A 57,671-nucleotide genomic window follows, 5' to 3' on the forward strand; every position below is an offset into this window, starting at 1 on the left:
CTACTTCCGCTCCTTCACCGCCACCAACCTGGGCGGTACGTGGACCCCGCAGGCCGCCACCGAGAACAACCCCTTCGCCGGCAAGACCAACAGCAGCGCCACCTGGACCAACGACATCAGCCACGGCAAACTCATCCGCACCAACCCCGACCAGACCATGACCGTCAACACCTGCAACCTGCAACTGCTCTACCAGGGACGCTCCCCCAACTCCGGCGGCGACTACGGCCTCCTGCCCTACCGACCGGGACTGCTCACCCTGCAACGCTGAGACCCGGATCCTGACCCACACAGCCCCGAGCAGGCTGAACAGGGTCGCCCCGCACGATCAGGATCCGCCGAACTGAGCCCGGCGGACTCGGCCTACGCCGAGTCCGCCGGGCTCACGCGGAGAACCTGGACCATCCTGCTGCCTTGCCCCCGTCCTCGGACATTTCCCAACGGGATCCGGTCCTTCTCGACGTCGGCGATGAAGCGCTGGTGGAAGTCCGGGTCCTCACGGATCATCGTCCAGTGCTCGCCGTCGAAGGTCATCGCGAACTCGCGGCACACGCCGCGGTCGTCCTGGTAGAGCGCGACGAACCGATCGTTCGCGTCGCTGCGCCCGAGGACGAAGCTCATCTCGGAATGCGCGTGCCGGCCGTCGCCGAACTCCGACTGCGCGACCAGTAGCGACTCCCCGAGCCACTCAACGGTGGTGGTGCCCGGCACCTCAACCGCGGGCAACTCCACCCACACCTGACGGGTACGCGTCGATCATGCTGTGACGGGTCGGCCGTCCCGACGGATGACGTGTCGAAGCACCGAGTGCACGTCCGCCGCGACCGTGTCGAGCAGCTCGGAGCCGAAAACGCACAGGGAGGACTCCCACGGATGCCCGAAGCAGCCGAAGCGGAGATCCTCGGCCAGGTAGATGTGATAGTCCCCGTCGGGATACGGCGACAACGGCCACCCCGGCCGCCCCGGTGGATCGAGGTTCTCCGGCCCGATGAGACTCGGCCACACTCGGTAGCACAGATGCTGCCAGTCCAGGCACAGCAGCGACCCCTCCCCCACCAACGACGCGAAGCCGCCCTGCACGACCTCGGTCAGACGGTCCAACCCCGCCTCGGTGGGATCGTCGTCGAGGTGGGTGAGGCTCCAGGTGACCGACGGCGTCGGCTCGACGATGGCGGGGAAGCGATGCATGCTCGGCCGGAAGTCGAACATCGCGTAGAAGGCGTCCCACACGCGAGTCGCCTCACCACGGAGTTCCTGGTACGCCCTCGTCGTCACCGCCGCACCCTACGTGAAGCTGCTCCGCCCGCTCCCGCACCATCCGCCGTCGCGAGCCCTGCGCCACTGTACGCATCGCGGACCACGCCAGGTCCGCGCACGACCCGGTCAGCGACACCGGCGGGTGTTGAGCCGCGCGGCCTGGCGCGTCAGATGGTCACGCTCGGCGAGGTTGGGTGCCTTCCGGGCCGCCTCGGCGTACAGCCGGGCCGCCGTGGCCAGGTCGCCGTCGCGTTCGTGCAGGTACGCCGCCACCGCCGCGTGGCGCGGCAGCGAGTCGTCGAGCGCCGCGAGCGCCGCCAGCCCGGCGCGTGGCCCGTCGGCCTCGCCGACAGCCACCGCACGGTTGAGTCGGACGACCGGGCTGTCGGTCAGGCGCACGAGTTCGTCGTACCACTCGACGATCTGCACCCAGTCCGTCTCCTCGGCGGCGGGCGCGTCGGCGTGCAGTGCCGCGATCGCGGCCTGGGCCTGGAACTCGCCCAGCCGGTCGCGGGCGAGGGCGGCCTGCAGGATCCGGATGCCCTCGGCGATCGACGTGGTGTCCCATCGGCTGCGGTCCTGCTCGGCCAGCGGCACCAGGCTGCCGTCGGTCGCGGTCCGGCTGGCACGCCGGGCATGGTGCAGCAGCATGAGGGCGAGCAGCCCCGCCACCTCGGGGTGGTCGATGGCGGCCGCGAGCTGTCGGGTGAGCCGGATGGCCTCGGCGGCCAGGTCGACGTCGCCGGAGTAGCCCTCGTTGAAGACCAGGTAGAGCACGCGCAGCACGGTGGCGACGTCGCCGGGCTGGTCGAGGCGCACGCCGGAGACGGTCCGCTTGGCTCGGCTGATGCGCTGTGCCATGGTCGCCTCGGGCACCAGGTAGGCGTGGGCGATCTGGCGGGTGGTCAGCCCGCCGACGGCGCGCAGCGTGAGAGCGACCGCGGACGACGGCGTCAGCGCCGGGTGGGCGCACAGGAAGTAGAGCTGGAGCGTGTCGTCGACCGTGGGCGTGGGCCCGGGCTCCGGCTCCTCGTCGACGAGCTCTTCACGGCGGCGGCGGGCGGCGTCGGACCGGGTCGTGTCGAGGAATTTGCGCCAGGCCACGGTGACCAGCCAGCCCTTCGCGTCTCGCGGCGGATCGGCGGGCCAGACGCGCAGCGCCTCGACCAGCGCGTCCTGTACGGCGTCCTCGGCCGCCGCGAAGTCGGCTCCGCGGCGGACGAGGACGCCGAGCACGGTCGGCGTGAGGCTCCGGAGCAGGGCCTCGTCCATCAGGTCACTCCGTGATGGTCGGCGGTGCGGTCAGGAAGGGCCGCACCTCGAGCCACTCGTGCAGCGGCTTCCCGCCCGCACCCGGTGCGGCCGACAGCTCCCCGGCCAGCTCGAGTGCGCGCTCGTAGCTGTCGACGTCGATCACCATCCAGCCGGCGATGAGGTCCTTGGTCTCGGCGAACGGCCCGTCGGTGACCGGCGGGCGCCCCTCGCCGTCGTACCGGACGAACGTCCCCTCGGGGGCGAGCGCCTGACCGTCGACGAACTCACCGGTCTTCTCGAGCCGGGTCGCGAAGTCCTGCATGTACTGCATGTGCGCCGAGATCTCGTCCGGCGTCCACTGGTCCATCGGCACGTCGTTGACCGGGCTCGGACCGCCTCGGTAGTGCTTGAGCAGCAGATACTTGGCCACCGTGATTCTCCTCGTTGCGGGTGCGACCCATTCTGGTCACGTTCACCCCGGGGACGGAGCCGGTCGCCGGTTCTCGACATCACGGGGCAACTTTTTCGACCACGACGTCTCGCCCGCGCCGTGGTCGTCGCGCGTGCCGGCCACCTCGCAGTGGCCTCATCGATCTCCGGACGCGAGGGCGTGGGTGGCCTCGGCGAAGGCGCGGACGCGGGCGGTGGCCCCGTCAGCGCGCCAGAGCAGGCCCCAGTGCAGGGGTGGCGCGTCGTGAAGACGCACGTACGCGACATCGGGGCGGGCGTAGTAACGCCGGGCGTTGGCGCCGACGGGGAAGACGCCGAGTCCGGCGCCGATGAGTGTCAGGATCTCGTGGAACGTGGCGGCGGAACGGCCGGTGGGGATGGGCAGCCCGGCCGGGGTGGTGTCCGGGGTCCGGTCGGCGCGCAGGGACTGCGGCAGCGTGTCGGGCAGTTGCAGCACGGTGACCCTGGCGAGGTCTTCGACCGAGACCGCGTGGCGGCGGGCGAAGGGGTGCCCGACCGGCACGGCCAGGAACCGGGCCTCGGACACCAGCACCGGGCCGGTCACGATGCCGGGCTCGTCCACGGGGAAGGTGGCCAGGGCGAGGTCGACGTCGCCGCCGCGCAGCCAGGGCATCAGCTCGCCCAGCTGCGCTTCGCGGATGTGTACCTCGCAGTCGGGATGACGCCGGCGGAACACCTCGGTGGCCTGGAGCAGCAACTGGCCGCCGGCCGCGCCGGTGAAGCAGACCCGCAGGGTTCCGGCGAATCCGCGGCCGGCGTCGATCGCGCGGTTGACCGCGGCGACGATCTGGTCCCAGGCCGGCCGGAGGTCTCCGTAGAGCGCACGCCCGGCCGGAGACAGCTCGACCCGGCGACTGGTCCGGTTGAACAGGGCGACGCCGACGCGCCGTTCCAGTTTGCGGATCGTCTGGCTGACCCGCGCGGTCGAGACCCGCAGTCGCTCGGCGGCGTGACCGAAGTGCAGTTCCTCGGCGACGGCGAGGAACGCCTCCAGTTCGTGCCGCTCCAGCATGACCGTCTCCCTGCATCGTTAACTGTGGCTTCACGATCTTGACACACCTCGGCGTTGTTCACCGTTCGGGTTCGCCGCAGGGTTGAGGCACCGACCATGACCCATGCCGGACAGGAGCAACGGATGTCCGCCGTCGTCGTCGAGGCGGGCATCGGCGTCACCGCGCTCGCCTCCACGCCCACCCACCACGGCGCACGTCGCGACCTGAGCCCACGAGACAAGGACAACCATGAACACCTTGCACCACCTGCGTTCCGCCGTCCGCGGCCAGGTCTGGCTGCCTGACGAGCCTGGCTTCGACGTCGCCCGCCGCCCCTGGAACCTCGCCGTCGAGCAGCCGGTGGACGCTGTGGTCGAGGCCGCCGACGCGGCCGACGTCGCCGCGCTCGTCCGTCACGCCCGCGCCGCCGGGCTGAGCATCGCCACCCAGCCCAACGGGCACGGCGCCACGGGCCGTACCAGCGGCACGATCCTGCTGCGCACCCGGCGCCTCGACACCCTCCAGGTGGACCCGGCGACCCGCCTTGCCCGCGTCGGCGCCGGCGTGTCGTCCGGCCGGGTCCAGGTCGCCGTCGCACCGCATGGCCTGACCGGGATGCCCGGAAGCTCGCCGGTGGTCAGCGTCGCCGGCGTCGCGCTCGGCGGCGGACTCAGCTGGTTCAGCCGTACGCACGGCTGGGTCGCCGACAACGTCACGGCGTTCGACATCGTCGACGCCGACGGCCACGAGCGCCGCATCACCGCCGCCACCGCGCCCGACCTGTTCTGGGCGCTGTGCGGTGGCGGCGGCAGCTTCGCCATCGTCACCGCCCTGGAACTCGCACTGCACCCCGTGTCCGACCTGTACGGCGGCCGGGTGCTGTGGCCGGCCGACCAGGCCCCGGCCGTCCTCGACGCCTACCGCGGCATCGTCGCTGCCGCGCCGGACACGCTGACCGTCTGGCTGGACCTGTTGCACTTCCCGGGTGCCGCACCGATGGTCGCCATCGACGTCACCCATCTCGGAGACCCCACGGAAGCACGCGACCTGCTCAGCCCGCTGGATCGCCTGGCATCGCCGCTGTCCGACAGCCGGCGACCCATGTCGGTGGCCGACCTCGGGTCCATCACCGCCGAGCCCACCGACCCGAGCGCCGGCCTGTCCCGCGCCGAGCTGGTGACCACGCTGGACGATCTCACGGCGGAGACGCTACTGAGCGAGCCCATCGAACCGCTGCTCAGCGTGCAGCTGCGACACCTCGGGGGTGCGCTGGCTCGCCCGTCGGACACTCCGCACGGTCCGCTGACCGAGCCCTTCGCCCTGTACATGTTCGGGATTCCCACCGACCCGGCCCGAGCCGAAGCCGTCACCGCGAGACAACGTGGCCTTGCCGACGCGCTGCCCACCAGCGGCCGCAAACCCTTCACGTTCCTCAACCCGAGCGAGACGGTCACCGACGCGTTCACCCCCGAGGTGGTGCAGCGCCTGCGCGACATCAAGCGCCGCCACGACCCACACCACGTCTTCCGCGCCAACTTCGCGGTGGAAGGCTGACGCGGATACTCCCCTCACGACAGCACGGCCCGGCCTCGGGTGCCTTGTGCTGCGCGCCACGTGCACCGGCGACCTCACACAGCGGCCGACCCCGCCCCGGTTCTGGTCGGCCCCCGTGCGTCCCGTGTTCGCCGAGTGCGATGTCGAGCCGCGGCAGTTCGTCGGCCAGGACCGGCGTGACGGGCGGCCGGCGGTACCCCGCTCCTGCGGGTGGGGCTCCCCCGACGCTGTGGGGCGACGATGAGGGCGTGCACGTCTGGGCGGACGATGAGCCCGGTCCGGCGTCGGGGCGGGACCACCGCGGTCCAGGGGTGGCGAGCAGGACCTACCGTCGAGTCATGCCTGCGTACGGATGGTTCCTCGTCACCACCGCCGCCGTTGCCGCGTCGGCTGTAATGGTGTGGCTGCGGCGCGCCCGGCGACGCAGGCCGCGCACGAAGGAAGAGCTTCGCCGGGAGGCGATGCGGGCGGCACGGTCGATACGCAGTAGCTCGCCGCGGCCGAACCGGGACATCTTCGAGAAGGGCCACGGGGTGCCGGACCGGCACTCCGCCGCCATCGCCGAGAACAGCATCCTGGGTGATGCGGCCGGCGGCGGTGGGGGCGGTGGCGGGGACTGAGCAGTCGCGACCGAGGCGCGGCGCCGCCTGCCGCGGCCGCGCGCCTCGGCCCGTCACCCGATCGGCGTGAGCCCGCGACGGTAGGTTGCCTCCCGGGGACATGATGGGCGCGGCGGTCGGAGCCGAGAAGACCGAGGGCGAGGTGGCGGATGTCAGGGTGGATCCGCGCCGGCAACGGCCTGTACGTCCCGGCGCATCCGACCGACTCCGCCCCACCCGTCGCCGGCGAGAAGAACGAGGCGGCACGCTCCACCACGGCCGCCAGTTGGATCCAGGCGGTCGCGGCGCTCGCGGCCACTGTCGTCTCCTCGATGGCACTGGTCATCGCCGTCAGCGCGCTCCGCGACCAGCAGCAGGTCAACAGCCGGGCCATGGATCGCTTCGACCGGCGCTACGCCGAACGGGTGTCGTGGTGGGCCACTCGACGCGACCGGGGCACTGTCACCATCCAGAACCGCTCTCCCGTTCCCGTCCTGGACGTGACCCTCATGATGGTCGAGGTCACCCACGTCGACGAACGGAAGTTCAGCGGATCACACCAGCGCCGGATCGGCGTACAGATCTCGGACCTGCCGCCGTGCACGATGACGGTGGTGGACCCGAGCGAGCCGGTCATGTCCGACAGGGTCGACCGGGCGCTGCGCGACGCCGACGTGATTCCCCGCCCCCACACCGATGGAGGCCGCCTGCCCGAGGACGGGGCGGTGCTGACCTACGCGGTGCGCTTCCACGACGGCAACGCGCTGTGGGAGAGGGAACGATCCGATCTGCGGCAGCTGCACGGCTCGCTCGCCGAAGAGGACCTCACCATCATCGCCACCACCCAGTCCACGCAGCCCGTCACCGACTGCGGCACCGATGGTTAGCCAGTCGCCGTCCGACGACGGGTAGATCGGGAAGGCCGACAGCGGCGGTTGTCACGACGTACCGGCCGTCGACACCATGGTGCGGAACGTCTGCCGGTACACCGTCGGCGAGACCCCGATCGCGCCCGTCAGGTGCTGACGCATCGACGCGGCGGTGCCGAAGCCGGCCTCGGCGGCGACCCGGTCGACCGGCAGGTCGGTGGTCTCCAGCAGACGTCGGGCGTGCTCGACCCGCTGCCGCGCGAGCCACTGCACCGGTGTCATGCCGACCTCGGCTCGGAAGCGGCGCGAGAACGTCCGTACGCTCATGTGCCCCTGCCGGGCCAGCTCGGCGAGGGTGATCGGCCGGTGCAGCTGTCCGAGTGCCCACTGCCGGGCCCCGGACGTGGTCGCGGTCGCCGGCTCGGGCATCGGGCGGTCGATGAACTGCGCCTGGCCGCCCTCGCGCCACGGGGGCACGACGCACAGGCGGGCCACCCGGTTGGCGACGGCGCTGCCGTGGTCCCGGCGCACGAGGTGCAGACACAGGTCCACGCCGGAGGCCACCCCGGCTGCGGTGAGCACCTGTCCGTCGTCGATGAAGAGCACGTCGGCATCGACCTTGACATTCGGATACGTGTGCTGGAAGTGCTCCGCATTGTTCCAGTGCGTGGTGGCAGGGCGGCCATCGAGCAGCCCGGCGGCGGCCAGCACGTACGAGGCGGTGCAGATGGACACGATCCTCGCCTCCGGCCGCAGCCTGCGCAGCGCCGCCGCTACCGGTTCGGGCAGCCAGTCCCGGTCGCCGACCGGATCGCACACGAAGGGCGGCAGCACCAGTGTGTCGGCTGTGTCGATCACCTCAGGGCCGTGCTGGACGGCCACGGTGAAATCCGCGCTGGTGGCGACGGGCGCGCCGTCGGCGCTGCAGGTGATGACCTCGTACAGCGGCTCGCTGTCGGGGCCGACAGCCGTACCGAAGATGCGGACCGGAATGCTCAGCTCGAACGGGTACACGCCGTCGAGCGCCAGGACGACCACGCGATGCATGGCCAGATCCTTGCACGTATTGGCAATCTGGCCGCTCGAACCGACGAACGCCGCTCCGGCAAGGTGGATCGCGCACACCGAGGATGAACAGGAAGGCATGCGATGCGTGCGATCGAACAGGACCGGTTCGGCGGGCCCGAGGTACTCAAGCTGGTGGAGGTCGACCGCCCCGAGCCGGGGCCGGCGGAGGTGCTCGTCCGGGTCCACGCGGTCGGGGTCAACCCGACCGACTTCTGGCATCGCGCGACCGGCGGCCTACTCGGCCGGCCGGTGCGGCTGGGCTGGGACGTGTCCGGCGTGGTCGAGGCCGTCGGTGTCGGCGCCGCGCTGTTCTCGCCCGGTGACGAGGTCTTCGGAATGCCGCGGCTTCCGCGGGCGGCCGGCACGTACGCGGAGTACGTCACGGCGCCGTCGCGCCACCTCGCCCGCAAGCCCACCGGGCTGCCCCACGTCGAGGCGGCCGGCCTGGGGCTCGCCGGGCTGACCGCGTGGCAGGCCCTCGTCGATGTCGCCGATGTCCGGCCGGGCCAACGCGTACTGATTCACGCGGCCGCGGGCGGCGTCGGTCACCTCGCCGTGCAGATCGCCAAGGCGCGCGGCGCGCAGGTGATCGGCACCGCGAGCGCCGTGAAGCACGCGTTCGTCCGTGGGTTGGGCGCCGACGAGGTCATCGACTACACCACGGCGGACTTCGCCGAGAGTCTCCACGACCTCGACGTCGTCGTGGACTCGATCGGCGGTGGGTACGGGCCGCGCTCGCTGCGGACCTTGCGCCCGGGCGGCATCCTGGTCGCCCTCGCCTCGCCCGCTGAGGCGTACCTGGAGCAGGAGGCAGCCCGGCAGGGCAAGCGCGCCCGATTCATGATCGTGGAGCCGGACTCTGCCGGGCTCACGTCCCTCGCCGACCTGGTCAGCGCGGGGCAACTCCGCGTCGAGGTGGACACGGTGCTGCCCCTCGAACAGGTCGCCAAGGCCCACGAGATCGGCCAGACCGGCCGTACCAAGGGGAAGATCATCCTGACGCTCTGACCTGCTGCGTCGATCCGGCGGCAGCCCGGCTCCCCTCGCTCGGGGCTGTGCCGGCAGGGTCACCCACCCTGCCGGCACGCCGGCGGCGACCGCGGGGCAGGAGGCGAGAAGGCACGGTCGGGGCGCCGGCCCGACCAGGACGAGTTTGCGTACGCCACACTGGCGTGGTGCCCGGTCGACGCCGACATCAGCAGCCCGTGGTGATCGTCGGCGCGGGCCCCACCGGGCTCACCGCCGCGACACTGCTCGCCCAGTACGGCGTCGAGTGCCTGGTCCTCGAGCGCTGGGAGTCGGTCTACCCGCAGCCCCGCGCCGTCGCCCTCGACGACGAGGTCCACCGCATCCTGGCCCGCCTCGGGCTGCGCGACGCCTTCGCCGCGATCTCCCGCCCGCACCGGGGTCTGCGCCTCCTCGACCGGAGCATGCGGGTGCTGGCCGAGTTCCGACGCGACACGGGGCCGGGCCGGCACGGCTATCCCCAAGGGAGCATGTTCGACCAACCGGAGTTGGAGGCGATCCTGCGCCAGAATCTTCGGCGGTTCGGCAGCGTCACCCTCCGCGGCAACGTCGAGGTCACCGCGCTGACCCAGGACGCCGGCGGGGTGCGGGTCGACGTCACCGACACCGTCACCGGCGAGCACGAGTCCGTCCGGGCGGCGTACGTCCTGGGGTGCGACGGCGCCAACAGCCTCACCAGGGCCTCGATCGGCGCCACCATGCACGACCTGGGCTTCACGCAACGCTGGCTCGTCATCGACGTGGCCACCGAGGCCGACCTCGACCAGTGGGAGGGCGTGCACCAGCTCTCCGACCCGGCCCGCGCCGGCACCTACATGCGAGTCGGCAGGACCCGCTACCGCTGGGAGTTCCGACTGGCGCCCGGCGAGAGCGCCGACGACTTCCGCGACACGGCCCGGTTGCATCCGCTGATCTCGCGGTGGACCGGGGACATCCCCGTCGCCGAGCTGGAGATCGTCCGCATCGCCGAGTACACCTTCCGCGCGCAGGTCGCGGACCGGTGGCGCGACCGTCGGGTGTTCCTGCTCGGCGACGCCGCCCACCTCACCCCACCCTTCATCGGTCAGGGCATGTGTGCCGGGCTGCGCGACGCGATGAACCTGGCCTGGAAGCTCGCCGGCGTGCTCGGCGGGACGCTGGCCCGGACCGCGCTGGACACCTACGAGATCGAACGCAAGCAGCACGCCCGCACAATGATCAAGCTGGCGAAGCTCATCGGTACGGCCATGACGGCCGGCGGCGAGCTGGGCAACGTCATCCGCCGCGCCGTGGCGCCGCGGCTGCACCTCGTGCCGGGCCTCACGGATCTGGCCACGGACAGCCGGACACCCCCGCTGCGCCGCTGCGAGCTCGTGGTGCGGCCACGGCTGCGCCACGGCCTCGCCGGCGGGCTGTGCCCGAACGCGATCCTCGCCGGCGACCGCCGTTTCGACGACGTGGCCGCCGGCCGGTTCGCGATCGTCACGTCCGTCGAGCCGTCCGCCGCACAACGCGCCGACATCGAACGGCGCGGCGCAGTCGTCGTCGTCGCCCACCCCGGCGGTGAACTGCACCGATGGTTGCGGGCAGGCGCCGCGCGCGTAGCCGTCGTGCGCCCCGACGGCGCCGTACTCCGTGCCGGCCGCCGGCTCTCCGCCCAGGCGATCGGTGCCGTCCACCCGGTTGGCGGCGACCAGTAGCTCGAACACGCTGCTGCCGTCGGCGTGGCAGCGGACCGATGGCAGCCACCCGTCGAGGCGCGGGCGGGATAGGGCGCACCGCACCAGAGGTGTAAATGTTGCCACCATGTGGACGATTTCTGCAAAAGTATGGACTTCTGAATCATGCTGGATGCCAGATAAGGGGCATAACATTGAACCCTTGGCCGCTCATACGAGGTACAGCCGACGCCCCTCACGCATTCAGTCTTATGAGCACCGTGTCACACCGGTGGGTTGATGGTGATCAACCTGCAGACGCACTACGGTAGGCCGTCGCTTCATGTGTTCGCCCGGCGCGCACACGAATACCTAAGGAAGACTCATGACAACCGCACCCGTGCGCCAGGACGAGCCCCCGGTGTCGCTGGACAGGGTTCGCGCGGAGCCGCTGGACCGGCTCTCCGCCGCGGACGTCTCCCCGATCGTGCGCCGGGTGATGGCGGCTCACCTCGATCAGACCAGGATCCCCGCGGCCAAGTTCTCCTCGTTCATCTGACCCGCGATGTTCCCCGGGCCGGCCCGCGCGGCGCTGACCGAATTCGTCCTCAAGGTCCATTCCAGGTGCGATCTGGCGTGCGACCACTGCTACGTCTACGAACACGCCGATCAGAGCTGGCGTCGCCGCCCGGCACGGATGACGCCCGAGGTGCTCCGGGCCGCGGCCGGCCGGATCGCCGAGCACGCCACCACGCACCACCTCGCGAGCGTCTCGGTCATCCTGCACGGCGGAGAACCGTTGCTGCTGGGACCCGAGCGGATGCGCCGTACCCTCGCCGACCTCCGGCGCGTCATCGACCCGGTCACCCGGCTCCGGATCGGCATGCAGACCAACGGGGTGCTGCTCTCCGAACGGTTCTGCGACCTGCTCGCCGAATACGACGTCGCGGTCGGCGTCTCGCTGGACGGCGGTCGCGACGCCAACGACCTGCATCGGCGGTTCCGGAACGGGGCCAGCAGTCACGAGCAGGTGCTGCGGGCTCTCGCCCTGCTCCGCCGGCCGGCCTACCGGCGGCTCTGGTCCGGCCTGCTGTGCACGGTGGACGTCCGCAACGATCCGGTCGGGGTGTACGAGTCGCTGCTCGCCCAGGAACCGCCCCGGATCGACTTCCTGCTCCCCCATGCCACCTGGGACGCCCCACCGTGGCGGCCGGAGACAGGCGGCACCGCGTACGGCGGCTGGCTCCGCGCCGTCTACGACCGCTGGCGCGCCGACGGGCGCCCGGTGCCGGTCCGCCTCTTCGACTCGCTCCTGTCCACCGCCGGGGGCGGACCCAGCGGCACGGAGTGGCTCGGTCTCGACCCGGTCGACCTGGCCGTGGTCGAGACCGACGGCGAGTGGGAGCAGGCGGACTCGCTCAAGACCGCGTACGACGGCGCGCCGGCCACCGGCATGACCGTCTTCTCCCACCCGGCCGACGACGTCGCCGCCAGCCCGGGACTGGCTCGCCGCCGCTCGGGCCGCGCCGGGCTCAGCGGTGAGTGCCGGCGCTGCCCGGTGGTCGACCAGTGCGGCGGCGGACTCTTCGCCCACCGGTACGGCGTCGGGCACTTCGACCATCCGAGTGTCTACTGCGCCGACCTGAAAGGGCTGATCGTGCACGTGAACGACAACCCGCCGGAGCCCGCGCCGGTCCGGCTCGACGCCGGCCTGCCCGACGACCTCATCGACCGTCTCGCCGCCTCGGCCGGCGACCGGGTCGCCATCCGCCGGCTCGTCGAGGCGCAGACCGCCATCGTCCGCGCGCTGCTGCGCGGGGTGGCCGACGGCCTGCCCGACGGCGGGGCCGGAGCGGACGGCTGGGCGGCGCTGACCGAACTCGACCGGCGTGCGCCGGGATCCGTCGCCCGCGTCGCCGCCCACCCGTACGTGCGCGCGTGGGCGGTCGACTGCCTGGCCGGCACGGGCACCGGCGCCCGGCACGGGCCGGACTACCTGGGCGCGATCGCCGCCGCCGCCGCGAGCGACGCCGGCACGCCGGTACGCCTCGCCGTGCCGGTGCGGGCCGGCCGCCTGCACCTGCCGACCGTGGGCACGGTGCTGCTGCCCGAGGTCGGCGACGACACGGCGGAGGTCCACGTCGGACCGGGCTCGCTGCGGGTGACCGCCGGGGACGTGACGGTGGTGGTCGCCACCGGCGCGGCCGGGGACTCGCCCCGGTGGCAGCCGGCCCGGGCACTGGTCGCGGACGACGTGACGGTCCTGCTCGAGGACGGGGACCCGCACCGCGACTGCCACCGGCTACCGCCCGGTGAGCGGCTCGACGATGCCGGCGCCGCCCGCTGGGCCGCCACCTTCGAAGCGGCGTGGGGCATCATCACCGACGAGGTCCCGGGCCACGCCGAGGAACTGCGTACCGGCCTGCGGGCCCTGGTGCCGTTGAGGCGCAGCGGCGACGGCGTGAGCGAGGCGTCGACCGCGCGGCAGGCGTTCGGCGGTGTCGCGGCGACGGAGACGGACGCCGGATCCCTGGCGGTGCTGCTCGTGCACGAGTTCCAGCACAGCAAGATGAACGCCCTGCTCGACATCTGCGACCTCGTCGACGGCACCCGGCCGACCGGCATCACGGTCGGCTGGCGGCCCGACCCGCGTCCGGCCGAGGCCGTCCTGCACGGCATCTACGCGCACGCGGCGGTGGCCGACATCTGGCGGATCCGGGCCGACCGCCGGATCGACGGGGCGCAGGCCGTCTACCGGCGGTACCGCGACTGGACCGCCGAGGCGATCGGCGCCCTCGAACGCGCGGACGCGCTCACCCCGGCGGGCTCGCGGCTGCTCCGGCTGGTCGCCCACTCGATGGCGCAGTGGCCGTCGTGACCGCCGCCGTCCGGTCGGGACACCGGCTGGGCACCCTCACCGCCCAGCTGCGCTCGTTGGGGCTCGACCCCGGTGAGGTCGTGCTCGTGCACTGCTCGATGCGCGCCGTCGGGCCGGTCGTCGGTGGCGTGGGCACCCTGGCCGAAGCGGTCCGCGCGGCCGTCGGGCCGACGGGCACCGTCGTGGTGCCGGCACAGACCCCCGACAACTCGGTCAGTAGCGCGGCGTACCGGGTCGCGACCGCCGGGATGACCGACGACGAGCGCCGGGCCTACGAGGAGCGGATGCCCGGCTTCGATCCGGCCGTCACGCCGTCGTTCGGGGTGGGCGCGTTCGCCGAACACGTACGCCGGCTGCCCGGGGCGGTACGCAGCCGGCACCCGCAGACGTCGTTCAGCGCGTGGGGGCCACGGGCGGAGGCGCTGATGCGCGTGCACGATCTCGACTCCCATCTCGGTGACCGGTCCCCGCTCGCCGCCCTGGAGGCCGTCGGCGCCCGGACCCTCCTGCTCGGCGTCGGTTACCCGGCGTGCACCGCGTTGCACCTGGCCGAGTACCGGTTGCGCCGCCCGCCGGCGCAACGTCCCTACCGCTGCTACGTGCTTCGCGACGGCCGGCGGGAACGGCTGGACTTCCACGCCCCGCACCTGGACGCGGCCCCGTTCGCCGCGATCGGCGAGGAACTCGACCGGGCGGACTCCACCCGCCACGGCACGGTCGGGGCCGCCGTCGCCCGCCTGCTGCCGATACCCGCGGCGGTGCGCACTGCGGTCACCTGGTTGGACCATCACACCGTACGGTGAGGGCCTGGTCACCGGCGGGCAACATCTTTACTCTGATCGACACACTCCACATCGTGTCGACTGGAGAGCAGCGCGTGATCATTACCGGTTGGCGGTCGGACGCTCTTTCCGCGGCGAACGGGTCGTGTCGACGTGAGTCATGAGAGGCCCGGCCTCGCCGGCGCACGATACTTCTTCCTCAGCTACGTCCCCCCGCCGACGCAGAACGACCGCACACTCGGCGACCACTGGGTCCGTCGCTTCTACCACGATCTCAACCTGGCCATCGACGGGCGACCGGGCGCCCGGCTGCGCCGGCCGGGCTTCGCCGACTTCACCGTACGCCCGCCTGAGGACCGGGCGGAACAGAAGCGCACGGCGCTCGCCGAGGCCGAGGTGTTCGTCCCGCTCTACTCGCCGGACTACCTCAACCGGGATGACTCGCGCCGGGAACGGGAGTGGTTCCGGCAGCGGCTGCTGCGGGCCGGTCGTCCGGCCGACGGGGACAACATCCTCCCGGTCCTGTGGACCCCGTCGCCCGCGGCCGTCCACGCGCCCGACCAGGCCCGGGCGCTGGCGATGGCCGCCGACGTGGACGCCTACGCCGCCAACGGCATGAGCGCGCTCTGCCGGCTGCAGATATTCCAGAAGGCCTACAAGGAGGTCCTGGGCCGGCTGGCCCAGCACATCGTCGACACCGCCGAGCAGACCCCGCTGCAACCGGCCGAGCCGCCGTCCGGGCCGACCGACGTGCCGTCGACCCCCACCAGCGAGGTGCCCTTCCTGGCCGTGGTCATCGCCCCCGAGCAGCCACCTGCCCCGGCACGGCTCAACGGGCGGCCCGACACACGCGCCGACCGGTGGCGGCCGTTCCGCGACCGACCGCCGGTCGTCGACGACGTGGCCGACGCGGTCCAGCGGCTGCGAATGCCGATCGACGTCCGGGACTTCGTGCCGGACGCCGGCCTGTTCCGGGGCCGTCCGGGCGTACTCATGATCGACCCACAGGTGGTCGAGACCGAGGACGGCACGGAGGCCGTCCGCGCGGCCGTCGACTGCCTGCACAGCTGGGTGGGCGTCGTGGTGATCACCGACGACTCCGTCCCCGGTCGCCACTCCCGGCGCACGGCGCTGCTCGATCGGGCGGTGGCGATGTTTCCCGCGACGGCACGCCCACTGACGGTCACCACGTACGACGACTGGCGGGCCGGGATCCACGGCTTGGTCGACCGGATGCGACGCCGCTACCTGGACACCAGACCGGCCTACCCGCCGCCGGGACGCCCGATCAGCAAGCCCCGGCTCTGGGAGAACCCGCCGCCCGACGAAGGAGTGGACCCATGACCCGACACGAGGGACAGGTCATCACGTTCTACTCCTACAAGGGCGGCACCGGCCGCACCATGGCGCTGGCCAATGTGGCCTGGATCCTCGCCGCCAACGGCAAGCGGGTCCTGGCCGTCGACTGGGACCTCGAGTCACCCGGGCTGTCGCGCTTCTTCGCGCCGTTCATCGACCACGACGCGCTGGAGAGCACCGGCGGGGTGATCGATCTGATCCGGGAGTACGAGTGGGCGACCACCACCGAGCAGGACAAGGGCGACGACCGCTGGCACGAGCAGTACGCCCGCGTGCACAAGTACTCGTTCTCGCTGAACTGGTCCAACTTCCCGGGTGACGGGACGCTCGACTTCCTCTCCGCCGGCCAGCAGAACAACGACTACGCCGGCGCGCTCGCCGGGATGAACTGGGACGAGTTCTACGAGCGGCAGGGCGGCGGCCACTTCTTCGACGCCCTGCGCGCCGACATGAAGCGCCACTACGACTACGTCCTGATCGACAGCCGCACCGGTTTCTCCGACGTCGCCGACATCTGCACCATCCAACTGCCGGACGTGCTCGTCACCTGCTTCACCCTCAGCGAACAGGGCATCACCGGGGCGGCCAAGGTGGCCCGGCTGGTCGAGCACCGCTACGGCTCGCGGCGGATCCGGGTACTGCCCGTGCCCATGCGGATCGACCCCGCGGAGAAGGTCAAGGCGGACACCGGACGGGCCGTGGCCCGGCAGCGTTTCAGCGGCCTGCCGAGCGGGATGAGCGAGGCCGAGCGCGACCGGTACTGGGCCCGGACGCAGGTGCCCTACCAGGCCTTCTACGCGTACGAGGAGCTACTGGCCACCTTCGCCGACCAGCCCGGCGTCAACGGCTCGCTGCTGTCGGCGTACGAGGTCCTGGCCCGTGAGATCACCCGGGGCGAGGTGGAGTCGCTGCCCCCGATGAGCAGCGCCGTGCGCGAGCGGGTCGTCACCCGGTTCACCCGCACCTCCACGTCGGTGGAGAACGAGATTCTGCTCCGGCACGCCCCCTACGACCGGGTGTGGGCGGAGTGGATCGGCCATCTGCTCGTGTCGGTCGACGTACGGGTGACCGACCCGTGGTTCGCCGACGACGAGGCGCCCCCCACGGCCCGGGAGCTGATCATCGTCTCCGAGGCCAACGCCACCGAGGAGGCCGTGCTCGCGGCGCCGGACCGGTCGCCCGACCAGGTGCCGTTGGTCGTCTACGTCGCGGACGTCCGGCGGCTCGCCAACGTCCCGACCGCGCAGACCGCCTCGGTGGCCGGGTTGGAGGCGCGGACGGCGGCCGCGCGGATCCTGCGCCTCGTCGGCCGGGAGTCGGTGGCGGCCGACGTCGAGCTGCCCACCGGACCCCGGTTCCCCGGCCGCGACAACACCGTCTTCGAGGTGCCGGGCCGCAACAAGCGCTTCACCGGCCGGGAGGAAGACCTGCGGGAGCTGCGTACGCTGCTGCGCAGCAGCCCGAAGGTGGTGCTGGCCGGCACCGGCCCGGTGGCGTTGCAGGGCATGGGCGGCATCGGCAAGAGCCAACTGGCGCTGGAGTACGCCCACCGCTACCGCGCCGCCTACGACATGGTGTGGTGGATCGACGCCGATCAGGTGCCCTTCATCGAGTCCGCGATCGGTGACCTGGCGCCCTACCTGGGCGTACCCTCGTCGGACTCCAACCGGGAGAACGCCCGGCTGGTGCTCCAGGCGCTGCGTCACACCGATCTCCGGTGGCTGCTCATCCTGGACAACGCCGACGAGGTCGAGGGCGTCCTGCCGTACGTGCCGGACGGCAAGGGCCACGTCCTGATCACATCCCGGAACCTGCAGTGGGTCGAGCGGGCCACCACCGTGCAGGTCGACGTGTTCAAGCGGGCGGAGAGCATCCAGCACCTCACCGAGCGGGTGCCGAACATGCGGGCCGACCAGGCCGACAAGATCGCCTCCCTGCTGGGTGACCTGCCGATCGCGGTCACCGCCGCGGCTGCCTGGCTGGCCGACACCGGACACTCGGTCGACAGCTACCTCGCCGAGATCGCCCGCTTCGGTCCGGGCGTGGTGATGGAGCCGAACAGCAACGTCTCGGTGGAGGCCACCTGGGAACTGTCCCTCAACCACCTGCGGACCAGGAACCCGGCGGCCTACCGGGTGCTGCAACTCTGCTCGGTCTTCGCTCCGGAGATCTCGGCCGACCTGGTCTACAGCAACGAGTTCGCCGAGGCGCTGGTCCCGTTCCACCCCCAGGCGAAGGAACGACTGGTCCGCCAGCAGTTGGTGCAGCAGGCGAACCGGCTCGCCCTGGTCCGCGTCGACCTGCGGGCCGAGAACCCGTCGGGTGGCGAACGGGGCCGGGGCGGCCTGGTGCTCATGCATCGCCTGCTGCAGCACGCCGTCCGGTCCCGGATGACGGAGGAGGAACTCGACGAGGCGCGCCGGCAGGTCCACCTCGTGCTTGCCGCAGCCCGGCCGGAGGGCGAGGTCGACGACCCCAAGGGGTGGCCCCGGTTCCGGGTCATCTGGCCGCATCTGGAGGCGTCGAAGGCGCCGCTCAGCCGGAAGGTGGAGGTGCGGGCGCTGATGATCGACCGGGTCCGCTACCTGCAGTTGCGGGGCGACCTGGAGACCGGCCGGAGGATCGGGCAGGAGGTCGCCCGGACCTGGGAGCAGATGCTGGCGGAGGAGACCGACGTGCGGGCGCGGGACGACCTGCGCCGGCAGTTGCTGCACCTGCAGTTCCACCTCGCCAACATCCTCGCCTTCCTCGGGCAGTTCACCCGGTCCCGGGCGCTCGACGAGGAGGTGCTCTCGGCCCAGCGGGAACTGCTCGGCGAGGACCACCCGCACACCCTGATGACCGCGGGCGGGCTGGCGCGCGACCTGCGCGGCATGGGCATGTACAGCGAGGCGCTGCGCCTCGACGAGATCACCTTCAACGCCTGGAAGCGGAACTTCCCCGAGGACCACCCGCGTACCCTCGCTGCCCTCAACAACCTCGCCAGCACCCAACGCCTGATGGGCGACTTCCGGGAGGCCCGCACGAACGACGAGATGGTGCTGTCCGGGCGGCGCGCCACCCTGGGCGAGAGCCACCCGGACACCCTCGCCTCCTCCGCCTACGTCGGTATCGACATGCGCGACGCCGGCGACTACGAGCAGTCGGTCGCCCGGCTGAGGAGCGTCCACCGGGACCTGCTGCACACGGCGGGAGCCGAACATCTGATAACCCTGCGTACCCAGACGAACCTGGCGGTGTCGCTGCGCGCGGCCGGGCACGCGGTCGAGGCGGGCAAACTCCTCGAAGCCGCCTACGAACTGCTCAACGAGCGGTTCGGGCCGGACAATCCGGAGACCCTGACCTGCCGGCTGAGCCTGTCGATCAACCTACTCACCGTCGATCTCTTCCAGCGCGCCAGTCGGGAACTCACCGAGGTGCACCGCATCTACCAGCGCAATCTCGGCCCCGAGCACCCGTTGACCCTGGTCTGCCTGCTCAACCTGGCCATGGTCGCCCGCCGCGCCGGAGACTTCGTCGAGGCCCGACAGCTCGCCGGCCGCTCGGCGGACGCGCTCGCCACCGTGCTGGGCAGCGACCACCCGTACCCGCTCTCCGGCTGGATGAACCAGGGCATCTGCATCGCCGAGCAGCCAGACCCGCCGGAAGGTCGGCAGGCGGCGGACCGGGAGGCACTCGGCCTGTTGCGGCGCGCTCACGACAGCCTCGCCCACATGCTCGGCCCGGACCACCCCAACGCGCTGCGCTGCCGGGCGAACCTGGTGCTGATGCAGGAGCGGGTGGAGTCCGACCGGCGGGCAGAGGTCAAGGCGGTCACCCGTAAGCTCGCCGAACGGCTGGGCGAGACCCATCCGGCGGTCGAGGCCGTACGCCAGAACCGGTTCCAACGGCGTATCATCGACCCGCATCCGATCTGACCGGGGCCCGCTCCGACGGGCGGGTCAGCCAGGCGAGCATCTCCGGCAGCACCTCGACCGCGCCGAAGTGCGCGCTGCGCCGCTGCACGTGCAGCTGCGCGTCGGGGATCTGCTCGGCCAGCCACCGGGTGTGACTGGCCGGGGCGAAGTTGTCGTCGGCGCCGTGCCACAGCCGTACCGGCATCCGGATCTCCGTCAACGTGATGCCCCAGTCGGCCCGCAACGCGAGGACGTCGTCGATCCAGCCGTCCGGCCCTCGGCGCAGCGCCTCGGCGTAGGCGTCGGTCAGCTGCCGGCGGATCGGCACACCGGCCACCACCCGGCGGTCGGCCTCGGTCATCTGCTCGACCAGCAACGAGAGCAACGAGCCGGGGTCGTCGATCGTCCGCTCGGCCCGCAGGCGCAACTGTTCGGCGAGCACCAGCACGTCGTGCTCGGCGGTGCCGTAGTCACGGACGTTGGCCTCCGTCATGCCGCCGAACCAGTCCAGTCCGGCCGCGCCGGCCGGGGCGAGACCGACCAGGACCGCGGTGCGTCGTACCCGCTCCGGCAGCAGAGCCGCGCAGGCCAGGGCGTGTGGGCCGCCACCGGAGCGGCCGACCACCGAGAACTCGTCGATGCCCAGGTCGTCGGCGATCGCCGCGATGTCGGCGGCGGCGTCGGCGATCCGGCGCCCCGGCAGCCGGCTGGATCCGCCGTAGCCCGGCCGGTCGTAGGAGATCAGCCGGACGCCGAGCCGGTAGAGCACACTCGACCGCGGTCGGGGCCCGTTGCGGCTGCCCGGCGTGCCGTGCATCAGGAACACCGGCCAGCCGCGCTCCGCGCCGGCGATGTCGACGGCCAGGCTTCTGCCTGCGGCCCGGACGACATGCTCGCGATGCTTGGACGGAGGTGACAACCGGGCCTCCGGACGGGTGGTGACGGCTCGGGTGGCGCCCCGGCCGAGCGTGCGCTCAGACCGCATCGGCGGCCGGGCCACGGTCGGTCGCCGCGAGGACCCGCAGCGCTTCGAGAGCGGCCGTCAACGTGGCCTTCGCGGGCACCCGGCCGTGTGCCCTCAGATAGTCGAGGAGCAGCCGGCAAAGGCTCGTCTCGTCGAGGAACTCGTCCGGTAGCCGGTGCGCGAGCAGGTCGGCCATCGTCCCGGGTGGAATCTTCCGCCACGCGAGGTCGGCGTACTCGCTCAACGCCATCAACAGCCACAGCGCGGTACGGTTGTCGACCCGCGCGGCGGCGAACTGCGCAGCCATCTCGGCCGAGACCACGCCGTCCTCCAAGGGAAGCTCGGCGAGCCGTCCTTCGATGTCGGCGAGCACCGTCCGCACCCGGGGCACGTACCGCCCCGGCAGCCGGTCGAGCCCGTGCCGGAGGATGAGCGCGTGCAGCACGGCATGGTCCTCCGGCGTGCCGATCGAGTCGAGCAGCTCGGGAAACTCGTCGATCAGGTACGGGCACGAGATGATCAGCTCGGGTGGCGCGGTCACGGATCTGGGCAGCCGGGTCAGCGCCACCCGGGTCAGCCCGCAGACCACCTCGCGGGGCAACTGCGCGCCGTCCTCGGCGAGGCATTCCAGCAGCACCGTGGCACTCGTACTGGACACCGCCTCCGGACATTCGACGGCACGCTCCCACAGCCGCCGATAGCTCCGCTCGTCGTACAGGATGAGCTGGTGCAACGACGGCACCGGCCAGCGCCGGGTGGCCAGCGACACCAGGTCGGCGTGGAACCGTCCGGCCTCGAAGCTGTCCGGCTGCCGGCCGCGCCACGTCCTCGCGCCGGCCTGCAACTGACCGTACGTGGTGATGTCGCCGAGCAGCCGGGCCTCCTCGGCGGCCACGCTCACCGTCTCCCCTCGGCGTTCGCGCCGTCGTTCGGCGGTGATGCGGCCGTCGGCGTCCCGCCTCAGCCAGCTGATCATCGCCAGCTGGCCCTTCTCGTCCAGACCTGCCCGCCACAGCCGTACGGTGGAGACCCAGGTCTCGTCGTCCATCAGGTCGGTGTGCGACACGCCGTCGGCGGACACCAGCGCGGCCAACGCGACCAGGTTGGCGGTGTAGGCGGCGAGCAGCCGCACCGGGTCGTACGGGGACGGTCGGTAACCGTCCACCCCCGCGAGGTTGCCCCGCTGCCGTGCCTCGGCCAGCAGGTCAGCGATCGTGTCGACGATCGCGGCGCGCTCCTCCGGATGCCGGGAGCTGAGTTCCTTGGCGAACCCGACCACCGCCTCCCGCTTGACCAGGGGCTGGTGGGAGAGCAGCGCGCGGAACTGGCCGGTGTCCAGCTGATAGCCGAAGCCGGCCGGGGTACGCGCACGCCGGCGCAGCTCGGCCAACTCCCGGAGCGACCCGATGACGTACTCGGCGATCAGGAAGTCGCCGATGGTCGTGTGCAGGAACTCGTACGTGCGGCGGGCGTCCTCGCCCTGCAGGTCGTCCGGGCCGTACACCACGAAGAAGGCGGCGGTGACCAACTGCTCCGGCCCGAGCACGTCGCCGAGTTCGAACCGGGAACCGTCGCCGGCGCCGGTGCCGAAGCAGTCCAGGTCGGCGCGGAGCGCGGCCCGGTTCACCAGCTCCCGGTTGCGGTTGAACATGGCGAACGCGGTGATGGCCAGGTCGCGCCGCAGCCGGTGTTCGCGGGCCTCCCGTTCGTGCTGCGGGAGGGTGCTCGGTCTCTTCTCGCCGATCTGCCGACGGATGAAGGCGGTGAGCAGGCCGGTGAACAGGTCGGACCGGGAGATGCCGAGGTCGGGACGCCGGTCGACTCGGTGTTCGTCGTAGTAGATCGCCAGCAGGGTGAGCAGCAGCGGCTGGCGGGCCAGCTCGCCGTGCGACAGCAGGTCCCGGGCCGACAGCCGGCGGTAGCCGGAGCGGTCCTCGTTGGCGCTGTTGACGGCCGCCACCCAGGTCGTCACCTGGTCGTCGGTCAGATCCTCGAGGCGGACCAGCACCGTGCCCTGCGGCACGCTGGCGCGGTCCATCACCAGCACCCGCGAGGTGATGATCGGGATGACCGAGTAGCCCAGGTCCCACTGGGCCTCCTGGAACTCGGCCACCCGGTCGATGTAATGGGAGTGGGCCGTACCGGTGGCCTGGACGAGTTCGTCGAACCCGTCGAAGATGACCACCACGGTGGTGGTGCTCGTGGCCCGGCGCAGGTCCGCCCACCGGATGCGCTCGTCCATCAGCTGCTCGATCGCGGACTCGATCTGCTCCGTCGGCGCGGTGTCTGCGGACATCCGGCGCAGCGGCACGACGATCGCGGTGAACCGGTTCACCGGCAGCCGAGCCGCGATGACCCTGGTCAGCAGCGTCTTGCCGGCACCCGGCTGGCCCAGGACCAGCAACGGACGGTGCAGGCTCGCCGGGTCGGTCAGGTAGTCGGAGAGGAAGCCGACGAGGTCACCGCTACGCGGCTGCTCCTCCCACCAGCGCTCCCGCTCCGGCGCGGCGTGCTTGCCGTACTCGGCGACCCGGAAGTCGGGGCTGATGAAGCCACGTTCCACGGTCGGCAGCCGCAAGTGGAAGTTGATGTCCTTGATCCTCAGCAGCGGTTGCCGGAACACCGCGGTCAGCGACCCGGCGAGCCGGTCGAGGGACTCGCGGAGCAGGTCGGGACGGTCGGCCGGGGGCGGCCCGGCCAGCCCCGCCAGATTGCGGTACAGCTCCGCCAGCGCGTCCAACCGCTCCGCGACCTCGACGGTCAGCTTCCGGTTGTCGATCAGGTTGTGCTCGATCGCCTGCCGGATCATGCGGAACCCGAACTCCGGAAGGTCCGCGGCGAGCCGGTCGAAGCGGTCCTCGTAGTGCCACATGCTGCGGGCGACGACCCGGGACCGCAACGAGGTGAGGTCGAGTCCGCGCCGCACCGCCGGCCAGGCTGCGAGGCCGTCGCAGAAGGCGATGGTGGCGTCGTAGAGGGTGACGTAGGCCGCCTCGACGTCTCGGCGGGTGTCGTCCATGCCATGGACCGAGGACGGCAGCGGGAAGTACCCGGTGTCGATCTCCTGCGGCAGGGTGTGCTGACGACGGTCGGCCGGCACCATGGCGACCTTCTCCGCGTCGGTCAGTTCCAGCCGGTCGAAGCCCGGCCCCACCTCGTCCCGGAATCCGTCGAAGAACGCGGAGAGGGCCAGCACCGTGTGGCTGGCCTCCAGCAGCTCGTAGTACGACTTGCCGCCGGACGACCGGATGCGGCCGGCCTGGTTGCCGGTGGCGTCGCGGACGAGCTGCATGAGCGCGTTCTTCGGACCGAGCAGGGCGAGCGCCGCACCGTGGGAGAGCGCCCCGGCCCCCAGGATCCCCGCATTGACGACCTTGTCGGTCTCGGCGATGCGCGCGCTGCCCGGAGCCAGCAGTCGTAGCGCATCTCGATAGCTGAGGCTCGAACGGCGCGGCATGCCGCCCCTTCCGCTGCTGGCGATCGGATCCCTTGAGGATACGGACTCGCAGTGACGTAAAGCTATCGATTCATCACCGGCCCGGCGACCTCGCGACGGCTAGCCGCTCATCTGTTTGATTCAACGCTGAATGCGCGCAAGGCGTTGAAGGTGGTCATTTCATGACTTCGGCTCGCCCAGGAGTGGCGTGCCTCTTCCGGTCTGCGGGACCGAACCAGGATCGGGTTCAGTCGGGTGAGCCCTCCGGGGGAAGCTCGTTGGTGCGTGGCCGCCGCCAGGCCGTCTCGTACGCTTCGTGCGCCGTCCGTTCCTCCAGCACCGCGGCGCGCAGCGCGTGCCGGGAGCCGGCGAACAGGAACGCCTCCGCGGCGACCATCGCGACCTGGGCCGCCGTGATGACGGCCAGCGCCACCAGGACCGGCAGGTGCACGGCCAACGGCGTGAACGCCGCCAGGACCACCACCACACCCACCCTGGTCCAGGAGACAGTGCGCAGGGTCCGCAGCTGGAACAGCAGACTGCCGAGCAGGTAGCAGGCGACGCCCCCGCAGAGCAGCGCCATTCCCGGGCCCCGCAACGGCTCGCCCAACCCGATGTCACCGCTCAGCTGGTGCAGCAACTCCTCGCCGCCGAGCGCGAAGAGAACAATCCCGACAAGCAGGATCAAATAGAGGTCGTGGTATGCGTCCCGGACCATCCGGGTCCGGGCCTCGCCGTGGGTGCCGTGCAGGGCGAGGCGGGCGGCGGGCGCGACCAGGTCGAAGTGGGCCCACCAGAGGCAGGAGACGCCGATGATGCCCATCGTGGCCGCCATCAGCATCGGCCAGGTGATGGGGCCGCCGACCACGTCGCTGCCCACACCGATCGAGATCAGTGACTCGCCGAGGGCGATCATGAGGATGAGGTCGTATCGCTCGCTCCAGTGCTCGGCGGAGACGACCACCCAACCCCTGGTCCCGGTCAGCAGGGGAACCACGTACTGGCCGATCACCAGGGCGATCCAGAGCGCCACCCGCAACAGCGCACCGTCGTGTGGGTCGTCCAGCAGTGGCGGTACGAGGGCGGCCGCGAAGAGCAGCGCGACACTGCCCGTCAACTCGAAGAAGTAGAGACGGATCTGCCCCACCTCACGGCGGTCGTGCCGAATCGAATACCAGTAGACCCCCAGGTGCACGAGGCGGATCACCAGGTAACTCCAGGCGATCAGGAACGGACCGGAGATCCCCTCGACAGGTTCCCGGAACGCCTGAGGGCTGGCCAGCGCGAAGGCGTAGAGCGCCACGATGGCCAGCACCATGACCACCGGCACGAAGCCCTCACCGAGGCGAATCCGATTGGCGACCAGGCTGTGGATGACCCAGCACCACCAGAGCACGGCCAGGAGCAGCACGGCGTGCAGCAGGCCCCGCCCGGAGAGGTCGGCGGCGGTGGCCCGGGCGATGATGAAGAAGGAGAAGACGTAGACCAGGTCGAAGTAGATCTCGAACCGTTCCACCCGGGCACCGGGCGCCACCTGGACGATCGGTCCCAGGCGCCGCTCCCATCCGCCCTTCACCCGGCGAGTCTGCCAGCGGAACACGTGCCAGGGTCCAGGAACACCGAAATCGGCCAGGTCGGTGCCGGTAGTTGGCCGGGGGCGAAGGCCGCACCGCGACGCGGCCTCCGCCCCGTGGGTTCACCGCGAGCGCGTCGTCCGACCGGTGCCGTAGCCCATCTCGAGCACCACCGGGCTTCTCGATGTCATCCCGCCGGGACATCCTTGACGAACACGATGCCGTCGGTGTCGGCCACGTGGGCCGGATCGAGCGGCGAGTAACCGAACCACGGGGACACCCGGGCGGCGGGAGTCATGGTGGCGAGGGCGGTGGCCAGTCGGCGGGGGTCGACGACGTACCGGTCCTCCGGCAGCGCGTACAGCACCCCCTCGACGGTGTCCGGGGGTGGGGCGTCCACGCCATGGTGGCGGATCGTGCCGAGGGCGGTGGCGAGGAAGGCGTACCCGTCGCCCAGGTGGGCGCTCACGATCGCACCGGCGCTCCACCACTGAAGCGGCAGGCCGCCCATCCGCGTCGTGCTCTTGTTCCGCTGGAGGTGGCCGTTGTGCGCGGCCACCAACGCCGGGCCCCGTTCGGCGATGGCGAACAGGTTGGCGGCCATCATCGAGTCCCGCAGGGCCAGCAGCCGCGCCATGCGACCCGATGACGGGTCGGCCATCCAGAAGTGGTAGCGCAGCAGCCCGGTGGCGGTGCGTCCGTACAGGCGCGCCCGGGCCCAGTCGTCGGGCGACGACGCCGCGAGCAGCTGCGGTATCTGCGCGTCGAGCAGCGTCACCAGATCGTCGGCGAGTAGCCGCAGCTGCTGGGCCTCGGGGGTCCGCCCCACGGACCGGGACGGGTCCAGCATCGCGGCGGGGTTCGCCCAGCGGTCGTCGGCGCCGAGCAGGCGGTCGAGCGTATCGGCGGCGCACGGGAGCAGGTCGACGTCGGCCCAGGCGGTGAGGTAGGTGTGCAGTGCCGTGAGGGCCTGCCGCGGGCTCGCGGCGCCGGTGATCTCCAGCGGGCCGTCGAACCCGGCGAAGCGCAGCCGCTCGGACGCGGGCCGGCCGTCGTTGTACGCACGCATCCAGCGCACCAGCTCGCGGTTGCCCGGGAAGGCGCCCCACTGGTGGCTGAAGCCGCGCTCCACGACCTCGTCGAGGGTGCCCGTGCCGGACGTGACGTAGTCGTCCACGACAAGGCCCATGAGGCAGTCGCTCTCGATCGCGATCGTCCGGTAGCCCTCCTGCTCGACGAGCTGCCGGAAGAGTTCGTTGCGGACGTCGAGCAGGACGTCCTCGCCATGGGTGGGCTCGCCCAGGGCGAGCAGCCGCGGCCGCGTCGGGAACAACCGCATGACGGTCGCGGCCTCGACCGGATGGGCGATGTCCTTGGTAGCAGCAATCATTCCCTCAACGGTATCGTTGAACCTACGGTTGAAACTTTTCCGCGATGTTGGCAGGGCTGTGAAGCGAAACCCTCAAGCTGGCGAACGGCTCAGGCCGGTCGACCTGGCGCGTGGGCACGGCCTGTCCACGCAGGCGATCCGGAACTACGAGGCAGCCGGCATCCTGCCGGGCGCCGCACGCACCCCACACGGTTACCGCACCTACACGCCGCAGCACGCCCGAGCCCTGCGCGCGTTCCTCGCGCTCGTGCCCGGACACGGCCACCGGACAGCCACCTCGATCATGCAGGCGGTCAACCGGGACGCGACCGAGGACGCGCTCCGGCTCATCGACGAGAGCCACGCCCAACTTCTCGACGACCGCCGCACCCTCCAGGCCGTCGAAGCCGCGCTTCGCGACCTCGATCCCGTACCGCGGGAGCGCGGTGACACGTTCGTCGGCCCCCTGTCGCGGCGGCTCGGCATCCGCCCGGCCACCCTGCGCAAGTGGGAACGTGCCGGCCTGGTCCAGCCGCGCCGCGACCCGCGGACGGGCTACCGGGTCTACAGCGCGGCCGACGTCCGCGACGCCCTGCTGGCCCACCAACTCAGACGCGGTGGCTATCTGCTGGAGCAGATCGCCCCGCTGATCGCCCAGGTCCGCTCCGCCGGAGGCATCGTGCCGCTGGAGTCGATGCTGCACGACTGGCGTGCCCGCCTCTCGGCCCGCAGCCGCGCCATGCTCACCGGCGCCGCCGCCCTGGACGCCTACCTCGACCACCGCCCTGCTCCACCCGGATGACGAACAGCCTGCTGGCCTCGAAGCCCCGCCGAGGCCCGGCAGTTCACGGCCAGCGGCGCCTCCCACCCGCTGGCGACCTGCGCCGCGCCGATGATCCATCCCTCGCCCGGTCGGGCGGGCGCGCACCGTGGAGGGGGACCGGAGCCCCTGGGGGAACGGCGTCAGGCTCGCCCTTCGTCCGACGCGGTGGTCGAGACTCTCGGCGGACGTGACGGTCGCGCCGGCCATCGCGGCCCTGCCCTGCGCCTCGTCGACCGCACGACGGAGCGGGTCGGTGTCGGCGGCGAGCCGGACGTCGTTGACGTAGCGGCATTCGGCGACGTTTCCTGGCCGCGGACCTCGGGCACGGTCGGCCACGCCCCGGTGGTCGCCGGGCGGCCGGGCTGACGCCTGTCGGCGAGGGCTGTCCAGGTGGTGGCGGACGGCCCGGTCGGTGACCACGTCGGCGAAGGTTTCGGGTCGGTCGGCTCGCGGGCCTGCTCGAGGTGAAGGGGCCGGCGAGTCGGCGCGATCAGCCTGGTTGGTCCTGAGCGCGGTCGTCGGACTGGCCGTTCCGCCCGGGGGTGAGGGCGCCATCTGCGGTGGCGGGCTGCAGACAGACGGTCACGGTGGCGGTGACCCCGTCGGGGCGGCGGGTGAGGATGAGTCCGCCGGCGAGTTGGTGCGCCAGCCACAGCCCACGCCCACCAGCGGTGTCGACCTCGGACAGTCGCACCGGCAGGTTCGCCGGCGACTGTCCCTGGTCGACGATCTCACAGATGAGAACGTCCTGGTGGCGACGCAGTTCCAGGTGTCCCTGGCCGCCGCCGTGGCGAACGGCGTTGGTCACCAGTTCGTGCACGGCGAGGACGAAGTCGTAACCGTCGTCGCCGATCAGTCCCACGGCGGTGACGTGGGCGTGCAGAGCATGTCGCAGCGTGGTGACCGTCGCTTCGGTGAAGTCCTGCGACAGCAGCGGCACACCGTCAGCTGCAGGAGCCGACGTCGGATCGCCCGGGTCGGCGGTGTCGTCGGTCACCCCCGCAGGCTACCTGCTCCGGGCAACTCCGCGACCCTTGCGGGAGCGCAAGTATCTGCAGGTCACGGCAAGGTATCGCTGCCCGGGGACTGACCATCGCGGCCGGCTGGTTGCGACCACCGCCCGGCGGCCCGCATCGATGTGGCAACGCGTCACGGCGACCACCGCCGTTCCATCCGCCATGGCCGCGGCACCGGTGGGGTCACGCGACCGTGACGGGTAGATCGGCCAGGCGCCATTCGAGCATCCCGTCGGCCAGCCGGGTCGCGGTGCGACCGCGGGCCGCGAGGAGTCGGACGGCGTCGTGGGCGAGCACGCAGTAGGCGCCCCGGCAGTACGCGACGATGTGCCCGTCGTCGGGTAGCTCGGCGAGCCTGTCGGCCAGTTCGTCGATCGGGATGCTGACCGCGCCGGGAATGTGCCCGGCGGCGTACTCCTCGCGGGGCCGCACGTCGAGCACGGTGACGAGGCTTGTCCTGGTGAGCTGCCGCAGTTCCTCGCGGGTGACCGGCTGGCCGCCGTCCTCACCCAGATAGGCCAGCCGGGCTGCCTGCACGTCGGGCAGATGCGACTGGGCCACGTCGCGCAGGTGGGCGAACAACTCCGCCACATCCCGGCCGGCGAGGCGGTAGAGGATGCGGGTGCCGTCGCGGCGGGTGGCGACCAGGTTCGCCTGGCGCAGTGTCTGCAGGTGGGCGGACGCGGTGGTCAGTCCCAGGTCGGCCGACGCCGCGAGGGACGCCACGTCACGTTCACCCTGGGCGAGCAGGTCCAGCAGTTCGAGCCGTTTGCCCGAGGCGAGGGCCTTGCCGACCCGGGCGAACTGCTCGAACAGCGCCGTCTTCTGGTTCCGGTCACCCACGCCAATCCTCCAAAGTTCTGTGGAATAGTGTAGGAGATGGTGACGCCGACTGCTACCGCCGGGCCGGAGGACGCGATGGAACTGCCGGACCACTTGACCCCGCTGCCGCACGCCGGCACCGATCCGGACCCGGATCGATGAGCGGCGCGAGCATCGCCACGCCGATCCGGTTGGGGCTGCGTGCCAACCTGCCCCAGTTCGTCCTGCTGGTGGCGGTCAATGCCCTCGTCGGGGCGATGGTCGGTCAGGAACGTATGGTCGTGCCGCTGCTGGCCGAGCAGGTCTTCGCCGTCGGCGCGTTCACCGCCTCGTTGACGTTCATCATCGTGTTCGGCTTCACCAAGGCGTTCACCAACCTCGCCGCCGGCAGCCTCTCCGACCGCTACGGCCGCAAACCGGTCCTGATCGCCGGCTGGCTGATCGGCCTACCGGTGCCGCTGCTGCTGATCTGGGCGCCCTCCTGGGGCTGGGTGATCGCGGCGAACGTCCTGCTCGGCGTGAACCAGGGCCTGACCTGGTCCACCACCATCGTCATGAAGATCGACCTCGCCGGTCCGGCCCGCCGCGGACTGGCCATGGGGTTCAACGAGGCCGCCGGCTACCTCGCCGTGGCCACCATGGGCTGGGCCACCGGCGCGCTGGCCGCCGCGCACGGGCTGCGGCCCGCCCCGTTCCTGCTCGGCGTCGCCGTGGCCGCCCTCGGCCTCGGCCTGTCCACCGTCCTCGTCCGCGAGACCCACCAGCACGCCCGGTACGAAGCCGCCCACCACGTGTCACGCGAAGGCAGCCACGGCCGCGGCGTCACCAGCCGGGAGATCTTCACCCTCACCAGTTTCCGGGAGAAGGCACTGTCGGCCGCGAGTCAGGCCGGCATGGTCAACAACCTGAACGACGGCCTCGCCTGGGGTCTGTACCCGGTCCTGTTCGCCACGTCCGGGCTCGGTCTGACCCGCATCGGTGTGCTGATCGCGCTCTACCCGGCGGTGTGGGGCCTGGGCCAGATGGCCACCGGCGCCCTGTCCGACCGGTGGGGCCGCAAATGGCTCATCACGGCCGGCATGCTCACCCAGGCGATCGGCATCGCGCTGGTCGCCGCCGGCACCGGCTTCACGGTGTGGGCGGTCGCCGCCGTGCTCATGGGCGCCGGCACCGCCCTGGTGTACCCCACCCTCCTCGCGGTCATCGGCGACGTCGCCCATCCGGCCTGGCGGGCCCGCGCCGTCGGTGTCTACCGCCTGTGGCGCGACTCCGGCTACGCCATCGGCGCCCTGGTCGCCGGGATCACCGCCGACCTGCTCGGCCTGCGCGCCGCCGTCTGGGTCGTCGCCGTGATCACCGCCGCGTCCGGCCTCGTCGTCGCGGTGCGCATGTACGAGACCCGCACCGCCGAGAGCTCGAGAGTCGGGCACGCCTCGGAGTAGCGGTAACGGTAGAGGTTCCGGTCGCGGAAGACCCAACCGAGCCGTTCCTCTTCGACGTAGAGGAAGTCCAGGTAAGGCGATTCGCGCACGGAATCGGTCATCATCCACCCCGGCTGGTCGAATTGCAGCTCGAATCAGCATCCCGATTGGATGGACCGATATCCATAGCAGTCAGGACACGATCGGTCGGCATCGATCGCCGACTCACGGACGCGCGACTCAGGTGCTGGTAGGACCGGCTACCTTGGCAGCCCGCTCGGCGCAGCGCCGAGCGCCGCCCGCATCGTTCGGGAGAGCCTTCCGCCCCTCCGAAAACAGCGAAGGCAAGGAGACTGTCCACTCCTTGCCACCTCTAACATATAGCAGTTCAGGGGGCTTGCCGCAAGCCCCGGATCGTGATGCAGAATCTCCAGCCGGAGCCAGAAGCTGCGGAATCCGGGATTCGCGAAATACGTGCGCATTCGCGGGAGTGCGGGCACCCGGCGAAAGATGCCGACGAAAGTACACGCCGCAGCTGGCCGAGGTGCAACCTTGTCGAACGGGGGTCTTCATGATTGACGTCGTCATCGCCGGCGGCGGACCGACCGGCTTGATGCTGGCCGGCGAATTGCGGCTGCACGGTGTGCACGTGATCGTGCTGGAGAAGGAGACGGAGCCGACCAGGTACGTCCGCGCGCTCGGCCTGCACGCGCGCAGCGTCGAGGTGATGGACCAGCGCGGCCTGCTGGAGCGGTTCCTCGCGCACGGCCAGAAATACGCCGTCGGTGGCTTCTTCGCCGGCATCGAGAAGCCCTGGCCCGACCGGCTGGACACCGCGCACTCCTACATCCTCGGCATCCCGCAGACCATCACCGACCGGCTGCTGGCCGAACGCGCCACCGAACTCGACGCCGAGATCCGGCGCGGCTGCGAACTGGTCGGGCTGCGCCAGGACGAGACCGGGGTGACCGCCGAGCTGGCCGACGGCACGCAGCTTCGCTCCCGCTACCTCGTCGGCTGCGACGGCGGCCGCAGCACGGTGCGCAGACTGCTGGGCGTCGGGTTCCCCGGCGAGCCCACCAGGGTCGAGACGCTGCTGGGCGAGATGGAGCTCGCCGTGGCACCGGAGACACTGGCCGCCGTGGTGACCGAGGTCCGCAGGACCCAGAAGCGGTTCGGCGCCGGGCCGCTCGGCAACGGGGTGTACCGCGTCGTCGTGCCCGCAGAGGGGGTGGCCGAGGACCGCACGGTCCCGCCGACCCTCGACGAGTTCAAGCAACAGCTGCGTGCGACCGCCGGCACCGACCTCGGTGCGCACTCACCGCGCTGGCTCTCCCGCTTCGGCGACGCCACCCGGCTGGCCGAGCGCTATCGCAGCGGCCGGGTGCTGCTGGCCGGCGACGCGGCGCACATCCACCCGCCGACCGGCGGGCAGGGCCTCAACCTCGGCATCCAGGACGCGTTCAACCTCGGCTGGAAACTGGCCGCCGAGGTCAACGGCTGGGCACCGGAAGGGCTGCTGGACAGCTACCACACCGAACGCCGCCCGGTGGCCGCCGACGTGCTGGACAACACCCGCGCACAGATCCAGCTGATGTCCACCGAACCGGGACCCCAGGCGGTACGCCGCCTGCTGTCGGAACTGATGGACTTCGAGAACGTGAACCGGCACCTCATCGAGAAGATCACCGCGATCGGAATCCGCTACGACTTCGGCGAGGGGCACGACCTGCTCGGCCGGCGGATGCGCGACGTGCGGCTGAAGCGGGGGCGCCTCTACGAACTGACACACGGCGGGCGCGGACTGCTGCTCGACCAGACGGGCCGGCTCTCGGCGGCCGGGTGGGCGGATCGGGTCGACCACGTCGTCGACGTCAGCGAGGAATTGGACGTGCCCGCCGCGCTGTTGCGCCCCGACGGCCACGTGGCGTGGGTCGGTGACGACCAGCAGGACCTGCTCCACCAGTTGCCCCGGTGGTTCGGCGCCCCCGTCGCCTGAACCGCCCCGGCCGCCACGGGGCGGACCGTCGTGACGGGGACGTGGACCACGGATCATCCGGTCTGTCACGCCGAGCCGTCCCCGATCCAGCGATGGCCAGGACACCGGGCAGACCGTGGTGGCGCCGCGCGACGACGTCAGCGGAATTTCAGTGCCCGATCAGCGGCGCACGTTACGTTCCGTCGGCCCATGACGGGCGCGCCGTCGGGCACCACCTGTGTTTCACCGCAGACGACACGGGCCCGGCCGTCCCGTCGAGGTCGACGAGGGTCTGACGCGATCCTGCCCGGCGTGGGCGAGACGGGCGTGCCACGGTCCCGGCGCGCCCGTCTCGCCCACCCCGCAGCGAGGAGCAGCGTGAGAATCATCCTGGCAATGGGTACGACGGCGGTCACCCTGGCCGCAGCCGTACTGGTCGGCGGTCCGTCCCCGGCGGCGCCGCCCGACGGCACCGGAGGTCGGGTCGGCGACCGGTCGGCCCGACCGGCGCCGACGGCGCCCGCCCCCAGCCCCGACACCGGTCAGTACGCGCCCCAGCGGGCGAAGCCGTACCGGCCCGTCGCGCCGGACCGCAAGGCCGAACGGCCGAAGGCGACCGCACCCGACTTCGGGCCGCACGAGAAGATCGTCCGCGCCTACCACCGCGGCCAACTGTCCCGTGACGACACGGTGCGGTACGCGACGATGTCGCTCGATTCCCCGAGTTCGGTGCCCGCGCGCCTGCGTCCGAGCGGCGCCGTCGAGAACCCGGCGACGTACCTGACGTACCTGTCGATGCTGTCCGCGGGCGCGGCGCCGGCCGCGTCGCGCACCGTCACACCGACGCTCACCGCGCCGGCCGCCGCAGCCGCCGGCTACGACGACTGCGCGGCCGACGACTACGAGTACCTGGACGTCACCTACAAGTGCCGGGCCTCCGCCGGCGAGTTCCTCATCCTCTACAACGTCAGCAGCGGCAGCCAACCGGGTGTCCCGCCGGTGTACAACCCCAACGGACGGCCGGAGGCCGTGCAGCACATGCTGAACTCGCTGTCGATCGCGGCCGGCGAGTACCGGGACATGGGGTATCCCCTGCCGGTGCGCGAGGACAAGCCGTACGTGCTCGTGTACGGCGTGGACAGCCTGCTCGGGCAGCAGAACCGCGCCCCGTTCGTGCTGCCGTTCGGCCTGAACCAGCAGCCGACGATCCTGGTGCCGACCAGCGCGACCGACTGGGACTACATGCCCCGGCACGAGCTGTTCCACGTCATGCAGTACCAGTACTGGGACCAGTCCGCCGTCGCCGTGGACTTCCTGTGGAACTGGGTCGGCGGCAAGGAGTTCGGCTCGATGAACTGGTGGATGGAGGCGACCGCCGAGTGGGCGGCCCACCAGACGTACGTCCGCACCGGCGGATGGAGCCCGCTCGGCGAGGACGACCTCTATGCCCGCAACGTCTCCGACGTGCTGCGCAAACCCGGGCAGGCGCTCAACTCGTGGGGCGGGCTCGGTGGCGGTCCACAGTACGGCTCGTTCCTGCTGCCCACGTACCTCACCGAGCGGACCGACGGGGCCTTCGTGCGGCACACCTGGGAGAGCGTCCGCGACCACGACCACCTGCCGATCGAGGCGATCCGTTCCGCGGTCGAGGGCTACAGCATGAACTTCAAGCACATGCTGCTGGGGTACCACATCGCCAACTACCGGCTGGCGACGGCGAACTCCGCTCCCCTGCCGGCCCCGCCGGGCAGCTGGGACCTCTACGGCTACCGGGACTCCGACGCCACCCTGTGGCGGTCGAACCTGTACGGCTACACCGAGACCGACGACGACGGGCTGGGCGACGCCCGGCCGGCGCGCAAGAAGCACGTCGTCGCCGCCGGCTCGCACACCGAGTACCACGACATCCTGCGCAAGGGCGGCGCGGTCTACCACGACTTCTGGGCCAAGGCGCAGTCCGGCGACCCGGCGTGCGGGTACTGCTCCACCCTGCTGGTGGACACCACCAAGGACCCGAACCGCAGCTCCGCCGTCATCGTGTGGTCGCCCCAGGGCAGCGCCGGCAGCCTGGCGGAGTACCCGACCATCGGATCGGTGGTGTACCTCGACGCCGGCGGGCTCATCACGGTGCCGAACTTCGCCTACCCGATGGTGGCCACGCTGGTGACCACCTGGACCGAGCTGGACATCCACTCGCAGGACGCGGGTGACTCCCCCAGGACGTTCGACACCTACATGGAGACCACGGTGCCGTTGAAGGAGCGGCAGTGCGCGCTGCGCGCCCCCACCGTCACCAGCCTCTCGTTGAACGTCGCCCCCGAGTCGACGTTCAACTCGTACGCGGCCAGCACGCCCGACGGCTGGACCGGCGGCGACTCCACCTACTCGGTGAAGTTGCCGGACGGACGCATCATCTGGCTGTTCTCCGACACCTGGCTCGGTCCGCTCAACGACGACGGCACCCGACCGACGAGCGCGCCACTGGTCAACAACACCTTCGTGGTGCAGAACGGCACCAGCCTGACGACGTACCAGGGCGGGACGGTCTGGGTGCCCCGGCCCATCATGGCCCCGACATCCTCGTCCACCTGGTACTGGGTCGGCGACGGGCACCTCTCCGGCGGCCGGCTGCAAGTGGTGTACCAGGAGTACCTGAAGTTCGGCCCCGGCGGGTGGGACTTCCGGTTCAACCGCAACGTCGTGGCCGACTTCGACCTGGGCAACCTGCAGGCCCCGGTCCAGGTCCGTGACCTGCCCTCGGCCAGCGGAGTGGCGTGGGGCTCGGCGCTGCTGCCGGCCAGCCGCAGCGGTGACGGCTACACCTACATCTACGGCGTCGACGACTCGCCCACCCACAAGCAGATGCGCATCGCCCGGGTCCAGGGCTCGGACCTCGGCTCCGGCACCTGGCAGTACTACACGCCGTGGGGCTGGACGTTCCGGGAGCAGAACGCGCGCAACACGCTCACCGGCATCGCGAACGAGTACAGCGTGACGCCGTGGAACGGGCAGTATCTGCTGCTCAGTCAGGACAGCACGGAGGCGTTCAGCGGCCGGATCATGGCGTACACGTCGTGCTCGCCGTTCGGGCCGTTCACCAACCGCACCCAGGTCTACCGGATGCCCGAACCGGGCCCGTACGGCAGCTACTGGGACGGCGACATCATCGCGTACAACGCGCACGTCCACGCGTCGCTGAGTTCCGGCGACACGTTCGTCGCCTCGTACAACGTCAACAGCATGGACACCACGGTGGGACCCGACGGGGACCATTACCGCGACCCGGGGATCTACCGCCCCCGGTTCTTCCGGTTCACCCTCGGATAGCACAACAGCGGTGTGGCGGCGCGGCAACTGCGGCGGCGTCGCCACACCGGCACCCTGCCGCGACGACCGGTCGGCATCGTGCGGCGAGGCCGACAGCGGCGCCCGGCACGGGCACCACGGTCGGCGGCATTTCAGCGCGTTCTCACCCGTCGGCGATACGGTCCCTGCGATCCCGGCGCAGGCCGGTCTCCTGTTCGGGCACCGACGGACTCGCGTGGTCTCCGGCCCACGGGCGTAGGGAGGTTCCTCCGTCCCCCGCGCAAGGGAGAGGACCGCTCCCGCGGGGGAGGCGGGGTCCCGGCAGGAAGCGGAGGCTGAGGACATGATCAAGAGAACTTTGACGGTCAGTGCCGGATGGTCGATGGCGACCATCGGCGTCCTGCACACCGCAGTCTTCCTGCCCCACCCCTACTGGGGCGGGTGGCTGGCCGGCGGGCTGCGCTCGGGCGAGGGCGGTGACGCGTCCCTGTCGGTGTTCTGGGCGCTGCCCGGCAGCTTCGTCGTCCCCCTCGTCCTGCTCGGCCTTCTGGTGGTGCGGCTGGGGCGGCGCGGTGAGCGGGTGCCCGGCTACGCCGGCTGGGCGCTGGGCGGCTGGGCAGCCGGGTGCGTACTGCTCATCGGTCCCAGCGGCTTCCTGCTGGGCTTCGTCCCGGCCGGGCTGCTCATCGCCGAGGACGTGCTGGCACGTCGCAGGGGTGAGGGGCGGGGCGTGACGGCGCGGGTGGCCGGGCGGGAGGAGGACGCGCGGCCACGGAGTTGATCGACGCCGGGTCCTCGGGCGGCGCGGATCGCCCGGCGGACCTGGCGGAGCTGAGCGGTCGTGCCCCCGTCGGCGGTGGCGCACCGACACGTCCTACTCGTAGGTTCCCAGGCTATGAGCCGGTCGAGCAGACGTCGGTCGCCGTCGAGCTTCAGGGAGCCCACCGGAATGCGGCCGTAGAGGGCCAGGACCAGCTCACTGGCCGCGCCCCGGGCGGAGGCGCGGGCCACGTCCGGGTCCCCGCCGGCAGCGGTGGCGGGCACGGTGTCGGATGTGGACAGGCAGGCGGCCCGGACGCCGTCAGCGGACCGGTCAGTGGTCGCGCAGCACGAAGAAGAGCGTCTGGTGCTCGACATCCAGGAACGCGGCCCGCCACCGGGTGGACGGATTCTCCTCGTCGTACTGCGCGCTGTGCAGCCAGTGCGCCTGCGTCGGCAGGAACGGCACGAGAGCGGGCCACGCGTCCGCCGGGCTGTCGGGGTGCGGCGGTTGTCCCACCGACGTGTACGGCACGAACTCGTACCGCTTCGCCAACCGCCGCGCGTCCTCCGACCGCAGCCTGACCACACCCTGGTACGCCCAGTCCGTCGGACCCGGCGCTCTGGTGCAGGGGTCGCCGAGCGCGCGTACCTGCCAGTGAATCTCCGGGTAGTCGCCGAGACCCGGAATCTCCTCCGGCGGATTCCAGCGATCCGTACGGACCTTCGCCTCACCGGCCTGCACCGACTCCCGGCATGCACTCACCTCGTCCGAATCGCCGCGCACGGACAGGATCGCGGCCGCGACGCACCCGACGACCAGCACCATCGCGGCGGACGCACCGAGCACGGCCACCAGCACCGGCACACGTGTCTTCACGGCCACGAGAGTACGAATGCCGGACCAGGGCGCCGGAACTGCTGGCAGTTCGGCCAGGCCCGCACGAGTGGGGACTCTCCTGGTGGTCTACGCCGCGCGCGGCGCGCCGCCGCGCGCGGAAGGTCGGCCGATGATCGATCAAGGAACAGGGAGGCACCCGTTCCCCCCATTCTCAACATATACCGCACCCGGGGGCTTGCGGCAAGACCCGGATCGTGCCGCAGAATTGCCGACCGGAAGGCCAGAGCCTTCTCGCCACGCCGACGGCCCCGATATCCCGACAGGGCAGCACGGCCGTTCCGGGCGGCGACGACCCGATGGCCGATGCGTGGGCTCCCGGAGCGGCGATCGGCCCACCACCGGTGGACGACATCCCGCGACCACACCTCGGGCCGCGCGACCCGCGTGCCCGCCGGACGATCCGTGCGCAGGGCCGGCGCGCACCCGTCCGCACTGCCAACGACCTCAGATCGGAGCCGACGACGTGGACCACCGGACCATCAGTGTGTTCGACCTTCCCGACCGCCTCTCCCCCAAGGCCGAACCGGCGCTGATCGCCCGCGACGAGGAACACTTCGCGGCCATCGCGCAGAGCCTCGAGCAGGCGTCCGCCGACCTGACCGAACGCCTCGACGCCGTACGCAAGGCGCCCGGCGGCAAGGGCCGCCAGGCGGTGGAACGGGACGAGGAGATCCGGCGGCTGACGTCTCGCCTGCGCACCCTACGCCGCTTCGGTTTGGACCTGTGCATCGGACACATGGTCCACGCTGACGACCCCGACCCCGTGTACGTCGGACGACGTGGACTCACCGACAGCGCGGGCCGTCGGCTGTTGCTCGACTGGCGCTCCCCCGCCGCGGAACCGTTCTTCGCGGCGACCCACGCCGACCCGACCGGTCTGACGAGCCGGCGCAGGTATCGCTGGACCCGCGGCCGGATCACCGACTACTGGGACGAGGTGTTCACCTCCGACGGATTCGAGGGCCACCGCGCCGCGCTCGACGACCAGTCCGCCTTCATCGCGAGCCTGGCCGGCAGCCGCTCACCGCGGATGCGGGACGTGCTCGGCACCATCCAGGCCGACCAGGACGCCGTCATCCGCGCGGGCTCCAGCGGCGCGCTCGTCGTCGACGGCGGTCCGGGTACGGGGAAGACCGTCGTCGCGCTGCACCGCACCGCCTACCTCCTCTACTCCGACCCCCGCCTCGGTCACCGCCGGGGCGGCGTGCTGTTCGTCGGCCCGCACCAGCCCTACCTGGCCTACGTCGGCGACGTCCTGCCCAGCCTCGGAGAGGAGGACGTGCAGACCTGCACCCTGCGCGACCTCGTCGCCGAAGGTGCCGGGGCCACCATCGAGCCCGACCCGGAGGTGGCTCGTCTGAAGTCGTCCGCGAACCTGGTGAAGGCGATCGAGACGGCCGTCAGGTTCTACGAGGAGCCGCCGGCCAAGGGAATGGCGGTCGCGACCGACGAGACCGACATCTGGCTGAGCGCCGAGAACTGGGCCGAGGCGTTCGGAGCACCGGATCCGGGCACCCCGCACAACGAGGCGCGCGAGCAGGTCTGGGAAGAACTGCTCACGATCCTGATGGACAGGTACGACGGCGACGAGCCGGAAGACCTGCTCCGCAGGTCGCTGCTGCGCAACCGGGAGCTGCGTACGGCCTTCAACCGCGCGTGGCCGCTGCTCGAAGCGGCCGACCTCGTCGGCGACCTGTGGTCGGTACCCGCGTACCTGCGCAGGTGCGCTCCCTGGCTCGGCCCCGACGACGTGCAGAAACTGCAGCGCGCGGACGCCCAGGCCTGGACGGTGTCCGACCTGCCGCTCCTGGACGCGGCACGGCAGCGGCTCGGCGACCCGGAGGCGGCACAGCGCAACAGCCGGCACGAGGCCGCTGTCGCGGTCGAACGCGAGCGCATGGCCACGGTCGTCGACGAACTGATCGAGGCCCACACCTATGACGACGGTGAAGGTGTGCTGTCGAGCCTGCGCCAACTGGACCTGCAGGATGCGCTGGTCGACGAGGCCGCCCTGCCCGGCCTCGAGCCGGACCGGCTGGCCGGCCCGTTCGCGCACATCGTGGTGGACGAGGCTCAGGAGCTGACCGACGCCGAGTGGCAGATGTTGCTGTTGCGCTGCCCGTCCCGAAGTTTCACGATCGTCGGGGACCGCGCCCAGGCCCGGCACGGGTTCACGCAGTCGTGGCGGGAACGGCTCGAGCGGGTCGGGCTCGACCGGATCAACCTGGCCTCCCTGAGCATCAACTACCGGACGCCGGCGGAGGTCATGGCGGAAGCCGAGCCGGTCATCCGGGCCGTGGTCCCGGACGCCAACGTGCCGACCTCCATCCGCAGCAGCGGCATCCCCGTCGTACACGGATCCGTCGCCGAGCTGGGCTCGATCCTCGACACCTGGCTCGCGGCGCACGCCGAAGGGGTCGCCTGCGTGATCGGCGATCGCACGTTCCGGGAGAGGCCCCGCGTCCGGTCAATGACCCCGGAGCTGTCGAAGGGGCTCGAGTTCGACCTGGTCGTCCTCATCGCGCCGGAGTCGTTCGGCGAGGGCATCGAAGGAGCGGTCGACCGCTATGTCGCGATGACCCGAGCGACCCAGCAACTCGTCATCCTCACGAGATCCTGACAGGCCGCATTGACGATCACGAGGACCGCAGTGCCATGCCCGCCGAATGTGGCATCAACCGGTCAAACGTCACGCGCCGTGGCCCACGGCTTCGACAGCCTCACCGTCCACCACCAGGCCACCATCCACCTCTCCGCCATCACGTGGCGGCGACCGACTTCGACACAGGCCACTGATCCTCTGCACCGACCAGGCGCCACGGGTTAGCCCGTTGGTTCGCGCGGGTAAGCGCCGGCCTGCACGTTCGCCACAGGGCTGGAGGTCGTATGTCGGTGACCGACGCGTTCTTCGAGCAGTTGGCGGACACGGGGAAGGATCCGCGGCTGTGCAAGGTGCGCGGCAGCGTCCGGTTCGACGTCCGTGAGGATGATCGGGTGCGACAGTGGCTGCTGACCATTGATCATGGCCAGCTGCGGGTGTCACCGGGTGACGGTCCCGCGAGCGCTGTCGTCACTCTTTCCTCGGAGGTCGCGGAGGCGATGGTGCGGGGTGAGCTCAACGGGCTGTCCGCGATGCTGCGCGGAGAGATCCTGGTCGACGGGGATCTCGGCCTGGCATTGCGGATGGGGCGGCTGCTCCACGCACCGGCCGTCGCGCGCGAGGCTGGGCATCCCTGGGCGCGGAGGTGACCGAGTGAAGGACATTCCGGGCACCGTGTCATGTATCGACGGCAACACGTTCATCGTGTCGGATCCCAGCGGTGACGTGGACGCCTCGCCCGCCACCCCGGTCGGGTTGTTCACCGCCGACACCCGCTTCCTGTCCCGGTGGATCCTCACGATCAACGGAGAGCGGATGACCGCGCTGTCGGTGGACGACAGCCAGTACTACGAGGTGGCGTTCTTCCTGGTTCCGGGCGGGCAGGTCGACTACGTGGAGGCTGACGTGTCGGCCATCCGGCGACGGCGGATCGGCCCGGAACTGACCGAGTCGCTGACGGTGTTCAACTACGGCGAGCAGGACGTCGACCTCGACATGCGGCTGGAGGTGGCCGCCGACTTCGCTGACATCTTCGACATCAAGTTCGACATCCGCGAGAAGGCCGGCGCCTACTACACCCATGTCGGCGCCGATGAACTGACGCTGGGCTACCAGCGCGGCACGTTCCAGCGGGAGGTGTCCGTTTCGGCGAGTGAGCCCGCCACCGTCGATCCGCGCGGCATTCGATTCCAGCTCCGGCTGGCGCCCGGACAGCAGTGGTCCACGCAACTGCGGGTGACCATGCGAGCGCTGCGTCCGGACGGCCGCGACTGGCGTACGGCAGTGCGCGCGATGCGCCCGGACGAGTCGACCCTGCCCGACACCGTGCGCGCGTGGATCGCGGCGGCCCCGCAGCTGGACACCGACAACGCCGCGTTGCAGCAGGTGTACCACCGCAGCCTCGTGGACCTGGCGGCGCTGCGCTTCGCACCGCTGTCCCTCGGCGGCGCCACCGTGCCGGCGGCGGGGCTGCCCTGGTTCATGACCCTGTTCGGCCGCGACAGCCTGCTGACCTGCCTGCAGACCCTGCACGTCACACCGTCGCTGACCCCACCGACACTGCGGATCCTCGGCCTGCTGCAGGGGGTTCGCACCGACGACATCCTGGACGCGGATCCCGGCCGGATCCTGCACGAGCTGCGCTACGGCGAATCGGCCGCCTTCGAGGAACAGCCCCACTCGCCGTACTACGGCAGCGTGGACGCCACACCGCTGTTCGTGATCCTGCTCGACGAGTACGAACGGTGGACCGGTGACGCGGCGCTGGTGAAAGAACTCGAACAGGAGGCCCGGGCGGCCCTGGACTGGATCGACCGGTACGCGGACCTCACCTCCACCGGCTACGTCTGGTACGAACGACGCAACCGCGCCACCGGCCTGGAGAACCAGTGTTGGAAGGACTCCTGGGACAGCATCTCCTACGCCGACGGCAGACTGCCGGGCTTTCCCCGGGCCACCTGCGAGGTACAGGGCTACGCCTACGACGCCAAGATCCGCGCCGCCCGCCTCGCGCGTACGTTCTGGGACGACCCCGCCTACGCCGACCGCCTCGAACAGGAGGCGACGGCGTTGAAGGACCGCTTCAACCGGGACTTCTGGATCGACGAACGCGGCTACTACGCCCTCGCCCTCGACCGCGACGCCACACCCGTGGACGCCCTGTCCTCCAACATCGGACACCTGCTGTGGAGCGGCATCGTCCCTCCGGACCGGGCCCCGCGGGTCGTCGAGCACCTGATGAGCCCCGCACTGTTCTCCGGCTGGGGAGTACGCACCCTCGCCGAGGGCCAGCGCCGTTACAACCCACTCGGCTACCACAACGGCACCGTCTGGCCCTTCGACAACTCCTTCATCGCGTGGGGCCTGCAGCGCTACGGATTCGCCGCCGAAGCCGGACGCATCGCCAAGGGCATCATCGACGCCGCCACCTACTTCCACGGCCGCCTTCCCGAAGCCTTCGGCGGGTTCGCCCGCCAGACGACCCGATATCCGGTCCGCTACCCCACCGCAGGCAGTCCCCAGGCATGGTCCAGCGGAGCGTCCCTGCTGCTCATCCGCACCATGCTCGGTATGGACCCGCACGAAGGACACCTCGCCGTCAGCCCGGCCCTACCAGCCGGCTTCGGGCGGATCGCGCTCCTCGACATCCCCGGCCGCTGGGGAAAGGTCGACGCCTTCGCCCGCCATCGCCCCGTCCGGCCACCGACCGACGACACCGACCCCTACCCCACCCCGGCACTGGAGTGACGGCCGGTCCGGAACGCTCCGCCACGCAGAGCGCGCGGCGATCCCTGGCATCCGGTGGAGGCGCTGGCTGCGGAACCCTCATGATGACGGGGTGAAGATCCTGTCCATCCAGTCGTCGGTCGCCTACGGCCACGTCGGCAACTCGGCCGCCGTGTTCCCTCTCCAGCGGCTGGGCCACGACGTCTGGCCGGTGCTGACCGTCCATTTCTCCAACCACACCGGGTACGGCGCGTGGCGCGGGCCGCTGCTGGCGCCCACCGACGTCGCCGAGGTGATCGCCGGCATCGCCGACCGCGGGGTCCTCGGCAGCGCCGACGCGGTGCTCTCCGGCTACCAGGGCGACCCGGCGATGGGTGCGGTGATCCTCGATACGGTGGCGAAGGTGAAGGCGGCCAACCCGGACGCGCTCTACTGCTGCGACCCGGTGATGGGCGACGTCGGCCGGGGCATGTTCGTCCGACCGGGCATCCCGGAGTACCTGCGCGACGAGGTCGTCCCGCGAGCCGACATCATCACCCCGAACCAGTTCGAGCTGGACTTCCTCGCCGGCCGTACGACGACCTCGCTCGCGGAGTTGCTGGAGGCGGTCGACGTCGTGCGGGCGACGGGACCGCGTCACGTCCTGGTCACCAGTGTGCTCCACGGCGACGTCCCGCAGGGGTCGCTGGAGGTGGTGGCCGTCTCCGACGAGGGCGCGTGGGTGGTGACCACCCCGCTGTTGCCGATCAGCCCGAACGGTGGTGGCGACGTCACCGCGGCGCTGTACCTGGCGCACCTGTTCACGACCGGCTCGCCCGCCACGGCGCTGGAGCGCACCACCGCCTCGATCTTCGCCGTCTTCGAGGCCACCCTCGCGGCGGGTACGCGGGAACTCCAGCTGATCGCCTCCCAGGACGTGATCGCCGACCCGCCGGCGCGATTCGCCGCCCGACGGCTGCGCTGAGACGACACCCCGCCCCGTGACGCCCGACCGTACGGTCGCCTGTCCAGCGGTTTCATGTACGCCGCGGTCGGCTCGTACATGGTGCGGGTCAACCGGCTGTTCGACGTCATGCACTTCCGCATCTTCCGGCTCCGGTGGCGCATGCCGCTCCTGCTGGCCTTCCTCCTCATCGCCTTCTTCATCTGGCTGGCCGAGAACATCGCCACCTGGTCGGACGCGTGGCTCTATTCCAGCCAGCTCGGCGGGTGGCACCCGGTGTCGCCGGAGAAGCTCGCGTCGTGGTTCCTCCTCATGATCATCTCAGTGGTGATGGTCACCTGGATCTCGCCGCCGCAGCCGCCGGACGACAGGCCGGCGGCCGTACCGTCGGGCACCGACGTGGCCGAACGTCCCCGGGCCTCCCGGTCGGGTTGAGCGGGTCGACGCCCACCCGCAGGCACGATCGTCGCGGACCCGGATGAGGATGTCGGGTCACCACCGGTCACCACCACGACCGTGCCCGGCGGCGCCGATGACTTTTCGGGTCGCCGGAGCGGCCATCTCGCCTCACCGGTCGGCGCGATCAAGGACGAGCCGACCGCGACCGGACAGGGGCACTTCCAGTTCAACCCGAAGTACCTGCCGCACGACGAGGGCCCGGCCCCGAGCAACGGCAAGGTGCGCTACGACGTCAAGGGCACGGCCTTCCGACTGGCGGACGAGTCGCTCGAATGGCTCGTCGTGACGCCCGACGACAAGATTGCGGTGAAGGGCACCGCGTCGATCGACGGCAGGAGCGGGTACGGCTTCGTGGCGTACGGCCATGACGCCGATCCGGACGGCTTCCGCCTGGTGGCCTGGCCGCTGTCGGCGGGGACGTACCCGCAGGACACGCTGAGCTACGACAACCGGCCAGGCGCCGATTATGATGTCGACGTCGCGGACCCGCAGGCCGTCGACAACGGCTCCATCCACGCTCACCACTAGCTCATCGCCGTGCCGTCCTCGCCCGGGCCGGCGAGGACGGCGCAGCGTGCCGGCGGAAGGGACACCCGTGCCGGAGCTCGTCACCGCCCTCGACACCACGGTCCTGGTCGAACACGGAACCTTCGACCTGCTCGACGACGGCGGCCCGCAACGCGCCGGGATGGACTTCGCCGACCGCGCACGATGGTTGGCCGCCGGACCGAACGCGGTCACCGTGCGCAGCGCCGCTGCCTGGGACCACGTCGCGGGGCTGCGGCTGGAGGTGTGGGACGGCCCGGCGCCGGAGCAGCCGGGCTGGGCCGACCGCCGCGACGCGCAGGCCCGGTTCGACTCCGGACTGGTGGAGGTCAACCCGCTGGTCGACGCCGGTGAGGACGAGGAGGCGGTGGAGCTGGCGCCGGGCCACTACGCGGTGCGCGCGTACGTCGCCGGCCGCGACGAGCTGCTCGCCGTACAACACCAACCCGACGCGGACCTGGACGGCATCGAGCGGTACCTGATCCAGTTCTGGCCGGCCCGTCCGTAGCGACGAATGCCGGAGCCCTCGCGGGAGGTGGGATACCGGCCGACACCTCCGGCAGCGGTCAGGCGGAGCTGACCCGAGCCCACGCGCTGTCCGCCACCGCAGGCAGGTTCCGCGCCGACGCCGTCAGCGGTGCGGGGCGTGGGCGTGACGCCGGGGCGGACGGCCGGGCGACTGGCCCGGTTCGACCACCACGAACTGCCCCATCATTCCGGCGTCCTCGTGGTACAGCAGGTGGCAGTGGTACATGTACGGCACGTCCGGGTCGGCGTGGTCGGTGAAGCGCAGAGCGATCCGCAGCGGCCGGTTCGGTGGCAGGTAGACGGTGTCCTTCCAGCCGCTCAGCGCCGACGCCGGCACCTCACCGCCGTCACTGAGCACCTGGAACCGCACGTCGTGCACGTGGAAGTTGTGCGGGGTGCCGTCCCGGTTGACCACCTCCCACACCTCGGTGCTGTCGCGGGTGGCGGCGAAGTCGATGCGGTCCATGTCCATCGAGCGGCCGTTGATGCCACGGCCGAGGAACTCCAGCGTACGGGTGGGCGCGGCCGACGCCGGGGCGAGCCGCTGCATCGGTGCCAGCGCGTCCGGCACCGCCGGTGAGGCGACGAGACGCCCCGCCGCGCGCAACTCCAGCACGTCGAACCGGTCCCTACCGCCGGCGAAGCGGTCGGCGAGCGCACCGGCGCCCAGATCGGGGCCGGTGCTGCGCAGGGTGGTCCGCTCCCCCGGGCGCACGGTCACCACGATCTCGGCGCGCTCCCCCGGAGAGAGCCGTACCCGGTCCAGCCGGGCGGTACGCGGCAGCAGTCCCCCGTCGCTGCCGACCAGATCGAAGCGGCGGCCGTCGGCGAGGCCGAAGTCGTAGACACGCGCGGTGGAGGCGTTGACCAGCCGCAGTCGTACCCGCTCGGTGGTGACGTCCAGGTAGGGCCCGACGGTCCCGTTGACCAACAGGGTGTCGCCGAGCACCCGATGCTGGAGATTATGTTGCGGGTCTTGCGGAACTGCCCGCCGGCGGAGAAACTGCGGTCCTGCACGATCACCGGGATGTCGTCCACGCCGTAGCGGCGCGGCAGCGGCAGGGCCGCCTCCCGGTCGTCGTCGAGCAGGAACAGGCCGGCCAGACCCCGGTAGACGTGCTCCTCGGTCGCGCCGTGCGGGTGCGGGTGGTACCAGAGGGTCGCGGCCGGCTGGTCCACCGTCCACGTCGGCGACCAGGTGGCGCCCGGGCGGATCATCTGGTGTGGTCCGCCGTCCATCCGCGCCGGCAGGTGCATCCCGTGCCAGTGCACGCTGGTCTCCTCGGAGAGCCGGTTGACCACGTTCACCACCACCCGCTCCCCCCGCTTCGCCCGCAGGGTCGGGCCGAGGAAGTCGCCGTCGAAACCGGCGGTACGGGTCCACCGGCCGTCGCCGCGGAAGTCGCGACTGCCCTCACGCGCCAGCAGGTCGAACACCCGCCGTCCCTGCCCGTCGACCCGGGAGGTTGCCAGCGGGGGCACGGCGAGCGGCCGGACGAAGTCGACCTGACCCACCGTGTCGGTGCCGGCGCGGGTGAACGCCCAGCCGCCGACGGCGATGCCGCCGCAGCAGAGGACGAGGACGACGGCGAGCACGCGGGCGAGGGGTCGTCGTCCTGCGGTCACGGTGGCACCTCCAGCGGAGTCGATACCAGTAGCGTGACTTCATATCCGGTCGGGTGGCCAGCGGACGGGACCGGATTCGGGGAGCGCTCCGGGTTGCCCCTGACGCGGCGGCTCCGGGTCTCTGCGCGCTCCCCTTACGGCAGGAAGCCGGCTCGGTGCGCCACGATCTCCGACCGGACGAGTTCGAGGGAGTCGACCGAGCCAGTTCCGGCCCTTCGTCCCGCCACTCCAGTACGCCGAGCTGATGCTGTAGTCGATGCGGGCGTCACCGGTCGCGACGAGCACATCCGCGAGTTCGGGGTGCTGGTTGAACTCGGCGCGCAGAACGGTGTGCATGGCGGTGAGACGCAGGTGCAGCCGGTCCTGCCGGATGGGCGCCGCTCCGACGGCCGACTCGACGCCCAGCGCGGTGGCGGTACTCGTTGCGCAGACACTCGACCCCGGGCTCCGTGGCCCACCGCCCCGGGACGGACGCCAGCTTCACGGTGGCATCGCGCGCCTGGTCGGGGCCGTCGACGAGCGAGCGCCGCGATCAGCGCCGCAGGTCGCGGCATCGCCGCATCCACTGGTTACGAGATCTACGTCAAGGTTGCGCAGGATCTCATCCCTGTGGAGGCCATCGTCGACGTGTGGAGCACTGAGCCCGACCTCGACAGGCCCCTGACTGACTGGGCTCTGGCGCTCAACTCCGGGCTGGAGTGTCCCAGCGGCCAACTCGTTCTCAGCGACAGCACGGGCTCCGGCTTCGACGACATCGATCCGCCAGAGGGTCCCGGAAGCTACTCGGTCGCGGTCTTCCACAAGGGACGCGAACAGGCACGATGCGCTCAGGAGGCGGCTCTCGCGGCAATGCGCGGCGGTCGCGTCACCCGGGAGACGAACGAGATCGAACGAGAACATGCCGGCATCGAGCAGTACCTGATCAAGCTCTCCTGGTCGGGACCGCTGAGCCCCGACGGTGACGATGATCGGTAGCGCGGCGGCGTCGGGCCCGCGCAGGTCCCGCTGGGGCAGAGGGTCCCGCCCCTCCATTGCCGGCTTCGGCGACCGCACATGGTTCACGCAGCGTGGGTCGTGCTCGACCACGGCTGCCAGGCAACACCACGACCAGGAGGGTCAGTCGCGCCGAGCCCTGCGTACCCGTCAGTGGCCGCTGTATCCGATCCCGCCGATCCGGCGTGCCGAACGCGCCGCCGGACCCGCCGGCCGGCCGACCCGGGCGATGTGGAGCAGGCGCTGCGGCGCCACGTCCAGCAGCGCGCCCAACGCGGTACGGGTGGCGGGCGCGTCGATGAGCTGGCTCAGCGGATGCGTCGCCAGCCCGGCCACGTGCAGGGTCAGCCAGACCCGCATCAACACCCGGCCGAACTCGACCTGCGCCGCGTCGTCCATCCCGGGCGGCCCGACCAGGACGACCACCGCGCCGCCGAGCGCGAGCGGGTTGCCGGCGGCTGCGGCGAGCAGCCGGGGCAACCCCAGCCGGCGCAGCGCCGGGTACGCCGCCAGCGCCGCCCGCAGTCCGGTCGCCTCGACCGGGGACAGGCCGAGACAGCGCTGGGTGAGACCGTCGGCGCGGTAGTCCGGGTGCGCCGGGGTCAGCCGCAGCCACGACCGCAGCTCGCCGACCACCGCCGGGTCGGCGTACAACTGCTGGTCCGCGGTCCTCAGCAGTCGCGCCAGCAGGTCGCCGTCCGGGACGACCCGGACGGATCCGCCGGCTCGCCGCGCGACGGCGTCGACCGCCGCGATCACCTGGGCGTCCGGGCCGGTCGAGAATCGACCCCGGTGGGTACGCCGGGCCTGCACCTGCGCCGCGGTGAAGGGACTGTCGTAACGGTGCCCGGCGGCGCGCAGCCAACCGACCCGGCGATCCCGGGCGCAGTGGTCCGCGACGAACTCCGTCGGCACGCCGAGGTCGGCGGCGACGACCAGGCAGGTCTCGACGAACGCGCCGAGGGACAGTCTCAGGTCCCGGCCGGTCGGATCGGCGGCCGGCAGGGTGTCCGCCGGGTCCCACCCCACCCGGACCGACCCGGGCCGATAGTCGAGCCGCCAGGGCTGGGTGTTGTGCGCGCTCGGCGCCCGCCAGCAGAGTGGCTCCAGGATGCGCAACGCGTCGACGTCCACCTACAGCGCCTTCTCGTAGAACGTGTAGCCGTGCAGCGGTCGGCCGCCCAGCGCCCGGTACTGCGCGGCCGAGGCCGGATTGTCCCGTCCGACATAGGTGCTGCGCAGCGTGGTGTAGCCACCGGTGTGCAGGTTGCGGCGCAGCTCGGCCGAGAGCAGCCGCTGGTACCCGCGCCCCTGGTGGTGCGGCAGCACACCCTTGACGATCAGCACCGCCTCCCGCCGGTAGCGGCGCCGGGTCGCCAGCAGCCGCAGCTGGTTGACCAGGTGCAGGTCGCCCCGGACGCGGACCACGTACTCGCTGATGTCCGGCACGCACAGCACGAACGCCACCGGCTGTCCCGCCCTGGTCAGGTAGAGCAGCAGCGACTCGTCCAGCAGGTACGACAGCCCGTCGGTCTGCCGGCGCAGCTGCCGCGCGGAGATCTCGGTGTAGTAGCCGAGCTGGGCGAAGGACGCGTTCAGCAGCTCCCGCAACAGGTCGAGCTGCTCGTCGAGCCGACGGACGTCGCCGCGGTGCACCCGCAGCTCGGCACCGTCCGGGTAGGTCCGCCCGACGGCGTCGTCGCCGTCGGCGGGGACCGGGCAGATCCAGGTGTCCGACTCGAACCGCCGGCGGAAGCCGTACGACTCGTAGGCGGCCACGTACCGCGGCGGGTTCCAGGCGCTGTCGATGAAGCCCCGGTCGGCGTACCCGGAGGTGATGACTCCGCCGGCCTGGTTGGGCAGCAACGCCACCGGACCGAAGAGCGACTCCCGGTCGGTGCCGGCGCGGGCGCTGAGCGCCTCGAACAGCGGCCGCGCCGCCGGCGCGGTGAACTCGGTGAGCCCGAACAACTGGCAGCGGCGGCCGAGCTTCGCGTCGAAGGCGGCGTCGGTGTGCAGCGTGCTGCGGCCCACCACCGCACCGGAGCCGTCCCGCAGCACGTACATCGGCACGCCGTCGCGCCACCACCGCCGGATCTGCTGGCGCGGTGTGGGCACGTGCCGCGAATCGCCGGCGTACACCCGGTCGGTGAGGCCGACGAATTCGCGCAGGCCGCGCCGGTCGACGACCCGCTCGAAGCGGTGGGTGGTCATCGCCGCACCGCCGGTCCGGTGGTCTCCGAGGCCAGCGGGGTGAAGGTCGGGATGAGCGCCATGTCGGGGGACTCGGCCCGCCACACCCCGTTGGAGTAGCCGTCGGGTTCGGCGGTGTAGAGCCGGATGAACCCGCCGGTCGCATTGCGGTTGCCGTCGGTGACCCAGACCATCAGCCTGCGGTGCTGCCGGGACCGGGCGAAGCGCAGCATGGCGTCGCGGTCGGCGAAGAACGCGATCGTGCCGAGGGTGAACGGGAACTGCCAGTAGACCGTGTGCCAGCGGTATCCGCGCATGCGGCGCAGGTCGCGGACCATCCGCAGCCAGGCCGGGAGGAGCCGCAGGATCGCCAGCGGGCCGCGGTAGCGGGTCGCGCCGATGAACATGGCGCCGGCCCGGGCCTGCGCCGGGGCCTGGGAGAAATCACGGGTACGCATCACTCAGCCCACCAGGTAGACGTTCTTGATCTTCTGTTGTCCGGCGAACGGGCCGCTGCCCGGCTCGTGCAGCTCGACCCGAAGGTCGCCGGCGGTCGGGTCCTCGCTCAGCGACTGCGCGAAGTCGCGGGAGACCGCGGCCAGGTGCCGCCGCACCCCGGTCCGGCAGGCGGCGGCGAGGGCGTCGCGGTCCGCCTCGGGCAGCGGGCGTCGCAGTTCGAGGTGGATCACCGGTCGGGTCTCCAACGCGGCGTCCTCGACCAGCGTCAGGCAGAACCGGCTGATCTCGGCGGCGTACGGGTTGCCGGTGTACAGGCCGTACTCGACGTCCTGCGGGTAGAGGTTGGCGCCGAGGTACGACACGGTCGAGTCGCGTCGGCCGAACAGCAGCAGCACCGGCAGGGTCATCCGCTCGCTGGCCAGCGCGGCGCGGCACTCCGCCCAGCGTCCCGCCTCGGCCCGGGCCAGCTCGATGATCCGCGAATAGGTGACGAGCAGCGCCTCGTCGCCGACGTTGTAACGCAGCCGCGGCTGCAGCACGTCGGGACCGGTGATCGTGCAGAGCAGCTCCCGCCGCTCGTTGGTCTCCAGGTACGTGGTCAACGGGTTGTACTGGAACACCATCGGCAGCCGTTGCTCGTCCGCGCCGAGCAGGGCCGCCCGCAGCCCGGCGTCGGTGCGCAGGCGTCGGCGCAGCCACACCGTGAACCGGGTCTCCGCGCCGACGCCGATGGTCAGATCCGACGCGCCGTAGGCCGACCGTACCCGCAGGAACCGCTCCTCCAGGTAGCCGCGCAGCGCCTCGGTCATCCCCTCTCCCCCGCAGCTGGCGGAGATGCGGTGGCGCGACCAGGCGAAGCCCTCGGCGTCGAGCCGGTCGCGCAGGTGCTTCAGGAACGGCGGGTACGCGGTGACCAGGTAGTCGAAGTCCGGGCCGAACTCGCGCAGCGTGTCGACGATCTTGCCGAGGTCCGGGCCGGTGTTCTTCACCACCGCGATCCGCGCCATCGCGGTACCCGTCGTCGTGCCGGTGGCCCACGCGCCCATCGAGTAGGCGTTGATGACGAACGGCCGGCGCATCGGGAAGACCAGGCTGGTGTAGCCGACGATGTCCTGGTGCACCGCGCGCAACTCCCGCTCGCCGCGCGGCCAGTTGAACGGCCGACCCGACGAACCCGCCGACTCGTCGACCACCACGCCCCGCGCCGGCAGTCGCCCCGCCCTGCACCGTTGCGCGGCGCTGTAGGGCACGACGTAGCTCTCCTTGTCGGTCTCCGGAAAGTCGCCGAGCCGGCGGCGGGCCCCGCCCGGCCGGGCGCGCAGGAAGTCGCGGTACGCCGGCACGTCCCGCGCGGCGAGCGCGCAGACCGCACGCGCGTTCACCGCCGCGAGCCGGTCCAGCAGCGGGTGGTGGAGCCTGGCCGCCCATCGCCACCCGGCGGGACGGCGACCGGCGAGGCGGATCGCGGCGCCGCACACCCTGGTGACGGTCCACAGGTGCGCCCGACGCCAGCGGTCGCCGACCGTCGGGCCGGGTGCGGCGACCGTGCGGGGATCAGCGGATCGGTGCAACGTCTCGGCCATGCCCACGATCCTCGGCGGCTCAGGCCGGACGCACCTGAGCCGGCACACCGATGCCGTACTGAGTATCCGCACCCAGGGCGGAGTGGGCGGCACCGCCGAGCGGCAGGCGACGGGATCGGGACGCCGGGCTCGCCACGGCCGGGGAGCCGCTACCGTAATATCGGGCTGTTTCAATCCTGCGCGGTACGGAGGTGACCGCATGGATGAGGTGACCCTCCGGGCCCTGTGCCTCCTCGAAGAGGCGCAGGCCGGCGGCGCGGCCCAGGCGCTGGCGGTCGCCGACTCTGCGCTTCGCGAACGCACCGGCGAGATCGGCGACGGCCCGGCGGCGATGCACTTCGCCCGTGTCGTGGCGTTGACCCGGTTGGGTGACCTGCACGGCGCTGTCGCCGCCGCCGACCTGATGCTGGCCGCCGCGGATCGTGAACGCAGCGTCGGATGGCGCTCCTGCGCGCTGTCGCTGCGCGCCACCAGACGACTGCGCCTCGGCGACCAGGACATCGCCGAGCACGACATCGAGGCGATCCTGCGAGATCTGGTCAGCGCGGAGACCGCCCTGCTCGCCGAGGAACCCGACCCGGTGATCGCGGGCAACGCCCACACCGGAATCGCGATCGGTTACGCCCAGCTACGCCTCTACGAGTTGGCCGCGCCCCAGTTCCAGGCGGCGTACGAGGCGACCTGCCGGGCGGCGTACCCGGACAACGGCAACCGCGCGATGTGGCTGTGCAACCTGGCGGAACTGCACCTCATGTGGGCGCTGGAGCTGTATCAGGTCGGTCAGGTCGCCGAGGCGGAGAAGCACACCACCGCCGCCGAGGAGTACGCGGTGCGGGTGGCGACGGAGGCCTCCGGGCCCAAGGCGGAGGTGTGGCGGCTCTCGGCGTCGCTGTACGCGGCGTGTTCACGCGCCGATCGTCAGGACCCGGCCGGCGCGGCGGCCGACATCCCCCGGTACACCGCGCTCCTACAGGCCCGTGGCCTGGAAGAACACCAGCAGGAGCTGCTGCTGTGCCGACCCTTTCACGCCGTCGCGCTCAGCCGCTCGGGGCGGCCGGACGAGGCACTGCGCGTCATCGAGGACGCCGTCGCCTGCCTGTCCCCCGACACCGATTGGCTGATCTCGGCGGCGCTGCACCGGACACACGCGGTGCTGCTCGCGGCGAACGGATCGCGCGACGCCGCGCCGGGGCTGACCTACGGGGACGCGCTCGCGGAACTGCTGTGGCGCCAGCGGCACCGCTGGCTGCACGCGGCGGTGACGATGCAGTCGTACGACGTCCTGCGGTGGCAGCACGAGCGGGCCGAGCGGGCGGCGCAGACGGATCCGCTGACCGGGGTGGCGAACCGCCGTGGTCTCGACAACTTCCTGCGGACCCTGGCCGCTCCCGGCGCCACCGCCGATCCGGTCGCGGTGTTGATCGTGGACATCGACCGGTTCAAGGACATCAACGACTCGCTGGGACACGCCACCGGCGACGACGTGCTGCGGGCCGTCGCACTGGTGCTCACGACCAGCGTCCGCAAGGGCGACTTCGTGGCTCGGTTGGGCGGGGACGAGTTCGTCGCCCTCCTCCCGGGCGCCGATTCGGCAGCCGCCCGGCAGGTCGCCCAGCGGGCCGTGGACGCCGTGGCCGGCATGACGCCCTGGCGGGCAAGGCTCAGCGTCGGCGTCGCCAGCGGTTTCGCGTACTCCGTCGGCGAAACCCTGGCACAGGCCGACCGCGCGATGTACGCCGCGAAGCGCGCGGGCGGGAACCGGGCGAGTTGCTCGCACACCGCGGCTTAGGACCGGCAGCCGCCCCGCCCTGTTTCCCTCGACGCCGTCGCACGCACGCTGTTCGGGACGGTCCCGCGCCGCCGGCTCACGCCGCGCCCATCACCAGGCTTTCGACGGGGTGCCTCTGCCGGATCGGCGTCAGGGTCTCCGCCTCACGGTCGCGCCTGCTCCGGCAGGGTGAGGACTTCGGCTCCGTCGTCGGTGATGGCGATCGTGTGTTCACTGTGCGCTGTCCGGCAGCCGGTCGCGCTGCGCAGTGTCCAGCCGTCGGCGTCGGTGACGAGTTCGGCGGTGTCCGCCATGACCCATGGCTCCAATGCCAGCAGCAGCCCGGGGCGCAGCCGGTAGCCGCGGCCGGGACGCCCCGTGTTCGAGACGTGCGGGTCCTGGTGCATCGTCGATCCGACGCCATGACCGCCGAACTCGGTGTTGATCGGATATCCCGCCTCGCTGAGGACCGAACCGATGGCATGGGAGATGTCACCGACGCGGGCTCCGGGGCCGGCCGCGGCAATGCCGGCGCTCAGTGCGCGCTCGGTCGCGTTGATCATCGCGATGCTCTCCGGGGGCTCCGTGTCGCCCACGACGAAGCTGATGGCGGAGTCGGCGACGACTCCGCCACTGCCGACGGCGAGGTCGAGCGTCAGCAGGTCGCCCTCGGCGAGCGGGTAGTCGTACGGCAGTCCGTGCAGCACGGCGTCGTTGACCGACGTGCAGATGTAGTGGCCGAACGGCCCACGTCCGAAGGACGGCTCGTAGTCGACGTAGCAGGACTGCGCTCCGGCCTCGGTGATCATGGTCTGGGCCCACCGGTCGATGTCCAGGAGGTTCGTGCCCACCTCGCAGCGACTTCTCAGCGTCTGCAAGATGTCGGCGACCAGGGCACCCGCCTTCCTGGCTCGCGGCAGTTCCATGGGGCTCAGGATCTCGATCATGCAGCGCCTTCCTCATGCCACCAATAAGTATCCCGGCCATATTATCCCGGTACTAGAATCGGAGCCATGGTCAGGTTGCCGCTCACTCCCGAAGAGGTCGAGCGCGGACAGCGTCTCGGCGCCCTGCTGCGTCGAGCCCGGGGAGCGCGTTCGATGCTCGCCACCGCGCTGGACGCAGGTGTCTCGCCGGAGACTCTTCGGAAGATCGAGTCCGGACGCGTAGCCACCCCCGCCTTCTCGACCATCGCTGCGATCGCCGACGTCCTCGGCCTCTCCCTCGACGTAGTGTGGTCGGAGATCAACCAGTCAGCCGGCAGGGTCGAACTCGCGAGACCCGGCCGCGACGCAGGTCGCCGGTTGGCCTCGTAGTTCTCGACCCCGCAACTCCGTCGCAGCCGCCGACGACGGAGAACACCCGGGCGCGGTTCTCGGTGAACGCCCGGGCCGGACCACCACGATCGACCGTCACGCCCGCCCGGGAACGAGTTCGCGGACCAACTGCCGCACCCGGTCGCGGATGTCGTCGCGGATGGGTCGCACCGCCTCGACGCCCTTGCCGGCCGGGTCTTCCAGCTTCCAGTCCTCATAGCGTTTGCCGGGGAAGACCGGGCAGGCGTCGCCGCAGCCCATCGTGACGATGACGTCGGAGGACTGCGCCGTCTCGTACTCCAGCAGCGTGGGGGTCTGGTCGGTGATGTCGATGCCGACTTCCCGCATCGCCTCCACGGCGGCCGGGTTGACCGTCTCGGCGGGGGCGGAGCCGGCGCTGCGCACCTCGACGGCGTCGCCGGCGAGGTGGCGCAGCCACCCTGCGGCCATCTGGGAGCGGCCGGCGTTGTGGACGCAGACGAACAGGACGCTGGGCTTGTCGCTCATTCGGGGACTCCTTCTCGGGTGGCCAGGCAGGCGGGACGGAGGGTGCGGTCCGGGCGTTTCACCGCACGGCCGACGGCGCGGTGACGGCGGGGAACAGTCGGCGGCGCAGGCCGAGGCTGACGTAGACCAGCGCGACCAGGACCGGCACCTCGATCAGCGGGCCGACCACACCGGCCAGGGCCTGCCCGCTGGTCACCCCGAACGTGCCGATGGCCACGGCGATCGCCAGCTCGAAGTTGTTCCCGGCGGCGGTGAAGGCGAGGGTGGTGGTCCGCTCGTAGTTCAGCCCGATGGCCCGGCCCAGCGCGTACGAGCCGGCCCACATGATGGCGAAGTAGGCCAGCAAGGGCACCGCGATCAGCACCACGTCCCAGGGGCGGGAGGTGATCGCGTCGCCCTGCAGGGCGAAGAGGATGACGATGGTGAACAGCAGGCCGTACAGGGCGACGGGGCCGATCTTCGGCAGGAACGTCGCCTCGTACCACTGGCGGCCCCTGGCCCGCTCGCCGAGCCGACGGGTCAGGTAACCGGCGAGCAGTGGGATCCCCAGGAAGATCAGGACGTTGACGGCGATGTCCCAGCCGGAGACGGCCAGTTCGGCGCCGGGCAGGTCGAGCCACTGCGGCAGCAGGGTCAGGTAGAACCAGCCGAGCACGCCGAACGCCAGGACCTGGAACACCGAGTTGAGGGCGACCAGCACCGCGGCGGCCTCCCGGTCGCCGCACGCCAGGTCGTTCCAGATGATCACCATGGCGATGCAGCGGGCCAGCCCGACGATGATCAGGCCGGTGCGGTACTCGGGCCGGTCGGCCAGGAAGATCCACGCCAGGGCGAACATCAGTGCGGGGCCGACGATCCAGTTGAGCACCAGCGAGGAGAACAGCAGCCGCCGGTCGCCGGTGACGGTGTCGAGGCGGTCGTAGCGCACCTTGGCCAGCACCGGGTACATCATGATCAGCAGGCCGAGGGCGATCGGCAGGGAGATGCCGCCGATCTTCACCGCCTCCAGGGCGCTGTTCAGGCCGGGAACGAGGCGGCCGAGAAGCAGGCCGGCCACCATCGCCAGGCCGATCCAGATCGGCAGGAACTGGTCGAGGCGGGACAGCCGGGCCATCACGGCGGACGACTCGTTCCCGCGCTGGTCGATGGTGGTCATGGGCACTCCCTGCGAGCCTCGGACCGGGCGCGAGCCAGTCTCGCCAGGTCGGCCAAATGGCCGGCCGCGGCTTCGAGCGCCTCGGGCACCAGGCGGTAGTAGGTGAACCGGCCGTGCGGCTCGCTGACCACCAGGCCGGCGTCGCGCAGCACCCGGAGGTGGTTGGAGATGTTCGGCTGCTTCGCCCCGGTGTCCTCCACCAGGTGGCAGGTGCAGGCGGGACCTTCGGCGAGCAGCGCGACGATCTGCGCCCGCAA

The 57,671-nt window shown here is 71.4% G+C and carries 48 protein-coding genes and 1 pseudogene (1 of these 49 running past the window's edge); 26 read left to right on the plus strand and 23 right to left on the minus strand.

What is annotated here, in order from left to right; genetic code table 11:
- Positions 1-271, plus strand: a 271-nt coding sequence (locus ACPFP2_RS21275) for a non-reducing end alpha-L-arabinofuranosidase family hydrolase (RefSeq protein WP_424090927.1), incomplete at its 5' end; no start/stop codon positions are given.
- A gap of 92 nt (positions 272-363) precedes the next feature.
- On the opposite strand, the gene ACPFP2_RS21280 is transcribed toward ACPFP2_RS21275, so the two are convergent.
- From ACPFP2_RS21280 to ACPFP2_RS21300, 5 genes are all read right to left on the minus strand, one after another.
- Positions 364-732, minus strand: coding sequence for a hypothetical protein (locus ACPFP2_RS21280; RefSeq protein WP_424090928.1), 369 nt, complete (start codon positions 730-732; stop codon positions 364-366).
- A gap of 24 nt (positions 733-756) precedes the next feature.
- Positions 757-1,230 (minus strand): DUF2716 domain-containing protein, encoded by a 474-nt coding sequence (locus ACPFP2_RS21285; RefSeq protein WP_424090929.1) that lies wholly within the window; start codon positions 1,228-1,230, stop codon positions 757-759.
- A 153-nt stretch (positions 1,231-1,383) separates the two neighbouring features.
- Positions 1,384-2,529, minus strand: coding sequence for an RNA polymerase sigma factor (locus ACPFP2_RS21290; protein WP_424090930.1), 1,146 nt, complete (start codon positions 2,527-2,529; stop codon positions 1,384-1,386).
- A 4-nt stretch (positions 2,530-2,533) separates the two neighbouring features.
- Complete coding sequence (locus ACPFP2_RS21295) at positions 2,534-2,941, minus strand: YciI family protein (protein ID WP_424090931.1); 408 nt, start codon at positions 2,939-2,941, stop codon at positions 2,534-2,536.
- Positions 2,942-3,097: 156 nt separating this feature from the next.
- Positions 3,098-3,994 (minus strand): LysR family transcriptional regulator, encoded by an 897-nt coding sequence (locus ACPFP2_RS21300; RefSeq protein ID WP_424090932.1) that lies wholly within the window; start codon positions 3,992-3,994, stop codon positions 3,098-3,100.
- A 229-nt stretch (positions 3,995-4,223) separates the two neighbouring features.
- Between ACPFP2_RS21300 and ACPFP2_RS21305 the strand changes: the two genes are divergently transcribed.
- The 3 genes from ACPFP2_RS21305 (at position 4,224) to ACPFP2_RS21315 (ending at position 7,014) form a co-directional block, all read left to right on the plus strand.
- Positions 4,224-5,528: an FAD-binding oxidoreductase gene (locus ACPFP2_RS21305; RefSeq protein WP_424090933.1), complete on the plus strand. Its 1,305-nt coding sequence runs from the start codon at positions 4,224-4,226 to the stop codon at positions 5,526-5,528.
- Positions 5,529-5,866: 338 nt separating this feature from the next.
- Positions 5,867-6,148, plus strand: coding sequence for a hypothetical protein (locus ACPFP2_RS21310; RefSeq protein WP_424090934.1), 282 nt, complete (start codon positions 5,867-5,869; stop codon positions 6,146-6,148).
- Positions 6,149-6,297: 149 nt separating this feature from the next.
- The gene (locus ACPFP2_RS21315) at positions 6,298-7,014 is read left to right on the plus strand and encodes a hypothetical protein (protein ID WP_424090935.1); all 717 of its coding nucleotides are present in this window, start codon (positions 6,298-6,300) and stop codon (positions 7,012-7,014) included.
- A 51-nt stretch (positions 7,015-7,065) separates the two neighbouring features.
- Here the strand turns inward: ACPFP2_RS21315 and ACPFP2_RS21320 are convergent, their stop codons facing one another.
- Entirely contained in the window at positions 7,066-8,121 is a 1,056-nt protein-coding gene (locus ACPFP2_RS21320; RefSeq protein ID WP_424090936.1) for a GlxA family transcriptional regulator, read from the minus strand.
- 24 nt (positions 8,122-8,145) lie between these two features.
- Between ACPFP2_RS21320 and ACPFP2_RS21325 the strand changes: the two genes are divergently transcribed.
- The 7 genes from ACPFP2_RS21325 (at position 8,146) to fxsT (ending at position 19,663) form a co-directional block, all read left to right on the plus strand.
- Positions 8,146-9,072 (plus strand): NADP-dependent oxidoreductase, encoded by a 927-nt coding sequence (locus ACPFP2_RS21325; protein WP_424090937.1) that lies wholly within the window; start codon positions 8,146-8,148, stop codon positions 9,070-9,072.
- A gap of 167 nt (positions 9,073-9,239) precedes the next feature.
- A complete protein-coding gene (locus tag ACPFP2_RS21330; RefSeq protein ID WP_424090938.1) occupies positions 9,240-10,769 on the plus strand; it encodes a bifunctional 3-(3-hydroxy-phenyl)propionate/3-hydroxycinnamic acid hydroxylase in 1,530 nt (509 codons plus the stop codon).
- Positions 10,770-11,112: 343 nt separating this feature from the next.
- The gene (locus ACPFP2_RS21335) at positions 11,113-11,286 is read left to right on the plus strand and encodes a hypothetical protein (protein WP_424090939.1); all 174 of its coding nucleotides are present in this window, start codon (positions 11,113-11,115) and stop codon (positions 11,284-11,286) included.
- Positions 11,287-11,292: 6 nt separating this feature from the next.
- The gene (locus tag ACPFP2_RS21340) at positions 11,293-13,605 is read left to right on the plus strand and encodes an FxsB family cyclophane-forming radical SAM/SPASM peptide maturase (protein WP_424090940.1); all 2,313 of its coding nucleotides are present in this window, start codon (positions 11,293-11,295) and stop codon (positions 13,603-13,605) included.
- Complete coding sequence (locus ACPFP2_RS21345) at positions 13,593-14,408, plus strand: aminoglycoside N(3)-acetyltransferase (RefSeq protein ID WP_424090941.1); 816 nt, start codon at positions 13,593-13,595, stop codon at positions 14,406-14,408. The genes ACPFP2_RS21340 and ACPFP2_RS21345 overlap by 13 nt, the downstream gene beginning before the upstream one ends.
- Before the next feature lie 132 nt (positions 14,409-14,540).
- A complete protein-coding gene (locus ACPFP2_RS21350; RefSeq protein WP_424090942.1) occupies positions 14,541-15,731 on the plus strand; it encodes a TIR-like protein FxsC in 1,191 nt (396 codons plus the stop codon).
- Positions 15,728-19,663, plus strand: a complete 3,936-nt coding sequence (gene fxsT, locus ACPFP2_RS21355; protein ID WP_424090943.1) for an FxSxx-COOH system tetratricopeptide repeat protein — start codon at positions 15,728-15,730, stop codon at positions 19,661-19,663. Before ACPFP2_RS21350 ends, fxsT begins: the two co-directional genes overlap by 4 nt.
- Here fxsT and ACPFP2_RS21360 read toward each other — a convergent pair.
- The 4 genes from ACPFP2_RS21360 to ACPFP2_RS21375 all read right to left on the minus strand — a co-directional run bounded on the left by ACPFP2_RS21360 (position 19,641) and on the right by ACPFP2_RS21375 (position 27,006).
- Positions 19,641-20,627 carry an alpha/beta fold hydrolase gene (locus ACPFP2_RS21360; RefSeq protein ID WP_424090944.1) on the minus strand — a complete coding sequence of 329 codons (987 nt, stop codon included), beginning with the start codon at positions 20,625-20,627 and terminating at the stop codon, positions 19,641-19,643. The two genes, fxsT and ACPFP2_RS21360, sit on opposite strands and share 23 nt — an antisense overlap.
- Entirely contained in the window at positions 20,617-24,063 is a 3,447-nt protein-coding gene (locus ACPFP2_RS21365) for an NACHT domain-containing protein (RefSeq protein WP_424090945.1), read from the minus strand. The genes ACPFP2_RS21360 and ACPFP2_RS21365 overlap by 11 nt, the downstream gene beginning before the upstream one ends.
- A gap of 226 nt (positions 24,064-24,289) precedes the next feature.
- Positions 24,290-25,618, minus strand: coding sequence for a low temperature requirement protein A (locus ACPFP2_RS21370; protein WP_424090946.1), 1,329 nt, complete (start codon positions 25,616-25,618; stop codon positions 24,290-24,292).
- A gap of 185 nt (positions 25,619-25,803) precedes the next feature.
- Complete coding sequence (locus ACPFP2_RS21375) at positions 25,804-27,006, minus strand: erythromycin esterase family protein (protein ID WP_424090947.1); 1,203 nt, start codon at positions 27,004-27,006, stop codon at positions 25,804-25,806.
- A gap of 58 nt (positions 27,007-27,064) precedes the next feature.
- On the opposite strand from ACPFP2_RS21375, the gene ACPFP2_RS21380 reads away from it, so the two are divergent.
- Positions 27,065-27,787 (plus strand): TioE family transcriptional regulator, encoded by a 723-nt coding sequence (locus ACPFP2_RS21380; protein WP_424090948.1) that lies wholly within the window; start codon positions 27,065-27,067, stop codon positions 27,785-27,787.
- Positions 27,788-28,298: 511 nt separating this feature from the next.
- On the opposite strand, the gene ACPFP2_RS21385 is transcribed toward ACPFP2_RS21380, so the two are convergent.
- Complete coding sequence (locus ACPFP2_RS21385; RefSeq protein ID WP_424090949.1) at positions 28,299-28,805, minus strand: ATP-binding protein; 507 nt, start codon at positions 28,803-28,805, stop codon at positions 28,299-28,301.
- Positions 28,806-29,007: 202 nt separating this feature from the next.
- Positions 29,008-29,667 carry an ArsR/SmtB family transcription factor gene (locus ACPFP2_RS21390; protein WP_424090950.1) on the minus strand — a complete coding sequence of 220 codons (660 nt, stop codon included), beginning with the start codon at positions 29,665-29,667 and terminating at the stop codon, positions 29,008-29,010.
- Positions 29,668-29,804: 137 nt separating this feature from the next.
- Here ACPFP2_RS21390 and ACPFP2_RS21395 point away from each other — a divergent pair, with 137 nt between their 5' ends.
- The 4 genes from ACPFP2_RS21395 (at position 29,805) to ACPFP2_RS21410 (ending at position 37,132) form a co-directional block, all read left to right on the plus strand.
- Positions 29,805-31,088: an MFS transporter gene (locus ACPFP2_RS21395; RefSeq protein ID WP_424090951.1), complete on the plus strand. Its 1,284-nt coding sequence runs from the start codon at positions 29,805-29,807 to the stop codon at positions 31,086-31,088.
- Positions 31,089-31,638: 550 nt separating this feature from the next.
- The gene (rox, locus tag ACPFP2_RS21400; protein WP_424090952.1) at positions 31,639-33,066 is read left to right on the plus strand and encodes a rifampin monooxygenase; all 1,428 of its coding nucleotides are present in this window, start codon (positions 31,639-31,641) and stop codon (positions 33,064-33,066) included.
- Positions 33,067-33,423: 357 nt separating this feature from the next.
- A complete protein-coding gene (locus tag ACPFP2_RS21405) occupies positions 33,424-36,372 on the plus strand; it encodes a hypothetical protein (protein ID WP_424090953.1) in 2,949 nt (982 codons plus the stop codon).
- A gap of 322 nt (positions 36,373-36,694) precedes the next feature.
- Positions 36,695-37,132 (plus strand): hypothetical protein, encoded by a 438-nt coding sequence (locus tag ACPFP2_RS21410; RefSeq protein WP_424090954.1) that lies wholly within the window; start codon positions 36,695-36,697, stop codon positions 37,130-37,132.
- A 312-nt stretch (positions 37,133-37,444) separates the two neighbouring features.
- Here ACPFP2_RS21410 and ACPFP2_RS21415 read toward each other — a convergent pair whose 3' ends face one another.
- Complete coding sequence (locus tag ACPFP2_RS21415) at positions 37,445-37,990, minus strand: hypothetical protein (protein ID WP_424090955.1); 546 nt, start codon at positions 37,988-37,990, stop codon at positions 37,445-37,447.
- Positions 37,991-38,072: 82 nt separating this feature from the next.
- Here ACPFP2_RS21415 and helR point away from each other — a divergent pair, with 82 nt between their 5' ends.
- The 7 genes and pseudogenes from helR (at position 38,073) to ACPFP2_RS21450 (ending at position 45,793) form a co-directional block, all read left to right on the plus strand.
- On the plus strand, positions 38,073-40,631 hold the full coding sequence (helR, locus tag ACPFP2_RS21420; RefSeq protein ID WP_424090956.1) for an RNA polymerase recycling motor ATPase HelR: 2,559 nt from the start codon (positions 38,073-38,075) through the stop codon (positions 40,629-40,631).
- Between the two features lie 272 nt (positions 40,632-40,903).
- On the plus strand, positions 40,904-41,260 hold the full coding sequence (locus tag ACPFP2_RS21425) for an SCP2 sterol-binding domain-containing protein (protein WP_424090957.1): 357 nt from the start codon (positions 40,904-40,906) through the stop codon (positions 41,258-41,260).
- 13 nt (positions 41,261-41,273) lie between these two features.
- Positions 41,274-43,358 (plus strand): glycogen debranching N-terminal domain-containing protein, encoded by a 2,085-nt coding sequence (locus tag ACPFP2_RS21430; RefSeq protein WP_424091035.1) that lies wholly within the window; start codon positions 41,274-41,276, stop codon positions 43,356-43,358.
- 91 nt (positions 43,359-43,449) lie between these two features.
- Positions 43,450-44,301, plus strand: a complete 852-nt coding sequence (gene pdxY / locus ACPFP2_RS21435) for a pyridoxal kinase PdxY (RefSeq protein ID WP_424090958.1) — start codon at positions 43,450-43,452, stop codon at positions 44,299-44,301.
- A gap of 39 nt (positions 44,302-44,340) precedes the next feature.
- Positions 44,341-44,640, plus strand: a pseudogene (locus tag ACPFP2_RS21440) (DUF817 family protein); the annotation flags it as partial.
- Positions 44,641-44,796: 156 nt separating this feature from the next.
- Positions 44,797-45,267 carry a hypothetical protein gene (locus ACPFP2_RS21445; protein WP_424090959.1) on the plus strand — a complete coding sequence of 157 codons (471 nt, stop codon included), beginning with the start codon at positions 44,797-44,799 and terminating at the stop codon, positions 45,265-45,267.
- 67 nt (positions 45,268-45,334) lie between these two features.
- Entirely contained in the window at positions 45,335-45,793 is a 459-nt protein-coding gene (locus tag ACPFP2_RS21450; protein WP_424090960.1) for a hypothetical protein, read from the plus strand.
- A gap of 123 nt (positions 45,794-45,916) precedes the next feature.
- Here the strand turns inward: ACPFP2_RS21450 and ACPFP2_RS21455 are convergent, their stop codons facing one another.
- A complete protein-coding gene (locus ACPFP2_RS21455) occupies positions 45,917-46,534 on the minus strand; it encodes a multicopper oxidase domain-containing protein (protein WP_424090961.1) in 618 nt (205 codons plus the stop codon).
- Positions 46,531-47,439 carry a multicopper oxidase domain-containing protein gene (locus ACPFP2_RS21460; RefSeq protein WP_424090962.1) on the minus strand — a complete coding sequence of 303 codons (909 nt, stop codon included), beginning with the start codon at positions 47,437-47,439 and terminating at the stop codon, positions 46,531-46,533. The genes ACPFP2_RS21455 and ACPFP2_RS21460 overlap by 4 nt, the downstream gene beginning before the upstream one ends.
- A gap of 300 nt (positions 47,440-47,739) precedes the next feature.
- Between ACPFP2_RS21460 and ACPFP2_RS21465 the strand changes: the two genes are divergently transcribed.
- Positions 47,740-48,414 (plus strand): hypothetical protein, encoded by a 675-nt coding sequence (locus tag ACPFP2_RS21465; protein ID WP_424090963.1) that lies wholly within the window; start codon positions 47,740-47,742, stop codon positions 48,412-48,414.
- Positions 48,415-48,582: 168 nt separating this feature from the next.
- On the opposite strand, the gene ACPFP2_RS21470 is transcribed toward ACPFP2_RS21465, so the two are convergent.
- Genes ACPFP2_RS21470 through ACPFP2_RS21485 form a run of 4 tightly spaced genes read right to left on the minus strand, consistent with a single transcriptional unit; the run spans position 48,583 to position 52,667 of the window.
- Positions 48,583-49,566 carry a nitroreductase gene (locus ACPFP2_RS21470; RefSeq protein WP_424090964.1) on the minus strand — a complete coding sequence of 328 codons (984 nt, stop codon included), beginning with the start codon at positions 49,564-49,566 and terminating at the stop codon, positions 48,583-48,585.
- Positions 49,567-50,646, minus strand: a complete 1,080-nt coding sequence (locus ACPFP2_RS21475; protein WP_424090965.1) for a GNAT family N-acetyltransferase — start codon at positions 50,644-50,646, stop codon at positions 49,567-49,569.
- The gene (locus ACPFP2_RS21480) at positions 50,643-51,083 is read right to left on the minus strand and encodes a DUF4188 domain-containing protein (protein ID WP_424090966.1); all 441 of its coding nucleotides are present in this window, start codon (positions 51,081-51,083) and stop codon (positions 50,643-50,645) included. Before ACPFP2_RS21480 ends, ACPFP2_RS21475 begins: the two co-directional genes overlap by 4 nt.
- Before the next feature lie 3 nt (positions 51,084-51,086).
- The gene (locus tag ACPFP2_RS21485; protein ID WP_424090967.1) at positions 51,087-52,667 is read right to left on the minus strand and encodes a phenylacetate--CoA ligase family protein; all 1,581 of its coding nucleotides are present in this window, start codon (positions 52,665-52,667) and stop codon (positions 51,087-51,089) included.
- 199 nt (positions 52,668-52,866) lie between these two features.
- On the opposite strand from ACPFP2_RS21485, the gene ACPFP2_RS21490 reads away from it, so the two are divergent.
- Positions 52,867-54,456 carry a diguanylate cyclase domain-containing protein gene (locus tag ACPFP2_RS21490; protein WP_424090968.1) on the plus strand — a complete coding sequence of 530 codons (1,590 nt, stop codon included), beginning with the start codon at positions 52,867-52,869 and terminating at the stop codon, positions 54,454-54,456.
- Positions 54,457-54,599: 143 nt separating this feature from the next.
- Here the strand turns inward: ACPFP2_RS21490 and map are convergent, their stop codons facing one another.
- Positions 54,600-55,382 carry a type I methionyl aminopeptidase gene (gene map, locus ACPFP2_RS21495; protein WP_424090969.1) on the minus strand — a complete coding sequence of 261 codons (783 nt, stop codon included), beginning with the start codon at positions 55,380-55,382 and terminating at the stop codon, positions 54,600-54,602.
- A gap of 66 nt (positions 55,383-55,448) precedes the next feature.
- On the opposite strand from map, the gene ACPFP2_RS21500 reads away from it, so the two are divergent.
- On the plus strand, positions 55,449-55,751 hold the full coding sequence (locus tag ACPFP2_RS21500; RefSeq protein ID WP_424090970.1) for a helix-turn-helix domain-containing protein: 303 nt from the start codon (positions 55,449-55,451) through the stop codon (positions 55,749-55,751).
- A 96-nt stretch (positions 55,752-55,847) separates the two neighbouring features.
- On the opposite strand, the gene ACPFP2_RS21505 is transcribed toward ACPFP2_RS21500, so the two are convergent.
- The 3 genes in view from ACPFP2_RS21505 to ACPFP2_RS21515 are tightly spaced (at most 58 nt apart) and all read right to left on the minus strand, a layout consistent with a single transcriptional unit that may run on beyond the window.
- Positions 55,848-56,258, minus strand: a complete 411-nt coding sequence (locus ACPFP2_RS21505) for an arsenate reductase ArsC (protein WP_424090971.1) — start codon at positions 56,256-56,258, stop codon at positions 55,848-55,850.
- A 58-nt stretch (positions 56,259-56,316) separates the two neighbouring features.
- Complete coding sequence (gene arsB / locus ACPFP2_RS21510; RefSeq protein ID WP_424090972.1) at positions 56,317-57,414, minus strand: ACR3 family arsenite efflux transporter; 1,098 nt, start codon at positions 57,412-57,414, stop codon at positions 56,317-56,319.
- On the minus strand, positions 57,411-57,671 hold the 3' portion of the coding sequence (locus ACPFP2_RS21515; RefSeq protein ID WP_424090973.1) for an ArsR/SmtB family transcription factor. 24 nt of this gene lie beyond the right edge of the window; 261 of the gene's 285 nt are visible here — the last part of the coding sequence; the start codon falls outside the window, past its right edge; its stop codon occupies positions 57,411-57,413. The genes arsB and ACPFP2_RS21515 overlap by 4 nt, the downstream gene beginning before the upstream one ends.

This window comes from Micromonospora citrea (assembly GCF_049629545.1).
In the GTDB taxonomy this organism is placed as follows: Bacteria; Actinomycetota; Actinomycetes; order Mycobacteriales; family Micromonosporaceae; genus Micromonospora; species Micromonospora citrea_A.

What these genes read in the sequence shown, in the direction of transcription:
- ACPFP2_RS21410 (WP_424090954.1), top strand. Translation starts at nt 36,695, where the DNA reads ATGATCAAGAGAACTTTGACGGTCAGTGCCGGATGGTCGATGGCGACC.
- ACPFP2_RS21315 (WP_424090935.1), top strand. Translation starts at nt 6,298, where the DNA reads ATGTCAGGGTGGATCCGCGCCGGCAACGGCCTGTACGTCCCGGCGCAT.
- ACPFP2_RS21475 (WP_424090965.1), bottom strand. Translation starts at nt 50,646, where the DNA reads ATGACCACCCACCGCTTCGAGCGGGTCGTCGACCGGCGCGGCCTGCGC.
- arsB (WP_424090972.1), bottom strand. Translation starts at nt 57,414, where the DNA reads ATGACCACCATCGACCAGCGCGGGAACGAGTCGTCCGCCGTGATGGCC.
- ACPFP2_RS21325 (WP_424090937.1), top strand. Translation starts at nt 8,146, where the DNA reads ATGCGTGCGATCGAACAGGACCGGTTCGGCGGGCCCGAGGTACTCAAG.
- ACPFP2_RS21300 (WP_424090932.1), bottom strand. Translation starts at nt 3,994, where the DNA reads ATGCTGGAGCGGCACGAACTGGAGGCGTTCCTCGCCGTCGCCGAGGAA.
- ACPFP2_RS21340 (WP_424090940.1), top strand. Translation starts at nt 11,293, where the DNA reads ATGTTCCCCGGGCCGGCCCGCGCGGCGCTGACCGAATTCGTCCTCAAG.
- ACPFP2_RS21305 (WP_424090933.1), top strand. Translation starts at nt 4,224, where the DNA reads ATGAACACCTTGCACCACCTGCGTTCCGCCGTCCGCGGCCAGGTCTGG.
- ACPFP2_RS21480 (WP_424090966.1), bottom strand. Translation starts at nt 51,083, where the DNA reads ATGCGTACCCGTGATTTCTCCCAGGCCCCGGCGCAGGCCCGGGCCGGC.
- ACPFP2_RS21505 (WP_424090971.1), bottom strand. Translation starts at nt 56,258, where the DNA reads ATGAGCGACAAGCCCAGCGTCCTGTTCGTCTGCGTCCACAACGCCGGC.
- fxsT (WP_424090943.1), top strand. Translation starts at nt 15,728, where the DNA reads ATGACCCGACACGAGGGACAGGTCATCACGTTCTACTCCTACAAGGGC.
- ACPFP2_RS21500 (WP_424090970.1), top strand. Translation starts at nt 55,449, where the DNA reads ATGGTCAGGTTGCCGCTCACTCCCGAAGAGGTCGAGCGCGGACAGCGT.
- rox (WP_424090952.1), top strand. Translation starts at nt 31,639, where the DNA reads ATGATTGACGTCGTCATCGCCGGCGGCGGACCGACCGGCTTGATGCTG.
- ACPFP2_RS21335 (WP_424090939.1), top strand. Translation starts at nt 11,113, where the DNA reads ATGACAACCGCACCCGTGCGCCAGGACGAGCCCCCGGTGTCGCTGGAC.
- ACPFP2_RS21375 (WP_424090947.1), bottom strand. Translation starts at nt 27,006, where the DNA reads ATGATTGCTGCTACCAAGGACATCGCCCATCCGGTCGAGGCCGCGACC.
- ACPFP2_RS21490 (WP_424090968.1), top strand. Translation starts at nt 52,867, where the DNA reads ATGGATGAGGTGACCCTCCGGGCCCTGTGCCTCCTCGAAGAGGCGCAG.
- ACPFP2_RS21310 (WP_424090934.1), top strand. Translation starts at nt 5,867, where the DNA reads ATGCCTGCGTACGGATGGTTCCTCGTCACCACCGCCGCCGTTGCCGCG.
- ACPFP2_RS21290 (WP_424090930.1), bottom strand. Translation starts at nt 2,529, where the DNA reads ATGGACGAGGCCCTGCTCCGGAGCCTCACGCCGACCGTGCTCGGCGTC.
- map (WP_424090969.1), bottom strand. Translation starts at nt 55,382, where the DNA reads ATGATCGAGATCCTGAGCCCCATGGAACTGCCGCGAGCCAGGAAGGCG.
- ACPFP2_RS21365 (WP_424090945.1), bottom strand. Translation starts at nt 24,063, where the DNA reads ATGCCGCGCCGTTCGAGCCTCAGCTATCGAGATGCGCTACGACTGCTG.
- ACPFP2_RS21395 (WP_424090951.1), top strand. Translation starts at nt 29,805, where the DNA reads ATGAGCGGCGCGAGCATCGCCACGCCGATCCGGTTGGGGCTGCGTGCC.
- ACPFP2_RS21360 (WP_424090944.1), bottom strand. Translation starts at nt 20,627, where the DNA reads ATGCGGTCTGAGCGCACGCTCGGCCGGGGCGCCACCCGAGCCGTCACC.
- ACPFP2_RS21485 (WP_424090967.1), bottom strand. Translation starts at nt 52,667, where the DNA reads ATGGCCGAGACGTTGCACCGATCCGCTGATCCCCGCACGGTCGCCGCA.